Genomic DNA, 55,967 nt, shown 5'->3' with positions numbered 1-55,967 from the left:
TGGTGGTAACTACGGCGGTAATGTTGCCCAAGGAGTTGTCGTTGAAGTAGCCCATGGGGATGTAGCGCAGCCGGTCCCCGATATGGACCCGCTTTTCCGCCACCATGAAATAGCCCGTCTCCGTCTCTGCGTTGGTGGACCAGTACGAGCAGGCGGTCCGCCCCGCCACGGAAACCAGCATGACGCCGATCACGGGCCATATGCTCAAGTTCGCGCCGCCCACCAGAATCTCCAGGGTCAGCATCAGGGCCCAAAACTGGAATGCGGTGAACACAGCCCCCAGGAACGCCACGAGCATGGATTTTTTCAAAAGGCCCCTGCGGCTGCCTGCAAAGGCAGAAATTTTCCGAAGCACACTGAACATCTCTTATTCCTCCTCTCCGTCCCGAACGCCCAGATAAGACTGCCACATCTGCCGGTACAGCGGGCAGGAGGCCAGAACCTCCTCCTGCTTCCCCTGGGCGGCGATCCGGCCGCCTTCCACTACAACGATGTTGTCCGCGCCGGCTACCGTGCCCAGCCGGTGGGCAATGACGATCAGGGTCTTGCCCTTCGTCAGACGGGAGATGGCCTGCTGGATGACCGCTTCATTCTCCGGGTCGATGCTTGCAGTGGCCTCGTCGAGAATGACGATGGGCGCATCCTTCAGCATGGCGCGGGCGATGGAGATACGCTGCTTTTCACCCCCGGACAGGTGGCCGCCGCCCCCGCCGCAGATGGTGTCGTAGCCCTGATCCAGCTGGCGGATGAAATCATCGCACCCGGCAGCCCTGGCTACCGCCTCGACTTCCGCATCGGTGGCGTTCAGACGGCCCATGCGGATGTTGTCCCGCACCGTGCGGTCAAAGAGATAGTTGTCCTGAGATACATAGGCGATCTGGCGGTTGAGCTGTTCCAGCGGGATTTTCCGCAGGTCCACACCGCCCAAGGCGACAGAGCCGCCCGTCACATCCCAGAAGCCGGCGATGAGCTTGGCAATGGTACTCTTACCGGAGCCGGAGGGCCCCACAAGAGCGGTCACTGTCCCCGGCCGGATGTCCAGGTTTACATCGTGGAGCACTTCACCGTCCTCCTGCTTGTAGGCAAAGGACACATGATCCAGCCGGATACCCAGCCCATTCAGCTTCATCTCTGCCGTGGGTCGCTTCAACTCTGGGGCGTCCAGAATGGCGGAAATCTCGCCCACATTGGTTCCCACCACCGCCAGTTCATCCACAAAGGTCATGGCCGACACCAGCGGCCCGGTAAGCCCCAGGGACAGCACGACGATGGTGAGGAATACAGCTGTGCTCAGGCTTCCGCCGCCCCACAGCAACAGACCCACCGGCAGGACGGGCAGCAGCACCGAGGGGATGACCGCCTGCATGACCGCCATATACTTCTGGTTATCCGCCATCCAGTCCACATAGTATTGGGCGTTTTCCGTCACGGCATCGGAATACCGCTTGTAGGACCCGGCAGACTGGCTGAACGCCTTGACCACCTGGATGCCTCCCACATACTCCACGATGGCATTTGCCATGCGGCGGCCTACCTCCACGGCGCCCTGCCAGCGGGCGGCGTAAGTCTTGCCGCTCTGGGAGGCTACTGCGAACCCGATCACTGTGGTTACCAGGGAGGCAAGCCCCATTCGCCAATCCAAAACGAAGATATAGACCGCGATGCTCACCGGCACCAGCAGATTGGAGGTCATCTCCGGCAGCAAGTGGGCCAGAGTGGGCTCCATCCCTTCCACCCGGTCCACGATGGTGGTCTTGTACTGGCCGGAGGGTGTGTCCAGAATCGTTCCCATGGGCACCCGGCTCAGTTTGGAGAGCAGATTTTGCCGCACCCGGCGTAGCGTGTGATAGGTAGCCGTGTGGGACAGGCTGGTAGACCATGTGGAAAACAGCGCCTTTCCCGCATAGCCCACCAGAGCCAGACCGCACCAGGGCAGGCACTCCGCAAGGCCGCTCCCTTCCATCAGCAGGCCGATCATGGCCGCCACGCAGAAGTATGGCACCATACCGCAAGCCACCCCCAGCACCGCCAGGGCTACCGAAGCATAAAATCCGCCGTGCTCACCACTTGCCCACCCCCACAGCACAGCAAAGGGTGAGGGTGCTTTCTTGTTATCCATAGTTTGAAATCCCTTCCTTTCGGTTAGTAAATGCTAACTTCAAATCAAAAGGAAAACCCTTTATCCAAAGGGAATTCCAAGGAGACGGAACCAGCCTGCGGAGTAAAAATCCCGCAGGTCATCCATATAAGCCATCGCTTTTTTCCGCGGCATGTCATGGCGGATCGTTTCAAACATGCCGTTGAAGAGTGCGGTGGACATGATGTGGATCAGTTCATCATCCAAACGCCGGATGGGATAGCCGGCTTCCACCATTCGGTCTACCAGAAGCCGCCCGGAGTGATCCTCAATTTCCGCCAGAGTATCCAGATAATGCTCATACTTTGTCCCGGAAGAGCAGCAGGCGATGAGCTTGAATGCGTCAAAGTGGTCGTAGAGAAAGTCCATCATCCAGGATGCTTCCTTGTCCGGCACCTCCGGGAGCTTTTGAAGCTGCTCCTCCAAACTCCTGCCGGCAAAGGTCTGTTGAAGGGTTTGATAACGCTCTACCAGTTCCTTGGCAGGCTCTCTCACCAGTTCGTCAAACAATGCCTCCTTGTCTGTGTAGTAGCGGTAAATCGCCCCAGTTGTTACTCCAAGAGAGGCCGCTATGCTCTTTAAGGACGCTCCCCGGAAGCCGTTCTCCATAAATTCCCGCTTCCCGGCCTCCAGCAAATCCGCCCGCAGCTTTTCATTTACAGGGCGCATATTGTTCACCTCTATTCGATAACTATATTATCTAATAATAATATTATCTTAAAACGAACACCTGTATTTGTCAAGCCCCTATTATAGTGACTGGATAGTATGCAGATTGATACATTCAACAGATAGTAAAAACGCAGCCGCCTTAACGGGCAGCTGCGTTTTTACTAAATATGCTCTGTATTACGACTACTGTTTTTCTTACTCCTCAAAGTGATAACCGTATCTGTGTACAGTTTGAATCGCATTGATATTTAGCTTTTTTCGTATCTTGTAGATCCGGCTGGTGACGCTTTCGAGGCCGGAGGCAAAATCATCGGACATCACATATCGGTAAAATTACTCCCGAATAAATGTCCAGCATTTATATAGTTTGGAGAATATTGATAACGGAATGGTCTAAATATCTTTGTCTTCAAAAAACAGGTTGGAATCCGATGGCGCCTGTTCCCGTTCCGTATCCGTGTATTCCCGAATAGTGGAGCAGACTGTAATTTTATAAGACTCGAACAGTTTTTCCCGTCCTTCCTTCTGGCTCATACGGTGCTGCATCACATTCCGCCACCGTTCCACGGCGACTTCGTCGGTCCAGACATTCATGGAGAGCAGTTTCCCTTCCTCATTCAAGCTGCTGAACCGCTCGGCGCTGATAAACCCCTCGAACCCGGCCAGCATCGGCTTCAACATGGCGGCCAGATCCAAGTATTTCTGCAGTCCTTCTCTGGTGGGCTTTACCTCAAACAACACAACTATGTTTGCCATCTTTACTCCTCCGTCTATATTCTATTCGCTGAACTATGTATTCTTATTCCACAACTTCATATCCTGCATGGTCAAGAATATCCAATGCTCTTTGATAATTCTCTTTTTTGATCAGAATATAGTCTGTATTAAAAGTCGAAATTGCAAAAATTGAAATCTTGTTTTCCGCTAAAATCTGTGCAATTTCAGCCAGTATCCCAACCAAAGAAAAATCTAAAATCCCTTGAATACGGAAAGCATTCCACCCATCATCCCGCTGCGTCACATTGGTGGGAACATCAGTAGTCATGCAGACTAAAGAGTTTTCTTCACCTGTTTTACCCACAAAACAATACTCTGCATTCAAATTTACCAGGGAATAATCGGCTACTTTACATACTGAAAAATCGTCATCAATCTTTTTTATCTCCATAAATTTTCCTCCTGTAAGTTTCTGCTGAGAAATCGCTATTCCAAAAAGCACCCCGCATCGTGGGAATAGATGACCCCCACCGCCTGTAAGTAGGCATAGACCACCGTGGTCCCCACAAATTTCATGCCCCGTTTTTTCAAATCCCTGGACACCCGATCAGAGAGCGGCGAGCTGGCCAGCCCTTTTTCATAAATCACCTTGCCGCCTGTCCAGCCCCAGAGATAATCTGAGAAGCTGCCATGCTCCCGCTGGATCTCGCGGAACACCCGTGCGTTGGTCACGGCGGCCCGTATTTTCAGGCGGTTTCGGATGATGTCCGGGTCGCTTTGCAGAGCGTCCAGCTTTTCCTCCCCATAGGCGCAGACCATTTCCAAATCGAAGCCGTCAAAAGCCCTTCGGAACGCCTCCTGTTTGTTCAGCACACATTCCCAGGATAAGCCTGCCTGAAAGCACTCCAAAACCAGCATTTCAAAGAGCTTGTGGTCATCACGGACGGGAACGCCCCATTCATCATCGTGGTAGCGGACATACCGCTCGTTTTTCGGATTCGCCCAGCCGCAGCGCATCTTTCCATCGGCCCATTCCATTGTAATTCACCCCCTCTGGTTTGCTTTTTCACACTTGCCGCAGTCGCTGCATCCGTTGCAGATGATCTGGCTTCCGCAGGTTTGGCACCGCTCCCGAAAGTGCGGCACATAGCGGGCTTCCTCCGGGACCGGCTGCCCCCAGGCGTCGCGCAGGTCAAAGTGTATGGGCTTTCCTCGAAAACTGACGCCGGATTTGTACGCCATCTCGCTCTGCACCCGCTTATTCGGGAGGCGGTACAGCCTGCCGCCTTTGATGAAGTTCGTTCCGGTTTCAATAAAACAGAAGGTCACATGGTAGTCTGCACACTCCTGCCGGAGCGCCTTGACCCAATCAAAATCGCAGGGACGGGAGCCGTCGTAATTCTCCCCGCCGCATTTTACCCGTTCGATCTGCCCGGATGCAAGATAAGGCCGGATGTTCACCGGGCCTAAAAATGGTGCGCACATGATCCCCTTGTGGTGAAAGGGCAGCTCCAGCAGGATGGGAATGCGCTCGTCCGCCCGGCGCTGGTTTTCGCAGGTCACATTGAAGAAGATATTGGGCCAGCCCGTCCCCCAATCCCGCGGCAGACAGCGCTCCACCCGCTCCGGTCGCTTGGTGAGCAGATAGAACACCACATCGCTCCGTTCCCGCATCATATCCCAGGCTTCTTCCCGCCAGGAATCGGCTTCCTCCAGAAAAAAGTCCGAGGTCATGCAGACCCGGATCATTTCGCCGCTCTGGATTTTATAGCGTCCCTTCCGGTCCTGCTGCACGGGCTTCCGAAAACCTGCCTTTGTCTTATAGATCCTCCTGCCGTCCTGCTCCCGGAGACGGTCCAGAAAATACATATAGCAGTGCGCGCATCCCTCGCTGCATTTTACGCACCCGTGCCAGGGGTTCCAGATGTCATGCACGCCGCTGATCCTCTTTCATCAGGAACGATTTCTGCGCCCCAGGCTCCAGCCGGTCCGTGGGCTTCAGATGGCCGATCAGGAGCGGCGAGTCCGGATCATGGAGGGCGTAATTCTCCCGCGGGAGCTGGGCATTTTTATTGGCGTAGCAGTATTTACACCCATTGAGACAGCTGTTGAGCGCCCCGATGTCCCGGCTCTGCATACAGTGGCAGCCCTGCCGGAAGCCCTGATGCTTCAGATTACGGAAGCGCAGCCCGTTGGCCCGCCCCAGAATATCCAGCGTGATACAGCCGGAGGACAGGATGCCGTAGGGCGCATAATCCGCCTCCGGCCCGCAGGTCTGCAAAATGAAGCCCTGTTCCCGTGCGATTTTTCCGATGCCCGCCGCAATCTCCCGTTTGTCCGCTTCTGTGAGGGGAATCAGCTCCGGGAAGTTGACCTCGTGCTTTTTATACATCTCCACAAAGCTGAAAATGCATCGGTCAAACTGGCCTTCCAGCCCCTTGGCGATATAGCGGAAGGTTTCCAGGTGCCGCTTGACGGTGTACTTCTCCGTCAGGAGGATCGGGTCGTAGCGCCACGCCATGCGCTGCGGGCCTACGATGCGGGCTAGGGCGCGGAAGGTTTCCATGCTGGCGTCAATGTCCGGCACCCCCGGCTCGACATCCTTTCCATAGGCGGTGACGGTATAGTGAAAATAGGTTGGAAACTTCTCAGTGATCTCATGGATGCGCCCCAGGACCGGGAAGAAGTTTTTAGAGCCGAAAATGATACAGTCCACCTTTTCCGGCGTCAGCTCATAGCGGCGGACCGAATTGGGGAACAGGGAATTGCGTGAGAGCGCGTACCCCTCCTCAAACCGCTTGAACATCCAGTCGGAATAATAGTTGACAATATCCGTTCGGCCGCTGATATTGATAAGCATAATCAGGTCCTCGCTTTTGTGTGAATCAGAGCGCCGTGCCTTTCTTGGGGACAAACAGGCGGGACAGATCCGCGCCCTCATGCTCCAGCAGCTTTATCTTTGTGGGGATGCCCCCGGCATATCCGGTAAGGCTGCCGTTTGCCCCCACGACCCGGTGACAGGGGATGATGATGGAGATGGGGTTATGGCCCACCGCTCCACCCACCGCCTGACCGGACATGGAGTTCCGACCCATCTGGGCCGCCAGTTCTTTTGCAAGCGTCCCATAGGTCGTGATCTCGCCGTAAGGGATCTGGCAGAGAAGTCTCCACACCTGCTGCCGGAATTCCCCGCCGATGGGATGCAGAGGCAGTTCGGAGGGCGACGGCTTTTCTCCAGCAAAATACCGGTCCAGCCAATCCCGTGCGGCGGAAAAGACAGGGAGCCCGTCCCGTGCCGTAAGCTCCTTTTCCACCGCGCCGCCAAAGTATTTCTGCCCCTCCAGCCAGACGCCGACTAAATGTTCGCCATCGCTGCCCAGGGTGAGCGTCCCAACCGGCGATAAATATGTTGTGGAATAATACATTTCTATCTCTCCTCACAGGGTATTCCAGAGGTTGACCGTGGCGTAGCTGCGCCACGGGCGCCACTGCTCCGCCAGCTCCAGCAGTTCCCTGGCTGAATAGCCGGGGAGGGCGTGCCGGACCCCCACATCGGTTTCTAGAAAAGCGTCCGGCCAGCCCATGGTACGCATGGCGATGTACTGGGCCGTCCAGCCGCCGATCCCCCGCAGGCTTTGGAGCTTTTCCATCTCCTGTTCCGGGTCTGCGCTCAGGCTCAGATCAATGGCCCCGCTGGTCAGGGCCTCCGCCAGCGCCCGGATGCTCCCGGAACGGGCGGAAATCACGCCGAGAACGCCGAGCTGTTCTTGAATGCCATCTCCGAGGGCCAGAATATCTTCCGCTCCGGGGAAGATACGGGTCAGGCCCTCGATTCCGGTTTTGACGGGGGCGCCAAACTGCTCCGCCAGACGGCCGGCCAGTGTGCTGGCCGCCCTCACCGTGATCTGCTGGCCCAGGATCGCCCGCACAGAGGTTTCAAAGGCGTCGAAGCAGCCGGGGACCCGTGTCCCCGGAACACACAGGCCGGGCCGAAGCTCGTTCATCCTTTGCAGGGTTTCATAAATCAGATCCGGATTGCAGTCCAGATCAAAAAGCCGCCGCACCCGGTACAAAAGCTGCGGAAGTACCGGGACCAGGGACTCGCTTAAAGTTACCCGAATCCGGTGCTTTGCTTCCAAATGGCTGACCTGAACCCAGCCGCGGCAGGGCGCCCCGTTCCGGTCCCGCAGGGAAACAGTACGGGCGTAGCAGCCATCCAAAACCGCCTCGACACCCGGAATGGCACGGGCGGCCAGAAACTTCAGTATCTCCGCCCAGCGGTAAGGGGGGCGGTAGTCCAGATTGACCGCGATTTCTTTCTTCTGTGTTCTCCCTGCGGACTTGCGGAGATCGGTGGGAGAGAGCCGGTAGTGCTTCTGAAACAGATCATTCATCCGGCGCACGCTCCCAAATCCCGCTGCCATCGCCACCTCCAGCACAGGCAGGTTGGTGTCCGTCAGCAGGTTTTTCGCCATCAGAAGGCGGCGGGTCTGCAAATACTGGACCGGCGTCACATGATACTCCTGTTCAAAGACCCGGCGCAGATGCCGGTCTGTGCAGCCCAGCCGTTTTGCCAGCAACTCTAAACTTTGGCCGCTCCCACAGGATTCGTCCAGCAGGCGGGCCGCCCGCTGCGCCAGGGCGGAGGAGGCGTCCATGATGGAGTTTCCAGGTGCCAGTTCCGGGCGGCAGAGCATACAGGGGCGATACCCCGCCTGCTCCGCTTCGGCAGCAGTGGCGAAAAAGGTCATGTTCTCATACTTGGGCAGCTTGGCCCGGCAGATCGGCCGGCAGTAAATGCCCGTTGAGGAAACGCCCCCGAAGAAACGGCCGTCAAATCGTGCATCTTTCGAGCGAAAGGCTTCATAACAAGCCTCTTTGCTTTCAGTTAACAATGGTTTCACCCCCGAGATTTCAGGTTTAACTGGAGTATACCATAGTTTCTGTTCTGTGTCTGGCCGTTTTCGGACATGGAACTATTTTTTTGAAGGCATATCGGATTTTGAGAGAAAACCTCGACAAATTGAAAATGGCCCATGCAAGACTGTGGGGATGGTGCAGGGAGTTCAAGGTCCGGTGTGGAAAAACAGCCAAAGGGTGAAAGCTGAAATTTGCTATAGCGTCAACCGCCCCACAGCCGCGACTTTTATGAAACGTATCCTTCAAAATATATTGACATAGTGTCAGAATGGTGTTATGATAGAGCTGATGACATGGTGTCAGAATAAAGCGTGAGCGTATGGCATTTCGCCAGTATAGAAAATTCGGGGGCTTCGTATGAAAGCAAAGGTTTATTTCAGCTGAAGCGGCTGCCGAGTTGGGCGTTGGCAGCCGCGAGTACGAGTTGATCGAACTGTAATTGAGGAGGAGCAAGGAATATGAGCAAAACACTGATCGCCTATTTTTCCGCCAGCGGCGTGACCGCCGGGGCGGCCCGCGAGATGGCGGACGCTATCGGCGCGGATCTGTATGAGATCTGCCCGGCGGCGCCCTATACCGATGCAGATCTGAACTGGATGGATAAGAAGAGCCGCAGCACTCTGGAAATGAATGATCCGGCTTGCCGCCCCGCCATTGCATCGCAGGTGGAGCATATGGAGCAGTATGACACCGTGTTCGTGGGCTTTCCTGTCTGGTGGTATGTGGAGCCGAGGATCGTGGACACTTTTCTGGAGAGCTACGACTTCACCGGCAAGACCATGATCCCCTTTGCTACCTCTGGCGGCAGCGGTATCAGCAAAGCAGAAAAGAGCCTGCGCGAGCACTGCCCCGGCGGAAACTGGAAAAAGGGTAGGCTGGTGAACAGCGGCGCGGCCGAGTGGGCCGGAACGATGCTGGGAAAGTGAGGGGCGCATTATGCCAAAGGGGTCTGATGAACTGACGCAGGCCAGGAAAGATGAGATTGTCAACGCCTGTGCGGAACTTTATGAAACCATGGGCTTCCGGGATATCACCATTCGGGACATCGGCGCCAAGACCTCCTTCACCCGTACCTCAATTTACAACTATTTTCAGACCAAGGAGGAGATTTTCCTGGCCTTGCTCCAGCGGGAGCACGAGACATGGATCGCTGACTTGGAGGAAATCATTCAGGGGAATGAGTCCCTGTCTGTGGACGGTTTTGCGGGCGCACTGGCACATACGCTGGAGAAGCGGGTGTGTATGCTCAAGCTGATGAGCATGAACCTTTATGATATGGAGGGAAACAGCCGCCTGGAAAATCTGGCGGTGTTCAAGCAGTCCTATGCCGGTACTCTGCGTGCCGTCACCTGCTGCCTGGAAAAATTCTTCCCCTGCATGACGCCGGTGGATGTTCAGAATTTTATCTATGCCTTCTTTCCTTTCCTGTTCGGTATCTATCCCTACACCTCACACACAGAAAAGCAGCTGGAGGCCATGAAATTGGCTCATGTGAACCATATCGATTATTCCGTGTATGAGATTGTAAAGACATTTATCGCAAGGCTCCTGCGGTCGTTCCACTGAGAGCAGCAGGTAAAACGAAGAGGAATTGGAAATATGACTGTTTCATTGGAACGGTCTGCGGGAAACAACTGAGAGGCTCTGCGGCCGGACTGGTGCCGCCCCCTTTGGGTAAACAGGAGAACTTCTTCTGGGAAAACCGGCCGCAGGCTGACTTGTGCAAAACAGTGCCCCACCGTCGAAAGCTGCATGGCGGGGCATTTTTACGGGAGGAAAAACATCATGGAATACCGCATTCACCCCAAGACGGGTGATAAGATCAGTGTGATTGGTATCGGTACTGGCCCCATTTTTGATACTACAGAGAAAGAGGCCGTCCAAGCTCTGGTCTATGCTTATGAGCACGGCGCTAACTATTTGGATTTCGCCACCGCTGGAGCCAGAACCTTTCCCTATGCGGGAGCGGCTCTGGGGGCCGTGCGGAAGGAGCTGTTCTACCAGATCCATTTTGGCGCTAACTATGAGACTGGCGAGTATGGCTGGACCACGGATCTGGACACGGTAAAGCGCCAAGTGGACTGGCAGTTAAAAGAACTCAAAACAGACTACATCGACTTCGGCATGATTCACTGTCTGGATGAGGAACGGGACTGGGCTGCCTATCAGAAAAACGGCGTACTGGACTATCTGCTGGACATGAAGAAAAACGGGACTGTGCGGCACATCGGTCTGAGCACGCACACGCCTGGCCTGGCCCAGAAAATCCTGGATACAGGCCTTGTGGAACAGATGATGTTCTCAATCAACCCATCTTATGATTACCAGCACGGAGAATTTGCCATCGGCAGTGTGAGAGAACGGATAGAACTTTATCGCCGCTGTGAGGCGGAGAGCATCGGTATTTCTGTGATGAAGCCCTTTTCCGCCGGCCAGCTGCTGAATGCAAAAACATCTCCTTTCGGCAAGGCGCTCACCAAAATCCAGTGTATCCAGTACGCTTTGGACAAGCCCGGCGTGCTTACGGTTCTGCCCGGCATCCGAAATCTCCAGGATATGAAGGACGCCCTGGCATGGATAGACGCCTCGCCGGAGGAGCGGGATTACTCCATCCTGGGCACTTTCACCCCCGGGGATGCTACAGGGACCTGCGTATATTGCAACCACTGTGCCCCTTGCCCGGCGGGGCTTAATATTGGCTTGGTCAATAAATACTATGACCTGGCTAAAATCGGAGACCCTATGGCGGAAGATCACTATGGCAAGCTGGAGAAGCACGCCACAGACTGTATAGGGTGCGGTCATTGTGACAATCGCTGCCCCTTCCATGTTCAGCAAATGGCTCGGATGAAGGAAATTGCAGCGTTCTTTGGAAAATAAACTGGGTATAAAACTGCGGCATAAAACGCATAGTCCGGCGAATAGAGTATGAAGAGGCCAGGGAACGGTGATCTTTTCAGATTGCTGCACTCTGGCCTTTTTGTTGTCAATTAAAATTCAAAACCGGGATTTCAATTTTTGTAATATAGTCCTCGATTCTGTCGATTACCAGCTCATTGATCCCAATCTCATAGGCATAGCCGGAGAACTGTAAATGGTGCTGTTCCGCGTAGCGGAGGATTGCTTCATAGCGGGCAGGCAGCCTGTCCCAATTCCCAATGCAGAATGCCCGCAAATAGACCCCGCCGGGGCGCCTGTGGAGTCCCATCCTGTTCTGCGTGTCTGGCAGTTCGATAAACAGCTTGGAGTAGTCCTCAAACCTCCGGGCCAGGAGGTTTTCCACCGGGAGCATGGAGCCGTAGGGAGTCTGGTACATACGCGGAAGCTGATATTTCTTGGTCTGCTCAAGAATCAGCTCAATCTCATCCTCCAGGGACTTTTCCGGTGATGTTTGCACCGTCGCCAGATACTGCGGTTCCCGCTCAATGAGGGAGATCTCGGAGAGGTCCAGGTCCAAAAGTTCGGTCATCTCCTGGCGGCGGCTGCACAGTTTTGACCGGACGGCCTTCAGCCCCTGGATCGTCCGGTCCAGTTCTGTGATTTTATCCCGAAGCAGGTCCGCCATGCTCCCAGCGGACCTGTTTTTCATAAATTCCTGAATATCCCGGATGGGCACGTTCATGTCCCGGAGCAGCAGGATTACCTCCAGCTCCGTACTCTGGTAATAGCTGTATAGCCGGTACCCATTTTCTTTGTGGATAAACGCAGGCTTGAACAGCCCGATCTCATCATACCACATGAGCGTCTTTTTGTTGATCTCATGCAGAGCGGCAAACTGGCCGATGGTAAACAGCTTCGGTTTTTCCCGCGACATTTTTCAAAAACCCCCTTGACCGTCCGGTAACTGTACGGATTATGATACTCCATGCCGGTAACTATGACAAGAAGCAGGAGGAATTTTCGTGCAGAATGAAACTGCATACAGCAGACCCGTCACCCTGATAAACATTCTTAGATTTGCAGTCCCAGAGACAAATTGTCAAGGACTTTTTCATCAAATTCACAAAAAATCCACAAAAAAAGGTGCCAGAAGCACCGTATGGCTCCTGACACCTCGTTTGATAGATTACATTTTTCCGTTCAGCAGGTCTTTGCAGAGATACGCATAGTCTGGCAGCTGGTTGATATATGGCTCCCAGCGCCGCTTGATTTCGGCCAATTCCAGCGGATCGGCTGCTTCCAGTGCATGATCGTTGCCTGTCATATATAAAACATCCGTAGCAACATCATCCAAACACCTGCCGCAGAGATCGGCGGCTGATTCGATTCTGATACCGGTATCCACATAGACTGGATTGACGCTAATCGCCAGCCAGACATAGCCTACCTTGTCCGACCAGAGCAGTTCAAAATCAGGGCTTTGCCGCAGATGTTCCGCAAAGACCTCCTTTACTCGTTCAATTTCATGCTTCTCTTTTTCTGTGTAAAGCATTTTCGTGTCCTCCTTGACAAAAATTTTGGTGCGTACCATCATCAGTTTAGCACAAGGCAGCTTCGTTTATCAGTCTGTCACATCTGCTGAATTTCATTTTTGAGCATACGCTTGATTTTATCGCTCATGGTTTCTGTGCTGGTATTGCTGAAATGGACATGAACTTTGTAGGTTGTCTTTCCGATTTTCTTTACCATCGCCGGCGTGTTTTCCGGCGCTCTGGACGCAGTAGCGGCGTCTGCCACCTGCATAGTACGGGGTTCTTTGTTCATGGCGCTCCTTTCTCCGAACGGGTCTGTGACACCCGGTAAAAAATCAATCGTGCTTACTGTTTACAATGTCTTTTGCTGTCTGTCGGGTAGCACCGGCATTTTCTTCCCGGAAATTCTTCCCGTCAAAGAGAATCGGCGCACACCGTTCCAAAATACGATCATAGATACGGGCGTGAGCCAGATCAGGTGGGTTTTTCAGCTCGGACAGTTTCAAGTTTGTTGTAATAATCATGGGCCTGCGGCTGCGGTAGCGGCTGTCAATGACGAAAAACATCTGCTCCATCGCATACTCGGTATTGCGCTCCACACCCAAATCGTCAATGATGAGCAGGTCGTACTCGTCAAAGCTGGCGATAAAGTCGGCCCTGTCCTCGGAGAACATCCCTGTCAGGCGATTCAGAATGGTGGGAAAGTTCGTCATCAGCACCGGCACATCCCGGTCAAGCAGGGCGTTGGCAATACAACCGGCGAAAAAAGACTTGCCGGTTCCCACATCCCCGAACAACAGCAGGCCGGTGTTGTTTTTATATGCCTCCTTCCAATTTTCCACATAGGCGCGGGCCTTGTCCATCAATGGGTTTTGCCCGTTATCATTGGAAAATGTGTAGTCGTACAGATAACGGTCTTGCAGGCCCTGTGCCTTTCGGCGTTTGATACGCTCCATGCGGCGCTGCCGTTCCTCGGCGGCCTTGCGCTGCTCCTCAGCCTCCCGCTGGCACTGGCAGATGCAGCGCGGCATAAAGTAGCCGGGTTTCCCAAAGCATGGCACAACGGTCTGCCTCTGGCCGCCGCACTTTTTACAGTGAATGAGGCCGTCTGCCGGGTCTATGTACTCGTCCCCGGCCAGTTCCATACCGGCGGCTGCCTTGTCGATCAGCGCCCGGATTTCTGCGGTAATCTCAATCATACGGTTTCATCCTCCTTTACGCTGTAATCCCGGTTGCGAGAGGGCGGGGCTGCTTTCTTCGCGTCCTCACCGGCCCAGCGCCGGATGGTCGCTGCATGGCTCTGATAACGCTTGCCGGTAGAAGCCATGTACTCGGACAGTTTTTCGATGTACTGACCCCATACGGTGGGAAAGCTGGCCTGCAAGTCTGCCATTTCCTCGTCCGTCAGGAAAACATTTTGGTAACGGCCATAGGCGCGGGCGGAGTGTCCCTTCTCTATCTCTCTCTTTATCTCTATCTCTTTCTCTAACTCTATCTCTATCTCTGGTGGACGAATGTCGGACAAATGTCCGCCGTTTGTCCGGGGCGCAGAAAGAGCCTTATTTTGGAGCCTCGCAGCCCGCTTTCGCTCAGCCTCGGTAGAGGACTGGCCGATTAAAAGTTCGATGTTGCTCATGTAGAATGTGCCGCTGTCCAGCACCTCCACAAGACCCAGCTTCAAAAAGATCTGCAAAGCTCTCTCAACAGTGCCGATCTGCTGGCGGGTAATGGTGGCGATCATCTGCGCCGTGTAAGGAATGTCCTCGTCAAGTTGAAGCCGTCCACCATGTTTCAGCGATTTCAGATACAGCTTGAGCAGAATGTTGGAATACAGCACACCATCCTGCATACTTTCCAGCAGCACGATGGAATCATCGTCAAAATAGTTTTCTTTGAGTTTCAGGTAATAATATTTTCGATTGTCTGACATAGGGTTCCTCCTTGGGGTTCTCTTGGGATTCTGTACGCATTTTAAGGCTATTTTAGTGGGCAGAGGATAAATCTATCAGACTGCCTTTGACACCCCCGAAAAAAACCTTGATTTACAAGGGTTTTTCATCCCCTAAAGCGTGACATTTCTCCCGTTGTTTCCGCTTGCGCTTTGCGGCGTTGATCCGCTTCATGCGTGCGGCACATTCCGGGCAGTATTTGGCTCGGTTGGAACCGGGGGTAAACAGTGCCTTACATACGGAGCATTTCTTAGCATTCAGCCGGTGGAACAGCGCCGTTTCCAGTTCCTTATCCTGCGGCAATACCGCCGCCCGAAACCACCTGCACAACAGGGAGTAGGAAATAGACTGGACACAGACACATTCCTCCCCATCGTCCAGGGCGATACAGTTTCCGTCGATGTAGTTACAGCACTCATGCACCAGCCTCCGCGCTCTGCGATACTGGCGGTAATCCATGACAGGGATAGGTTCAGTCTTGTTGTTCTTCATAAATGATTTCTTTCATAAAGCCGGTAACCTCCTTGAATGAATTTATTGTTAAATATTCGTGCAAAGTATTGTTTTCTTCGTGCAAATGGCATATACTATAATTGCCAGCAGAAAGGGGTTGATCGTATGGCTGGAAATACCACAAACATCAGTATCCGCATGGACGCAGATTTGAAAGCGCAGGCGGACGCACTGTTTACTGAACTTGGCATGAACCTGACTACGGCGTTTAACATCTTTGTGCGCCAGTCGCTTCGTGAAGGCGGCATTCCCTTTGAAGTAAGGCTGGAACAGCCGAACAAAGAAACGGTTGCTGCCATGCTGGAAGCGGAAAGGATTGCAAAAGACCCGTCTGTAAAGGGCTATAATGACCTTGACGAGTTGTTTGCTGACCTGAAAAGATGAAAGAAACCAAATATACCGTCAAGTACACGACCAGTTTCAAAAAGGACTACAAACGAGCCATAAAGCGTGGCTTGAAGATTGAGCTGTTGGAGCAGGTCGTAGCATTGCTGGCGATGGGCGAACCGCTGCCAGATAAGAACCGTGACCATGACCTGTCCGGCGATTGGGCAGGCCATCGGGAATGTCACATTCTCCCGGACTGGCTGCTTGTCTACCGCATAGAAGATGATGTTCTGGTGCTGACGCTGGCCCGCACCGGCACACACAGCGACTTGTTCGGCAAATAAACAGTCTGCCGCCGTATGGGGAAACCTGTACGGCGGTTTTTCTGTATGCAAAGGTATGTCGTGAAACGCGACGCACCTAAAAGGGGTACGCCAAAACGCGGTAGACTTTACCGCTCCGGCCCACGGTCGTGAGACTTGTCCCTTTCCTGTCGGGACAGCTGCTCGGCGGTTTTGCGGAGCCGTTCCACTGCTTTCAAATCCTCCCTCATGGATTTCATGGCAAGCGTGTCCGTCTGCTTTCCAGCGGCCAGCTGGTCAATTTCCAGCTGCCATGCCTTTGGGGTGATTGCCTCGCCGCTGTCTTTCAGTTCTTTCAGATACCGGGCCGCTGCGTCATACAGAATCAGTTCCCGGCTGTGGCGCTGTTCAAACTGTTCCCATTTTTCCGGCTTTACTTTGGCAAGCTGCTTGTGGATGGACTTGTACTGGTTGTACTGTTCCCACATCTCCCCGCGCTCGGTAAGGGTAGTGATCCGGCGCTCGGCCTTGACGATCTTTCCGCGCAGGTCATAGTAACGGCTGTTCATATCAGCGATTTTTTCATGAAGCTGCTGCATAGACTGGATGCCGTTTGCCTGCAAAAAGCTGAATAGTGCAGCGCTTTCCTGCAAAGCCCGGATTTTGCCGGTGCGGGTGCGGGGAGCGTCCAACTGCTGCTGGGCCTCCCACAAAGCTGTCAAGCTGCTTTGCTGTGTTTGTGGTTTTTCCGTTTCGGCTTTCGACCAGCGATAAAGACGGGTAATGCGGGCTTTGATTTCTTTCAGCAGCTTATTGTCGGCGGCGATCTGCCGGTTTACTTCGCCCTTGTCGGTGCGGATGCCGCGCTTTTCCATTTGGCTGGCAGCTGGCCCCAGATGGACAGAGGGAATCTTATCAATGCCCTGCCGCTTGTAGCTGCGGTGATCTACCAGGGCGGGCTGACCGGCAGCCTCCAATGCCCGGTTGGTATAAGCCGCCCACGCTGCCCGCCAAATCTCCACATTTTCTTTATCGTTCCAGTCGGTCGTATCCTCTCTGTGATTTTTCCAGCCGCCTTTCCCATCCGGGATACGCTGTCCATTCTCGTCCAGATCGTATGCCTTGCGGCACTTTGCACCCCACTGTCCATTTTCTTTCAGAGGCCGGAGCGTCAGCATGATATGGACATGAGGGTTGCCGGTTCCCTTGTCATGGATAGCAAAGTCAGCACACATTCCTTTGTCTACAAAGTTGTCCTTCACATAGGCACGCACAAGGGCAAGCTGCTGTTCGCCGGACAGTTCACGGGGCAGGGCTGCTTCAATCTCGCGGGCAAGCTGGCTGTCCCTTGCTTTCTCGATTTGCTCCACGCTGTTCCAGAGGATAGATCGGTCTGCAAATTCCGGCGGCGCGTGGGCAGGCAGCATGATCTCCGCATGGACAATGCCGCCTTTCCGGGTGTAGTCGTGGGTCATTCCGTCCCATTCATTTGTCAGCTTGGTTCCGCTGCGGTAAGCAGCTGCGGCAACGGCAGAACGGCCTGCGCTGCGCTTTATGATACTGACGGGGATATGACAGAAATCTATGGGGAACACCTCCTTTCAGTGAGGGGATAACAGGCTCTGTGGAGCCGGACAAACGCAAAGCGGGTGTTTGGCTGCGCAGAGCGCACAAGGGGTTTGGGGAGTGTAGCGCCCCATCGCGGACGAAGTACGCAACGCCCCCGGCAGGGCGCACAGCACCGGCAACGGTGTATAAGTGCGCCCTTGTAAACAAGGGACTTACGGCTTGTCCCCGGATTTCGGCAGTTTTGCGGCCAGTTCTGCCGCCCCCGGAAGATGGGACAGGGCAATCAGGAACGCTTTGACCTCTACGCCGGGAAGGTCGGGGGCCAGAGGGAAAATGCCCTCCAAAACGGCCCCACGCTCAATCAGGCGGCGGGTGCGGGCCTTGCGTTCCTCGTTGCGCTGCTTGTTCTCCAAAATCTTCTTTCGGCTTTCAAGCTGCCGAATCTCCTTCAGGACTTTCTCCCGTTCTTCTTTTTGGGGGCGGGCTGTAATTTTTTCGTTCATGTCAGGCACCTCTTTTCTTTGAAAATACTCATAGATTGACCGTCCATTTCTGTCGAGCAAAGTACCGGCGTAGCCTCCGCAGTGCGGCATGGATGGATTTTCCCGCCTGTGATGGCGTGATACCCTCCATTGCGGCAATATCTTTCACTTTCATACCCAGCATATAGCGGGCGTGAACACGGCGAGCCTGCATAGGCGGCAGGGAGGAAATGGCTTCGTACAATCGCCGTATCAATTCTTCGTATTCGGCTAATTCTTCTTTTTCTATCAGGTAGTCCTCCGGCGATGGCTGCGCCCAGCCGATGGCGGCATTTTCGATTCCATCGTTACAATCGAGGGAATAAAACGCCTTATACCGGAACATCTTGCGATCTCTGGCGGCCTCGGCTCTCTTGTCCAGAAGAAACGCTTCGACGATCTCATCGGACACCTCCACAAAAATGTCCTCTTTGCAAAATGGATAATATTGTTTGAGATTGATGGTCTGCATAGGCACGCCCTCACTCTGTTTGAAAAAGGCCATCATAAAAGCGGCGCATATTCCGCAGCCCCCGGCGGATGGCAACGCTGACCTTGCTGCTGTGGACACCCTCTATCCGAGAGATTTCCGGCTGCTTGATACCGGCAATGTAGTAGGCGTGAACACGGCGGGCCTGTGTCGGAGTGGCATGAGCCAGAGCCACCGGCAGAGCTGCAATCAGGTATAGGCGGGTGGTCTTTTCTTCTCGTTCCAGCAAAATATCTTCCGGCGATCTGCTGTGTTCCAGTGCGTAATTTTCCAGCCAGCTGTATGCGTCCAGAGAGTAGTAGGCGCGGTGGTAGACTTTCCGGCGCTCATAATTCTCCATCTCCCGCTGGGCCTGATACATCGCTGCCCATACCTTGTCTGTAACATCCACAAACTCGTCATGCCGGTAGTGGGGATACATCCACCGCAGATTGATTGTTTTCATAGGCTTACCTCCTGAAAATCGGAGAGGCGGGCAGCTTGTCCGCTGTCCGCCCCTCGCTGAGATAAGGGAAATAATCCCTTTCACTTGGTAGCCCGAAAACAGGTCATTCGTTAAGCCTGTTCTCAGAGAAATTTATAAATTTTTTTCTGACCGCCTCCACACTTTGATAAACAGCCACTTTGGAGCAGCCGCACAGCACACCGATCTCTGCAAGGCTCAGCCCGTCAAGCGCATAGAGCAGGAACCGGCGGCGCTGGGCCTCGGTACAGGTGTCCAGAACAGCCATCAGCTCATGCAGCGTTTCCATGCGGCAAAGGTGTTCCTCCGGCGTTTCGCCGTAGACCCCTACACCCTCGGTGGTAATGATGTACTCGTCAAACTCCCGGCCATCCCAATGCCGCCGCTGTTCATGGAAGAGGTTCTCCGTTTTATGATCGGCCCGGTCAAGAAATTCATAGACTTCCAGCGTAACCTCCACGGCCACAGCTTGTCCGTTATAATTGATGGTAACTTCCATCTGCCTTTCCTCCATTCAGATTTTTTTAGTAAATCTGAATGGGGCGGCGGGGAGCGGCACCGGGGCCAGGGTTCGGGCCATGCTGGCCCGATGTTCCGGCTCCATAGGGACAAAAAAGCGCCCGGACAGCAAAAAGCTATTCGAGCGCAAAAACTCCAATATTCACTTACAGAATGACAATTTTCGCACCGGCTACCAGACGGGGCCTGTTCGTTGACTGGGCTTTTTTTGACGGTAGTGAAATATCGTCTGAATTTGTCGGCGGTCAATGTGCTTCATGGCGGTTCCCTCCAAAAGCCGCCGTGTCAGCGTGTAGTCGTCACTCCTTTGTTGAGGGCATAAGGAACGGCGGCCTTGATGTTACTCAAAACCGCCGCAGTACCCGGAAAATCCATTATGGGCGCACGAAGCTGCCTGCCCTGCAACGGTTTTTTTCTTTCCCCGTCTTGCGGGGCAGGATCGCTTGTCTTATTTGGTTTAGGTTTGTTCCTGTTCGGCTGCCTCTTTCAGCCGTGAAAAGCTCTCATCGCTGATGATGTGTTCAATCCGGCAGGCGTCAGCCTCCGCAGTCCTGGGGTCAACGCCTGCGGCGATAAGCTGCTCGGTAAAGAAGCAGTGACGCTCGTAGATTTTTTCGGCTACCTCGCGGCCCACATCGGTCAGATGGAGAAAGTGATCTTCGTCCATAGTGAGAAAGCCGCCGTCCCGCAAGATAGCCACTGCATGGCACACGCTGGGCTTTGACACCTCCATGTGCCGGGCCACATCTACGGAGCGTACCATACCGCGTTTCTTTTGGAGAACAAGGATGGTTTCCAGGTAGTCCTCCCCGGACGCATGAAGTTTGTTCTTGCTGCTCATTATGCCAGCTTCCAGTTTTTAATAGATTTCTCTTTTTCCCACATAGTTTGATAAAGCGGCACGGTCTGCAACAGTTCTTCATGTTTCCCACAGCCTTGCAATATGCCGTCAGATAGGACAAGTATCTGATCTGAATTTTGGATATAGGACAAAGTGTGTGATACAAGGAACACCGTCTTGCCCTTAATCATTTCTTCTATGCCCTTCTGTATTGCTACGGCATTTTCGGCATCCAGACTGGACAGCGCCTCATCTAAAAGAATGATCGGGGAATCTTTCAAAATTGCCCTCGCAATAGCGACGCGCTGACGCTCTCCACCGGAAAGGCTTGCGCCGCCCTCGCTGATAACCGTTTGATAGCCCTGTGGGAGCTTTTCTATAAATTCGTGACAGTGAGCCTTTTTTGCCGCCTCTACCACCTGCTCGTCCGTTGCGCTCTGGTTTCCCATTCGGATATTATTCATCATGGTATCCTGAAAAAGATATACTTCCTGAAAAACGACACTCACATGACGCACCAGATCACTATGCTTTAATGTTGCCGCATCTTTCCAATTCAACAGAATCCGCCCGTTTTTCGGCGTCACGAATCCCGGAATTAAATTAAGGAGAGTGGATTTGCCGCTTCCAGAAGGACCCACCAATGCAGTGATCGTTCCGGGTTTAGCTGAAAAACTTACATGACTAACTGCGTCACGCTTTCCATCATAGCTAAACGATACATTTTCAAACCGTACATCGGCTTGTGTATCTGCAAACTGTGTAGTTCCCTGTTTTTCATTTTCGGTCGGCAGGTTGTTGATTTCTGCTATATTATCCAACGATGCGTTTGCAAGATTCATCATGGCAAAGGAACCCATCAGAGCTTCCAGCGGACGGTAAAAAATAATACCCATGATTGCAAAAAACAAATAGGTTGCCGGGGCTAATGAACCAGAACGAACCATTGCAATGCCAACACCCAAACTCAAAAACAGGCCCAGATTCAGGCAGATTTTATAACCCATGCTCCAATTCGTCAGCGTCGCTTCATAACGGTCAGAAGCCGTGCAATATCCGTTCACCTGCTTCTCCACGAGCTTACCGGATTGCTCCAGCCGGTATGCCTTGATCGTTTCCATGCCCTGTACATATTCCAGCGTGGAATCAATCATTGCCACCTGCGTATTTTTCTTCTGCTCTCCCAGTTGAACCATGCTCTTTTGAAACTGCTGGTAGAGGATATAGCCGGGGATGATCCCCGCAAACAGAAGAAGCGCCATACGCCAGTCCACACTAAGCAGCATCAGAGCAAATACAACCGTCATGATCATGCTGGAAACGAAACCGGCAATAATCTCCATGATATTCATTTCCACGAAACTTAAATCAGTTGTAAACAAAGATGTAAGCTGGCTGATCTTGTCTTTTGTAAAGTAGTAGAGCGGAAACTGTTTGATTTTCGCCGCAATCGAAAGACGTTCATCCCGCATCATGGCATAAGATACCGGGCGCTGTTTTGCAATCGTAAAGTAATAAAAAACAAAATGCAGGACAGTATAGACCAGAAACATAAGGCTATACTGCATCAGTTTTTCCTTTGTAAACGAGCCGCCCAAAATATCTTTTATCGCAAGGAACAGCATGAAATATATCGCGCCCTCACAAATTGAGGTCAACGCCTGAAACAGCCACGCAAGATAAAGCTGCTTTTTGCGCTCGCCTGCAAGGTCTAAGAATTTCCTTATCATAGCAATCATGCGTTTACACCTCCCATTTTCCATTGATCGGATTGTTCAAAGGCCGCCCACATATCCTGATACGGGGAGCAACGGTTTATCAATTCATCATGTGTGCCGCAGTCAATCACTTTGCCCTGTTCCAGAACCACAATCGAATCAGCTTCCTTGATACTGGAAAGACGGTGCGCTATTACAAGTACGGTTTTTCCCTCTGATAATTTAGCTAGCGCCTTTTGCAGTAAATCTTCATTGTCGGCATCAATGTAAGCCGTTGCCTCGTCAAGAATCACGACCGGCGCATTTTTCAGAATCGCCCTTGCCAATGTGATTCTCTGTTTTTCACCGCCGCTCAACTTGGTTTCCTTGTCTATCACTGTGTCATAGCCCTTTGGAAGCCGCATAATAAAGTCGTGACATACGGCATCCTTGGCTGCCTGCATCATTTCTTCCTCCGTGGCCTCTGGGTTTCCCATCATAATGTTATCCCGGATGCTCTTTTTGAACAGGAACGTATTCTGGGTCACAAAGGAAATCTGGGACATCAGATCGGATAGCGGAATCTGGTTCAGCGGTACGCCGCCCATACAAATCTGTCCCTCGGTTATATCCCAAAACCGGCAGATCAGGCTGGCCGCTGTACTTTTGCCGCTGCCGGAAACACCGGCGAGCGCCGTTACTTTTCCGTCAGGAACAGTAAATGAGACATCTTTTAATACCGGCTGTTCTTCCCCATAGGAAAATGTAACGTGTTCAAACGCAATCGTGTGGTCGGCAAGTTCTGCCTTTGAGGTCGTATCCGCCATTTCATCCAGCTTCAGAATTTCGTCTATCTTTTTTGCAACAGAGGCGTTCATGCCGATATAATCAAAGTTATTAGAAACAGTTTCCAACGGAATCAGCATGGCAAGCCCCATAAACAGATACATAATATAGCTGGCCGCTGTCACGCTGCCGGAGAGGTACATCAAACCGGCAAGCGGAAACAGGAACACAAGGTTGCTGTTTAAGTCGGTATGATTGAAAGCAACATATTTCAAGCAGCTTTGGAACCACTCTGTTACAACGGTGCTGTAAGTGCGGATGCTTTCTGACAGGCGGCCATAAGTGGATTCGTCGGCAGCAAATATCTTCAGTTCTTTCATACCGTTGACATATTCCACCGTCTTAACGCTGACATCGGCAAACGCCTGATTAAATTCGTCCATTTTTTTCATCTGAACGATAATCATAAGAATACCGACAAGAATAAACAGAACGACCGGAATCAGCATGATACCGGCTACCCTGATGTCCAATATCACCAGCAGGATTTCCATACACAGCGGTACAGCGAGGCCGGAAATAATCTCTGGAATGTTATGGGCGTAAAATGTCTCCAACTGTTCCATATTGTCCATAATGATCGTTTTGACCTGCCCGGATGCCGTTGTTTTCACATAGCCCATTGGTAAGCGGGCAATTTTACGGAACAGCTTTTTACGGGTTTCCCCCAATGTCTGGTAGGCTACCTTGTGAGAGATTTTTGTGCCGGTTCCAAACAGCAGATGTTTCAAAATGATTGCTGCGGCAATCAGGCACACATATTGAAAAAGGTTCTCTGTCCGTTCATCCAGGAAACAGGTCACAATACCCCAAACGCCTAAATAGGGCAGGATGCCGCACAAAACAGACAGGACGCAACAGATCACCGCACCAATCAGGCGGCGCTTATTTCTCTTATCAATTAGTCCAAACAGGGCTTTTACATCACTCATTACAATTCATCTCCTCCTTGCGGAATAGTGAAATTCCAAAATCTGTCCGATACTCCATTTTGCCAACCAGGTATAGCAATAGTTCCATGACTTTAATACGCATAAGGTAATTGCGGTACTGTTCCGGCAGCAAGAGCAGTTCGGTAAAAATATGCTCCACACTTTTTGTTGCGGGTGCTATAAAGCATCCGCCCGCTGTAAAAAGTCCTTGAAAATCCATGTCCTCGTCAAACGCGATTGTCCCCAGCATGATATTCAGGCTGTTTATGATCTGCGGCAGATAAGCCACCACTGAAACACCAACAAAAGGTTCTTCTCCAAAATCACAGCTTTTCAGGTGGCTTGCACCATTGAAAACAGAAATATAATGGTCGCTCATAATCATCTCCGGCTGGTCGCTGAACAGCATATTCACTCGCCCATGAAAGCAATAGGTGACTTCAATAAAACGATCTATACATTGGATATTTTTTTGAATTGGAGTTGTGATATGAACATTGCTATAAACAATTTCAGCACCAGGCATCACTTCAAAGCTCTGCATGGTGCCTTTCCCAAATTTGGGAGAAATTGTATATATCTTTGAATCCTTTTCAACGGAACAGTTACCAATCAGCTCATGGAAGAACAGGAGGTCATTTTCCATTCTCCTCAAGGTTCTGCCTCCTTTCTGACCGCAAGAAAAAATCATGTAGTCGATGCAGATTGTCGGGGGAAAGTGGGTAATCTTCCTGCTGTTTTCCGTTATCTAAATGAATCACTCTTGTACAGGCTGCCGCTAAAAATTCGTAATCATGGGTTACAACAAAAATTACCTTTCCCATTTTGGAAAGCGTTTGAAATAACCCCGCAACCTGAATCATGCTGTCATAATCAAGTCCGCTAGTTGGTTCATCAAAAATTAAAACATCCTTACGGCATACCATACTGACCGCCACGGCTGCACGCTGCTTCTGCCCCCCGGAAAGTGTATTGGGATGATGAGTACGGTACTCATAAATACCCAGCCGTTCCATTGCCTGTTTTGCTGCATCCAGATCAGGATGTTTAATTCCAAATACACATTCCTTTTCCAATGTATCGGCAAATAACTGATAGCTTACGTCCTGCATCACCATATAGGAGCGTTTTAACCGGCTCTTTGCGTTCAGTTCTTTACCATCCCAAAGAATTTGTCCCGTACAGTTTGTGTGCAGGCCGCATAGTGTTCTGGAAAATGTAGATTTCCCGGCTCCGTTATGGCCGATAATTCCTATGATTTCTCCCGGTGCCGCACTCAAATTCAAATCGTCCAGAACCAGTTTTTTCTTATAGAACAAGGATAAGTTCCTGACTTCCAAAATCGGCTTTTGAGAATTTTCAGCAAAGGCCCTTGGCTGTACCTTTGACAAATCTAAAGCGCGAAGTCCCATACTATGCCGCTGTTCTTCAGGAATAGAAAGAAACTGGCTTGGAGAAAACACAGCAGATATAGCCCCGTTTTCCATATACGCAATGCGGTCAACTAATTCCCTCAGATAATAAATCCTATGTTCTGCAATTAGAATGGTCTTGCCTTGTTTCTTTAGGAGTTCAAGTGTACGCCGCAAATCCTCAATAGCATCCATATCCAGATTGGACGATGGTTCATCTAACAAGTAAATACTCGGAGACATAGCATAGATGGACGCAAACGCCACCTTTTGTTTTTCACCGCCAGACAATTCAAATATGCTTCTCCCCGTCAGATGTGCTATATCTAAATCCGCAACTGTCTTTGAAATGCGTTCTTTCATTTTTTCCCTTGGATAAGTCAGATTTTCCATTCCAAAGGAGATTTCACTGTCTGTATCTACATTAAAAAATTGAGAGCGTGGATTTTGGAATACAGACCCCACATACTCGGACACTTCATATATGGGATAATCCTGTATATTTTTACCGTCAACATAGGTTGTTCCGGTGACTTCTCCCGGATAAAAGTATGGAATCAGGCCATTCACAAGACGGGTCAATGTGGTTTTCCCACAGCCGCTTCGCCCACACAACAGCACACACTCGCCTTTGTTGATTGTCAAATCAACATCGCGCAGTCCGCCATTTTGTAATGATTCCTGATAGGTAAAAGAAACCTTGTCAAAACGGATCATTAGCCTGCACCCCCTTTCAATTTCAGCCAGATTGACACTGACATAAACAAAGTGAACAGGATAAAGCATACGGCATCCGCAACACTAAAGTGGATTTCCTGCAAGCAGGTTCGGGGCTTCGGATTTTCCAGCCCCCTTGTAACAGCCGCCGCCGACAATTCATCCGCCACTTTCAGTGCTGACATCATCATCGGAACATAGATACATTCCACTGTTCGGGCCGGATGGGTCAGCAGACTTTTGACGGTTGGAGCTACATCGCGCATCCGCATGGCGTCGCTGATATAGCCCCAATCCTCATGCACCATAGGAAAATAGCGGAGCATGACCGTCAGAGGAATAACCATTGCTTTTGGCATATGAATACGGTTCATGGCCGCCATAAATTCATTTACCCTTGTCGTGCTGACTAAAATACCTCCGAGCATGGCACAAGGAAAGATTTTACGGATAAATACGGTAAATGTTACAATCGCAATCTGCAAAGTCCCTGTCAAATAATTTGTTCCAATGATATGCAGAACAACCATTCCCGCATAGACAGCAGCCATTCTTACCGTAAACCGCTTTGCTCCTACAAGGATGCCGAGAATCACAACGCATACAACCAGCGCAATCTCATAGAGTAAAGAGGGCGCAAGGAACAACGCAACATTTCCGACGATCAACAGATATAGTTTTGTGCGAGGGTCTAAATGTAATGTGGCAAGTGTGTCTTTTGTTTGCAGTTGCATCTCCATTACACTACTCCGGCCTTTTCAAAATGCTTTTTCAATAGTTTCTGGCCTACAAGACCGCTGATAGCAGCACAGATCAACACGCCGATAATCATTGCCGGGAGCATCCAGTTTTGCGCGGTTGAAACCATTGTGTCCATATAGGTCTGTTCTGTTCCCTTTTCTACCAAATATTGCACATAGGCGTCGCGGTCAAACCAAAGCATACCGTAGGAGAAAACTGGGCTGAGAACAAAAATCATGTAGGACAACAGGTTACGCCCTTTGTTTCTAAAGTTCCCGGAACCGGCCAGCAGATCGGCCACAACGCCGAGAATACAATATGCCAAACACATAGACCAGTACATACCGAGTACGAACAGTACACCTCCTACCAAAATACCGGTGACAATGATTGGGCCATGCTTCGGCACCTTCGCCAGTATCAGCATATAAACCGGGCCGCACAGCAGCGCAATAGACAGCGGGCAAAGGAAAGTCAGTACAGGGAAGAACCCAAAGATAGCCTCGCCAATCATGGCGCATACCATGTACAAAGCAGCAAGGATGCCGGTGGTAATCAAATCACGCACAGACAGCCCTTTTTTCATTTGTTGTGAATTAGACATTTTCAACGTCCTCCTATTTATTATTTGCTGGCAGAAGCCTCATTGACCTACGCACAAAATCGTGATAGAATTGCTGTGATTAGAGTCAGCTAACCAGCCAGTAATGTCATTCTACTCAGTGATTTTTTGGGTGTCAAATCCGGCAAAAAAGGTCAAAACAGGAGTTAAAAGTGGAAAAACAACCGGATATATCAGTGCTTTTTGTGGTTTTGCTGACAGCCTTTGCGACATTTTGGAGCATAAAAAAAGATACTGCGGATTATTCCGACTACATAAGAAACGGGGGTGAGCAGGATGCAGACCGATTCTACACAGGCCGCGCACGAATTAGGGGATGCTTCTTTTTATCTGCATGATTATCATTTTCGACAGGATAATCATAATGGAATCTGCACCTTGCAGCCGCAAAACAGACAAGGCTATGGAAATATCTATCAGGTTCAACCGACAGATGGATTATTCCTGTCAACCGGAAGCTGGATACCATACGCCTCAATGGAACGCAAATATGAGATCAATCAAAAGCTGGTGAAAATTTATTATTTGGAATCCGGCGGTGTTACCCTGATCCAGAATGGGCGGAAAGCCCAACCTATCACAGAGGGAATCCACCTTTATCTAAATAAGCCGTCACAGGGGCGAGTATTATATCAACCCAATATACCAATCAGCTATGCGTCAGTTTTGCTGTTTGAAGATTACATAGAGAAAAATCTGCAAGACCGTTTTACCCCGGACGATTTTGACTATGCAGAGGTTTATGATTGGAAAGCTTTTGATTATAATACCCCGGAAATTGGAACCCTGTTTTTGCAGATACGGGATAAACTGATTGCTGGCGAAACCTCCCGTCTTTACTACGAAAGCAAAGTAGGTGAACTGCTTTCTATTGTGGCAGGCAACTTTCATAAACAGCGACAGGAGATAGCATCTAAACACCAGTCTCTTTCCAAACAAGAGAAAAAGGCGCTGGAATCTGTACGTCTGGCTATTGAACAGAATATTTTAAACCCACCAGAACTCTCGCAGCTTTGCAAAATAGCAGCAATGGGGCAGACCAAACTTCGAGAATCATTCAAAGCCATGTATGGTGTTCCTATTGGGGCTTATATCCGACAGGCAAAAATGCGGTATGCGCTTTTATTGATGTCAAAACCGAATTTGACAATCGGCAATATTGCAGAGCATTTGGGCTATGCCAATGCAAGTAAATTTGCGGCCACTTTCCGTAAAGTTTATGGAAAATCCCCAGAAGAATATAGGAATCAAAAAAGATGAAGTCAGTCTATTTACACTAACTTCGTCTTTTTGATTATATTGTAATTTATTGTTAGGGAATCAGTCGTTAATCAATTCTGCTAATATGATTTCTTCTGCCTGCGCTTTCAGCGTGTTCATCAGCCCCATCCAGCGCATAGGGTCACAGGCTTTCAGTTCCTCCGTGACACCCGCAACTTCCATCATGTGAGGCAACATGGTTTCCACACGCCCCTGTGCTGTCCGCTCAATCTCTAACAGGTGTGGATACAGCTTCTCGCTCATCAGCAGATGGTTGTAGAGAATGGGGCGATGTTCCTTTAGGTAGGATTTTCGCATTCTGCCGTACTTGCCGATAGAAGTTTCCGGCTGTTCAGAAAGTTTTAGGTTGGGTATATCATAATCTCCACAACGAATGTAAGTCAACTTACTCATATTCATTCTCCTTTGCTTCGTGATGATTAGACTGCTGCGCTGGCTGCTATGCTGCCTTTGCGTGGTTCTTCTTTCGGCAGCTGTCCGACAGTAGAAAAAACGCCTTTTTTCATATCCTCAGCCCGGATCAGGGCTTTCTTAGCGTCCATTTCCGCTTTTTTCTTCGCCTTGATTTTGTCCTCATACTGTTTCTGTGCGCCGCTGGCTTTCCGCTTCAAATAATTCTGATGAAGCCTGTCCTTGCGTTCTTCTTTTTTCTGCAGTTCTTCCTGTTCCTCCGGGGTTAAAGGAACCGGCTGTAAGGATGGTGGGATATAGCGTCCTAAAAAATTGAAGTAGATTTCAATTTCCTGCGTGGTGTCCTGGCTGCCTTTTCGGGCGCGTTCGTGGACAAGGATTTTCTCTACAAACTCGTTGAGCATGGTGTTTGTCAGCGTGTCAAAATTCTCATACTTATCAATCAGGGCTATAAATTTCTCTGCGGATTTCTGGCTCTGCTCATAGCCGGTAACAGCCTTTTCCAGCTCCGCAATTTCAATCTCAAGTGCGTCCTGCTCTTTGGCATACTGTGCATCAAGCGCCCTATATCGTGCATCCGACAGCTTGCCGAGGGCATTGTCCTCATAGATTTTGCAAATCAGTTTTTCCAGTTCTCCGGTTCTCTTTTGAGCAGCAGCCAGACGCCTGCGCTTTTTCGATATATCGGCACTCTGTTGAGCAACCTGCGTTTCCTGAACGGTGTGAATAAATTCCGTCCGGTCATTTCTGGAATATTCAGCGATAGCCCGGAGCGTGTCAGAAACCAATGTCAGAACAGCACTCTCATTGATACGGTGTTGTGTAGGGCATAGTGTCCCACACGGAACTTTGGTATAATTGGAACAGGTATATTGAGAAATCCGCCTGCCATTGTTGATGCGGTGGACATACATCTTGCCGCCACAATCGGCACAATAGAGCAAACCTGTGAGGGGAGCCGCTTCGCCCCAGCCGTTTGGATAACGCCGTACATTGCTGCGGATTTTCTGCGCCAAATCAAAGGTCTGCTGGTCGATAATGGCTTCATGGGTATTCTCAAAGATCGTCCATTCATCCTCAGAAACATAGTGGCTTTTCTTGTCCTTAAAGTGCTTGCGGGTCTTGAAATTGATGGTATGCCCTAAATACTCTCGTTTTTTCAAAATGTTCACGATGGTAGATGATCCCCATCCATAGGGGTCTTTGACCGGCTTTGAACGGTTCACACCTTCGTTGAATCGGGCAAGGTGTACGACAGGAATTTCAATCCGGTCTGCGGACAACTTGCAAGCGATCTGATAAGGCCCATATCCCTCCAGCGTGAGGGAAAAGATACGGCGTACCACTTCGGTGGCTTCCTCATCTACCAGCCAATGTTCCCGCTTTTCATCCCACAAGTAGCCGTAAATCACGGTGCCTGTCAGGTGCTTACCGCTCATGCCTTTTGACTTAAACACAGATCGGATTTTCCGGCTGGTGTCGCGGGCGTAAAACTCATTCATGATATTGCGGAAGGGCGTAAAATCATCGTCGCCTTTCAGACTGTCCACGCCATCGTTGATGGCAATTAACCGTACGCCGCGCTGCCGCAAAATCTCCATGACCTGGCCGACTTTCAGATAGTCACGCCCTAACCGGCTCATGTCCTTGATGACGATTGCCTCTACACGCCCTGCCTCCACTTCCTCCATCATCGCCAAAAATCCGGGGCGGTCAAAACGGGTGCCTGAGATACCATCATCGGTAAAGTGCGTAGGGTTGGGCAGCCCATTCCGGCGGGCAAAATCCTCTAACATCTGCTTTTGGTTGGATATGGAATTGCTCTCGCCCTGTAACTCATCGTCCCGGCTCAGGCGCTCGTACAGTGGGGTAATTTTTTCATTTCTCATGGCTGTACCTCCTGATACAAAAATGCTCTAAGTAATTGCTTCACTAACCATGACAAAATCATGATTAAGAAGTCACTTAGAGCATATATCACCCACCATCGCCATGAGCGTATTCATGTCCTTCTATACGATGGTAGACGGGCTGTTCGTCTCGAACCTGATTGGAACCCGCGATTTGTCCGCCGTGAAATACTGGCGGCGCTACTGCTATTGATTCCAGGGGGGAGTATTTTGAAGCTGGTGATTCTGCCGGCCGTAATCGCGGGAAAATGGCTTCTGTGCCTGTGGAGCGGCCTGGGCCTGGTTTTCCTGCTCTTTTGGCTGAAAGGGAAGCAGTTCGGGGGCAATACCGAAAGGTGGGACGATTTCTTTCTCACCCTGCCGCCGAAAAAGGTGGAGCAGTATGCGATTGGTATTTATCTGGCCGCCGCGCTGTTCTCGTCCGGCGTCAGTTATTGCGTCCTGAAATGGGCGGGCTTCCAGCACAGCCTTTTGATCGCGGGCGCGCTGTTCGTGGTCGGAGCCTTGATTACAGAATACCGGTGGTTCACGAAAAAGCGGGACTATGTGTTGAAGCGGTATCAGGAGATCCCGCAGACAATTTTGGAAAGAAGAAACGGAGAAAACAAAATGGATGGACAGATCGTATTGAGAGAATACCAGACATCAGACCGCCCGGCTTTGATCGAGATCATCCGGGAGACATGGCAGTATGACAAGTTTGCCTCCCCCAAGACGGCGCAGAAGCTGGCGCGGGCCTATCTGGACAGCTGCCTCACCAACCAGACCTTTACCCAGGTCGCGCTGATGGATGAAGTCCCGGTAGGGATCATCATGGTCAAAGACCGCAGGGAGAAGAGATGCCCGTTCCGCCTCAGACTGCGGATGCTCCTCTCCGTGGCGTCGCTGTTCCTGTCCAAAGAGGGGCGTATGGTCACCAGGTTCTTTTCCGGCGTGGAAGAAATCGACCGGCAGCTCCTCCAGGACACCCAGACCGAGTACCAGGGGGAGATCGCGTTCTTTGCAGTTAATTCCAGATACCGGGGCATCGGCCTGGGGAAGAAGCTGTTTGATGCCGCGCAGGATTACATGAGGACCCAGAGGATCCGCAATTTCTTCCTGTTCACAGACACCACCTGCAATTACCCGTTTTATGAGCGCCGGGGCATGGAGCGCCGCGGGGAGCGCGTCCACACCTTTGCGGCAAAGGGGAAATCCGGGACCCTGACCATGTTTATTTACGATTCGTTCATAAAATGTTAAGACAGTTTCTGTCGTTTCTCCCCTTTGCGTATGATAAAATAATTCCCACGGCTCAACGATAAAGAGGTGTCTTTTACGAAATCCAGACAGCGCATCCTGTTCCTGACCGCAGCGGGGCTTCTGATTGTCGGAGGTGGATGGTTCCTATACTCCACCGGCTTTTTCCAGGCGGCGTCCTCTCAGGAATCCCTGCGGGCCTACATTGACGACTTTGCGCCATACTCCCACCTGTGTTTTTTCCTGCTCCAATTTCTCTCTGTCGTGCTGGCTCCGATCCCCAGCAATATTACCGCTGCCGCGGGCGGTGTTCTCTTTGGAACATGGCCTTCCTTTTTCCTCACCTTCGCCGCAGTAGTCGCCGGTTCTCTGCTGTTGTTCTGGTTGGCCCGGGTGCTGGGCCGGGACTTTGCCGGGCGTTTTGTCAGCCGGAGGCTGTCTGAAAAATATCAGCAGATCCTCCAGACCAAGGCTCCGGTGTTCCTCACTCTGGCGTTCCTTTTCCCCTTTTTTTCCAGACGATCTTCTGTGCATCCTGGCCGGCCTGTCCTCGCTCTCATTCCGCCGCTTTGCGGTGATCGTCCTGCTTGCCCGCCCCTGGGGACTGCTCTTTGCCAGCGCCCTGGGCGGCGCCGCCTTTCATGTCTCTCCGTGGGCGATGGTTTTGATCGGTGTAGCGGGGTTAGTCCTGTTTCTTCTGGGGATGAAATATGGGGATCAGATCGAAGCGGCCATCCTGAAGCGCCTATCCCGGCGGAAAGGCAATGATGCGGCCTGCTGATTGTGGCAGAGGGTCCGGTCCCTTTGGCTCAATGAGAATAGCGACTGTGGACAGCCCCAACAAGGCGGCCGCTTCCGGATTTCTGGCGGCGCTGTCTTGTTGGGGCGTAATCCTGCTTTGAGACAACTGGGATTGTGTTGGGCCGCGGGGCGGCTTGCCTTTTATTTGAACTTCCCCTATACTATAACGATGGATATATTTTGTATGAAACGGAGAATTTGGTGATTCTTGATGAATAAAAAAGATTTGAAAATGCGGCCGGTAGGCAATGAATATCTGGAACAATATAACGCCCTGCTGCGCTATGTATTCCAGGTGACGGATCAGGAACTCAGTTCCGTGGGCTGGCAGGAGAAGGAGATCATCCGGGCGAAATTTCCAACCATGCAGAAAGCGGACGTGATCGGCTGGTTTGACGGCGACACCCTGGTTTCCCAGGTGGCGGTCTATCCGATGCGCGTCAAGGTTTTTGGGAAGACTTATTCCATGGGCGGCCTGACGGGAGTGGGGACCTACCCGGAATACTCCAATATGGGCCTGATGCACAAGCTGCTGGAGCAGGCCCTGAAAAACATGAGGGAGAAAAAGCAGTATATCTGCTATCTCTACCCCTATTCGATCCCCTATTACCGGCGAAAGGGCTGGGAACTGATTTCGGACAAGATTTCGTATGAGATCAAGGACTATCAGCTTCCGAAAAACCACCAGGTCGCCGGCAGCGTGCGCCGGGTGAAGGCGGACGGCGAGGAACTGAAGGAGACCTACGCCCGCTTTGCCGAGCATACCCACGGAGCCATCCTCCGGGATGAGCTGGCCTGGAACGAATACTGGCTCTGGGACCGGGACGATATCATGGCGGCAATCTACTATAACGAGAATGAGGAGCCGGACGGGTATATCATCTACTGGATCGAAAATGAAGTCTTCTATATCAAGGACATGATCTTCAACCATGAGGAGGCCCGCACGGGGCTGTGGAACTTTGTTTCCGCCCACTTCTCCATGATCGACCGGGTGGAGGGCAGCACCTATACAGACGAGCCGCTGGCCTTCCTGCTGGAGGACGCCAGCATCAAGGAGTCCATCTCCCCCTACTATATGGCGAGGATTGTGGATTTCCCCGCGTTCGTCGCGGACTATCCCTTCAAGGCGGACGGTACGGAGCGGGAGTGGCGCTTCTCCATGACGGACCCGATCATGGAGTGCAACCAAGGCTCGTTCCTGCTGAAGATATCAAAGGACGGCAGGGGGACGGCTGTAAAGATCTCCGAGCCGTGCGCCGACAGCATCAGCATCCAGACCATGACGACCATGCTGATGGGCTATAAGCGCCCGGACTACCTCGCCAAAATCGGGAGAATCCACGCCGGCGGGGAGACGATTGATATGCTGGAGGACGCGATTGAACAGCAGCCGCCCTATATATCCGACTATTTCTAAACAAAAGGGGGGATATCGTTGCGGCACACATATCGAGCTTTTTTGAAGAAAGGAATTGACCTTGCGCCGCTGGGGATTGAGAAATGGGCGGATGACATTGCCTATTTCTGTACGCCCAGGGGGGCCAGAATCATAGGCGGGGCCGGAGTGGACGGCATCCATTACTGCTTTGTCCAGGGATTTGGCGAAATGGTTTTCGCGGTCAGTCCCATGAATCCGGCTCCTCATTATGTGCACCCTCTGGCGTCAGATTTCTTGGATTTCCTGCGGCTGCTCCTGGCCTGCGAAGACAGCGCGGCTCTGGAGCAGGCGTGGCAGTGGGATCGGGAGCAGTTCGAGACATTCCTGCGTGAAAATCCGGCCACGAAAGAACAGAGGGCGGTGCTGGCGCAAATCACGGAGCAGATGGGGCTCAGCCCCATGGAAAATCCCTGGCAGTATCTCCGGGAGCTGCAAGATTCCTTCGATTACAGTCAAATCAAATATACAGAGGAGTTCTACGATCTGGATATGAACCCGGACGCTCCGCAGCAGACACCGGAGTGGAACGTCTATTTTGAAGGCAGCTTTTGGGAGTGCTGTAATAGAACCCGTCCTGGAAAAGAACTGGTTGTCCAAACAGAATTTGAATGGGCCGGCCATCACTGGCTGATCCCCTCTGCTTATATCTGCGGAAAGGGACTTGTGGTTGATTTCTGCATGAGGGTTGAGCCGTCCGACATCCTGGTATTTATGGAGAAATGGGACCTGAGCTTTGAAAATGAGGCATCCCGGGAGTCTTCAGAGGATGAACGGATGCGGTTGGAGCTGGATGATCCGATGCAGATGGACTTTGACTCTGTATTGTGGTTGAACGGAAGGAAACTAAGCCAGCGTTGCGGATGTGGAACCGGCTATAACCCCTGCCTGCCTCCGGAAGCCGTCGATTATGAAAGCAAACTGGTTCTGGAGCACTATGGATTGGACACGAACTTCGGGTGGATGATCTGGCGCTACAGTTACCCCTGGGCAACGAAGCGGCCGTCGAAACTCCGCACGCTTGCGGTGTCCATGATCCAGGAAAACGTCTCGATTCCAGGCCCGCATTTCATGGTTTCCCGCCCCGGAGACACCTTTACATTTCCCTACTGCGGCCAGGAGTACATATTGACGGTACAGGAATATGTGGCGCGGACGGCGGACATGAGCAGTATAGTGGAGGCAGGGACGGAGTACCCGGAGTACTATGTCGCCATGAGCTATACTGTTGCGCCGGAACTTCCGGATGGCGTCATGAGCCTTGCAGACTGCGACGACGGAGATCGGCCAAGGCAAGCCCCCTGCGCCCCGGATCAGCCGAAGGTTTCCTCGTCCGCAGTGGTGATCGGGTTTATCGGCGGTGTGGATGGCCCGGCATCCACTTTGGCTGGAGAGAAACAGGGAAAGCTCCGGGCGGCCTGTTCTTCCTTGCGCTTCGCTCCGGTGGAGGATGTGGAATGGCGGATAATTTTCCACGAAAAGCAGTTTGAGGACATGACCTTGGAGTTGATTCCGTCAAATGAGGCCAAACGTTCCATATCTGGAAGATAGAACGTGGCTGAGGGACCCGCACTCTGATCGTCAGGTTAAAGTATATACAGTTTAAAAACCCGTTGCACATCAAAGTGCAGCGGGTTTCTTGATGCCGGAGTTCTTCCATCCAGGGATTCCCTGTGCTATAATAGCGTCAACATGACCAAATCAATTCGGTGAGGAAGATGGATTGTGGGTGATACTTACCACTGATCTTCCGGGACAACGGCTCAGCCCTGAGTATGGGGGCTGCCAACTTTGCAACAGAATGGGCCGCCTGTGCCCAAAAGGGTTTTAAATGCGAGGACGAAGTATGGTTGCTAAAAAGCGTAAATTGATATTGATTATGGGCGCAGTTTTTTGCCTTGCCGGCTGTGTTTCAATGCCAGGGCAAGGAGCTTTTGGAGAAGAAACCTTTTCGGCCGCAGAAGCGGCGTCTGCGTATGAAACTGTTTCAGAAAGCATGGCACAGGCAGAATTCGAGAATATGGGAGGCTACACAGTCTCTGTCAGTGGAGCATTGGATGATGATTTTAGGGAGTACCAAATCTATAAAACAGACGAGTACAATGTCGTGTCTTACCAGGGGTATGATGCAGAATACCTCTGGTATGAAGGGTGGCTGTATTGCGATAAAGATAAAAATTTGACTTACCGCGATATGTCATGGGATGAATTTAATATGGAGGAGTATGCGTTGCAGCAGTGGGCGTTTGCACAACAGATGCTGGGACGGGACGATGCGGAATTGACTTATAAGTACATTCCGATGGCCTCCGGCAATCAATATCTACTCACTGCGGAATACGATGAAGCGGTACTGGACGGACAGTCCGTGCGGTTTGTTCAGCTTTCCTTTTATTTGGATCAGAACGGGGCATACGGTGGGTTTGGCCTGAGTTGGCAAAAGCAGTACGGAGAAACCTACCGTGCGATTTCAATCTCATTCTTTCCGTATGAAGGCTCTACATCCTTACAAGCAGAACGGCGTGTATGGTCTTTCGGAAATAGGTTGGGGCTCACGGAAGAGGCTGTCCCTGCGCTGAGCGACCAGGAAGCTCACCGTCAGCGAAGTCTCGCGGTAATCAAGAGCCTGGACTTTGGAGACCTCAGAAAAGAATCTGCGTATCAAGAGAATTTGTCTATTCCCGTAATCAAATAAATTCACCAATATACTAATCAAATCAGTTCAGCGAGGAAGATAGACTATGGGCGATATTTACCATTTTCAAGTGAACCTGGGCGGGATGCTGGATGTGCTGTCCAACCACCTCTATAAAAGTCCGGACGTGTTTTTGCGGGAGCTGCTGCAAAACGGCGTGGACGCCGTCACCCTGCGCCAGAAGGAACAGCCGGGCTGGAACGGCGGCAAGCTGACCATCCAGGTGGACCCAGGCCACCGGCTGATCTTCCGGGACAACGGTGCGGGCCTGAGCGAGGAGGGCATCCACCGTTTCCTGGCGGTCATCGGTCAGTCCTCCAAGACGGAGCTGGTCAACGGCAAGATCCCCGAGGACTACATCGGCCGGTTCGGCATCGGCTTGCTCTCCTGCTTCATGGTATCGGACTCCATCGTGGTCCACACCCGGCCCGCCGCCGGAGGCCCCGCTCACATCTGGACCGGGCGGCCTGACGGCACCTACACCCTGGAGCCGCTGGAGGACTGCCCCGTGGGGACGGCGGTGATCCTTACAGCCAAGACCGGCATGGTGCATTACTTCCAGCCGGAGAAGGTCGGGGAATTGGTGCGCTATTACGGCCTGGCCCTGCCGGTGCCTGTCTATCTGGACGGCGACCCGGAGCGGCTCAACCGCATCCCCGCCGACTTTGCCGGCATCAGCCACGGCCAGCTCCTGGCCTTTGGAGAGTGGCTGTTCCACGAGGAATTTTTAGACGCCATCCCCATCCAGATGCCCCATATCAGCGGCGTGGCCTATGTGCTGTCTTACCCGACCGATCCGTCTGTGAAAAGCGGACACCGCATCTATCTCAAGCAGATGCTCCTCACCGAGCGGGGTGATACCCTCCTGCCGCCCTGGGCCTTCTTTCTCCGGTGCTTCCTCAACACCCGCGGCCTGCGCCCCACCGCCTCCCGGGAGGATTTCTATGAGGACGGGGAGCTGGAGCAGGCGCGGAGAGAATTTGCCCAGGCGATCCGCGACTATCTGTCCCGGCTCTCCCAGGTGGACGCCGAGCGCCTGCGGAATCTCGTGCGGGTCCATGTACAGGCAATCAAGGCTATGGCGGTCTGGGACGAGGAGCTGTTCCGCATTTTCATCGACTACCTGCCCTTTGAAACCAGCGAGGGGACCATGACGGGCGCGGCGCTGAAGCAGTCCGGGGAGGCGTTCTGGGTCAATTCTGTGCCGAGGTTCAAACAGCTCCGCTCCCTCTTCCTTGCCCAGGGGAGATTACTGGTCTGTACCGGCTATGTCAGCGACCAGGAGCTGGTCGAGGCGCTGGCCGAGCGGTTCGGCCTCCCCATCCGCCCACTAAGCGAGGACCATATGGCAGAGGTATTGGAGGATGTTTCCCCCGCCGAGCTGCGGCGGGCCTCCCTATTGCTCCAGGCGGCTGACAACGCCCTGCGCACCCACGATTGCCAGGCTCAGCTCTGCCGCTTCCTCCCCGCGGATCTGCCTGCCCTGTACGCCATGAGCGACCAGGTCCAGTTTCTGCGCCAGATCCAGTCCGCCCAGGAGCACACCTCCGGCATTTTCTCGGACGCGCTGGCCTCCATGCTGGCGGGGATTGAGGAAACGCCTCTCAGCAACCTCTACCTGAACGCCAACAGCGCCCTGGTCCGCCGGCTGATGGGCGTTCAGGACCGCCCTCTTCTGGAGCAGACGGTCAAGATCCTCTATGTTCAGGCTCTGCTGGCCGGGGGGCACCCCCTCCAGGGCAGGGAACTGCACACAATGAATCAGGCGTTGCTGGCCCTGCTGGAGCGCGTCGCCGGGACAGAAGATACAGGGGGCTCAATTTGATCCCCCTCTTGCAAAGAAGGAGGGAAAGAACCATGGAATCTATGTATCAGAAATGGTTGAGTACAGAGGCGGAGTGGATTGGGTCCTATTGCCGCCGGACGCGCAAAAACAGCCTTTTGAAGATCACGCCGCTGACGCTGGCGCTGTCCGCGCTCCTGTTCGGCGGCCTCGCAGTTTTGGGGGATGGTATAGATGGTCTCCTTACGGGCGTGGCCGGGGGCCTGGTTTTGGGGGGTGTGGTGTGCACCTTTTATCTCGCCATTTTGTTTGTCAGCCTCCGCCCCAAGCGGTACATCCGAAAAATTGAGCAGTGTGTCCAGGAGGCCGGTATCGGAGAGATGGAACAGGAGCAGTTGGGGCAGGAAATGCTGGACGCCCTGGAGCATGAGGAGCAGGTGATGTCCTATGAGATGTGGGGGCCGAATGTGAAAGGCACCCCGGCCAGATTGCTCATTACACATAATTATGTGTTCCAGGAGGGGAGCGCTCCCTATGCTGTTCTGGTCCGGCGGAGCGACATTGCGGAGATTCGGCTGGGCTCTGAACGAAAAACGGCTGTCACCCGCGGGGCCAAGACGAAAACCTATCATCATTTCACCCTCTATTCCATCGGCTTTTACCGGAAGGACCGCTTTGAGCGCGGGCTTGATGGGGAGGGCTTGCCTGATACAGCGATGGGCTTCTTCCAGGAGGAGCTGAGGGACGCCGCCGCGAAGATGCTGGAAGAGAGCGGCATGAGGATACAGGCCCCGGAGAAGTAGAGAGGACGGGAGGTGCAGAGTATGGTTGAAAACGGATTTGACGGCGATCAGCTGGCTTTGGCGATAACACGGCTCCCCCGGGGCAAAGTGCGGATAGAGGCGTATCAGGAGGCCGTCCGGCTGGCGGACGCCGCCCAGGATACCTATTGGCAGCTTGGATTTCGCTTCGAGTATGCCGCTGAGTTGTATTTTCAGGACGATCCGCCCAAGTGTATTCCCGTGGCGGCGGAGTTCGGCCCCATCTTTGAGAGCGCGCCTGCTGAGATCCGGACGAACGACGCGATGGTGCAGGCATACCTGATGATCACCCAGATGGGGGTAGACGTGATGCAGGACCTGCCGCAGATCCCGATGCCCCAATATGAGGAGGCGCTGGAACACTATCATAAGCTCACCAAGCGTTTTGGCATGGGCTGGCGCACTTATCTTTGGCAGATGTACAACCGCTGGGAGTATGCCGATTCGAACCGTGCGTTGGAGTACATGGAACGTGTCTGGCAGACCCCGATAGACGACTCCTATGGCGACTGCATGGCCTGTGAATACTCCAAAGCCGTTGTATCATATGTGCGCCTGGGCAGGCTGGAGGACGCCAGACGGTATGCCACACCCCTGGAAACCTTTCGCATCCACCCGTGCGAAAGCTCCTTCCAGCGGATGTGGGCCGCTTATCTCAACGCTGCCCTGGACAACGGCGATTTGGAGACGGCTGCCTCGCTTGCAGAAAAGCTCTATAAAAAGGGCAACCGCAACCGGACGGACCTGTGCTTTTTAGGCCCTGTCCTGCGCTGCTGGGGAATGACCAACTCCGACCGGGCGGTTTCCCTCTTTTCCCGCCGACTGGAATGGGCCCTGGGAATGTGGGATCAGAAGCTGGTCTATGACTTTCTCAAAGGGGCGTGGGTATGCTTCCGGACTCTGGCACAAAAGCGGGAGCGGGTCAAGATGAGTCTTCCGAACCAATTCCCCCTCTGGCGGGAGGACGGGAGGTACAGCACGGAGGAGCTGTCTGACTGGGCCTACCGGCAGGCGTCGGAGATTGCACAGAAATTTGACAGGCGCAACAACAGCAGTTGGTTGACAGCGGACTTGGGCAGGGCCTGATACGGCACTTTGACAAGCTCGGCGGCAATCCTTTAAACGACGGATTTTCTCTGCAATATTTAACCTCCTCGTTGGTTGGCACACCAATCTTCACCGTAGTAGGTTTTCTGTTTCAACGCACAGCCGAGCGCAAAAATATATAAAAGGACATTCAGTATTGGTTACGTCTCTAGGCAGCTTGTTGGTAAAGGTGGATTGCATAGGAATGGTCTTCAAACAAAAATAATTTTTCCCACGATGCAATAAAACACTTTGTCTGTGCGTTATATAGATGAACAGCAAGAAACAGCCCCCCGAAATTGCTGAAATAACAACGAGGAGGACTTTCCAATGAAAAAGAACTTTCCCAAGATCCTGGCAGGCTGCACCGCTATGGTGCTCATGACCGGAACGCTGCTCGTTCCCTCAATGGCAGTGAATGCCTCCGCTTATCAGGCGGTTCCCCAACTCCAGCAGGCGTCTTATATCGGCGAGGCCAAGGCGAAGGAGATCGCCCTGAGTCATGCCGGCGCGGATGCCTCCAAGGTGTCCTGGATCTTTGTCAAGCAGGACTACGACCATGGCCGTGTGGAGTACGATGTGGAGTTCCTGATTGGGAACAAGGAGTATGACTATGAGATCGACGCCGCCACCGGCGCTATCCTCGGCTTTGACTACGATATTGAGTGGTATATGACCGGTACCGGAACGATTTCCCAGTCCAGCGCCGATATCGGGGCCGAAAAAGCCAAGTCCATTGCCCTGAAGCACGCTGGCGTGACCGCCTCGGATACTGTGTTCCTCTATGCCAAGCTGGATTATGAGAACGGTCTCCGGGTGTATGATGTGGAGTTTTTCTCCGGCAATAAGGAGTATGACTACGAGATTAACGCCGCCACCGGGGACATCGTGAGCTTCGATCAGGATATTGAATGGTATGCGGCGGGCGGCTACCAGGCCCAGGCCAATACCGACATTGGCGCGGAGAAGGCCAAGTCCATCGCCCTGGAACACGCTGGCGTGGCCGCGGCGGACACGGTATTCATCAATGTCGAGCTGGACTATGACGACGGCATGAGAGTGTACGACGTGGAATTCTTCTCCGGGAACAAGGAATATGACTACAAGATTGACGCCGCCAGCGGCGCGATCCTGGGCTTTGACTTTGATGTGGAGTGGTACACGGTTTCCAGCAAGGCCAGCGACTACATCGGCGAGGCGAAAGCGAAGCAGATCGTGGAGCAGGCCGCCGGTACCACGGGAGTCTACACCGAGTTCAAGCTGGAGGTGGATGACGGCCGTGTACTTTACGAGGGCGAGATGCGCAGCGGCTGGATGGAATATGAGTTCGAGATCGACGCTGTGACCGGCGCGATCCTGGACTGGGATGCCGACTGGGACTGACCGCCACCCTCCAGATCAGATTCACTAACTTCTTGCAATCTATCAAACGAGATGGTAAAATAAAACCAAACGAGCGGTGCCCTGCACGTAAGACCAGTTACGTGCAGGGCACTATTTTTCTTTACATAGGAGTTGTATTTGCTATGCCAAGGACAGAATTTTAAACTTTCCAGTGCCCCCTGCACATTCGAAATGAGAAAATTTGTAATCGCGTTAATAGGGCGAATTCAAAATCATTTAAAATCGAATTGACTGCTATATATGCGAGAGCTTAAACAAAATGTACGAAAAGGGACACCGCATCGAAGCGGTGCCCCTTTTCGTGTCTGCGTGTTTTTAATCGGTATAGATAATGCCGCAGCAGTATGCCTGACGGACAATCCGGCCATCATCTGTGTGATAACCATGAGTGGGACGCTGTTCTGGATTGACTGATGCCCTATACAATTCCAAAACAACATGTTAGACTGGCATTGACCGCTGCAAATACATCTAAAGGGTATGAGCTTTTGAGTGCTAATGTAACAGAACGCATATGGGCATTGATGCAGATATTATAAGCAATCGAACAGTCGGAAAGCAGGAGAAGGCCATTTCAGGCGTTTTCTATCTTATACGTTCTGAAAATGGTATTCCATAATATGCTCCCCCTTCGTGTCATGCTCCCCGTTAAAGTGGAAGCCAATCTGCTGATAAAGCTGGATTGCATGGGGATTGTTTTTGTACACACTAAGATACACGGTGTCGCTTTGACACTCTAAACGAAGCCTGTCAAGCAGGGAAAGAGCCGCCTGCCTGCCATAGCCTCTCCCCTGATATTTTTTATCAATCAGCAGCCGGTCCAGCCATAGCTGCCCCGGTACAGGTTCCGGGAAATAACCATACATGGCAAACCCAATCAGCATCTCGCCGTCATAAATACCGACGGGCCGCCAAATATCCAACTCGTCTGCCTCCTGTAAGCACTCGCTTACACTCTCAATAAAACCGACTTGTTCTGAAAAGAGAGACAGACTTTCGATCTCCTTTCGGTTTTCATCATTGACGGATTCAAAATGTAGCTGCCTGAGATTCTCCGTGCTCATATCAAGTTCTCCCTGTAAAATTTTCGTAGATAAAAAACAGAAACTGCTCTGGGCTGCCATTGACCGGCAATGTTACTTCTTCTGTTCCACATAGAAGCATCTTTTGGCCCTCATAAAAACCATAATTGCAAGTGGTGTCTGTGAACACATAGAAATGCTGAATGTTTTCGCTGTTCATATAGCCAGAGAAGCGGCGGTACAGTTCCTTGCCGATCCCTAACCCACGGTACCCTGGATGTATCGCAAGAAAGGTTAGTTCCCCTTCATAGTCTCGTGTTTGCCTGGATAGCAACTTTTCATAAATTTGGTCGATTTCCTCATAAAAATGCCACGCTCTGCGCCCCTCCGCTGTTAGCGAAAGCATCAATAAAGCCCATCCAGCATGTAACCGATACTTTAAGGTTTTATGAGAGGTACGGAAACTGTTCCCCATAATAACCCCTATGGGTTTTTCATTGTACAAGGCTACTTGGGCAAAGGTTTGTTCTGTCAGGCACAGCCGCAGGTAAGCGTTGGAGAGCCGGACGGCGGTGGTAAGACTGTACGATTTTTCATGTCCCCATGTGATATTGATAATATCTGAAAGGGCCTTAAAGTCTCGCGGCGCATATGGCCGATAAGTAATCTGGCCCATTAAAACACCTCCTTAAAGCCAAAAAAGAACCGGACAAAAAGGGAAACACACCAACTGCCCTTCAACGAAACTGTACGCAGTAACGCCATTAGCAGTTGATTTCACCCATTTTGCTCGGTTCATGTAGATACGCCACATCACCAATTTATGACAAGTCTACTATAAGCACAAAAAAATGTCAACCATATTCGATATTGTTTTGTATCATTTCTTTTGTCCCTTTTCCTTAATATAAAAAACATAAAATTTTTTGTTATATCATACAAAGATGGATTTTCAATTCAGTATAGCGAAATCCTTTTCACGGATGATGATCACCGTTGAGTGCAATATGACCTTTTCCATGGTACTGAACTTTCTGTCCATTGTTCTTGCTGTTAGTGTAGAGTTAAATCCAGTCGTCAGTGTACTACTTCTCAATGCAGAGTCCTTTCTTGTCATTACCAATTCTACGTTTTTACTGAGATGGAGAAGTAACCAGAAATGATGCATAAGAAGACTATCAGGCCTTTCATTGGTCTGCTGCTATTCAGTCCGAGAAGCGAGTTAGTGATTTCAGAGCCAAAAAACTTTCGGCACTGATCGCGTGCTCCATCTTGCAGGCATCCCTGGAAGCAATGTTTTCATCAACGCCAAGACTAACCAGCAGATTGAACAGGACGTTGTGTTTTTCCATCATCTCTTTGGCGATTTTTAACCCTTTTCTGGTCAGGTGGATTTCTTTCCTATCGTCCACGCAGACAAATCCCTCTTCGACAAGTGACCTGACAGTAGTGGATACGGTAGGGCGCGAAACAGATAAATAATCAGCCAGCTGATAAGGACGGACCTCCCCCCAGCGCGACAAGCTATAAATCGCTTTTACATAGTTTTCCATTGTCTCTTTCAAGACCATAGAGCAGCGTCGTCCTTCCTAGCGTTTTACAAGGCAACGGGAATCATAGCATACGTGTAGAAAAAGGTTGCGGCTTTCCAACAGAAAAGCCGCAACCTTCTCTTTCACATATCAGTTGTGACCCTTACCACAGCTGCAGTGGGAACTATCTTTCTTGGAACCACAGGAGCAGCCGTCCGGGCATCCAATGCACTTTTTACCGCTCTTTTTCGCTTTGTAGACATAGAAAGCAGCAGCTGCAACAATGACCACAAGAACTGCAACTACAATGAAATCAATCATTAGGACTTCGCCCCACTTAACGCATACTCACTCTTGAGATCCTTCTGGGTTCTCATGCACAGGTAGATAAGGATCGCCGCAAAAACGACTACCGCGATGAGGCCGGGGAAAAAGCCGGCCCCCAGCGTGCCGGTGGTGATCAGCGTGCCGATCTGGTAAACCAGGTAGCCCACCGTGTAGCCGGTGCCCAACTGCAAACCAATGCCGGCCCACAGCCATTTTCCGCTCTTCATTTCAGAGTTCATGGCGCCAATAGCGGCAAAGCAGGGCGGCGTGTACAGGTTGAACATCAGGTAAGCCAGAGCAGCCACCTTGGTGATGGCGATAACGCCCGCCACCTCGGCGCCTGCGCCCTCCATCATCTCCAGCGCGTCGGTATCGATCAGGTTCTCCAGCCCCACGAAGCAGACAGCCAGGGTTCCCACCACGTTCTCCTTGGCAATAAAGCCGGTAACGGCGGCGGCGGCCAGCTGCCAGCTGAGCACACCCACGATGGGGACCAGCAGGTACGCAAAGGGTCCAGCGATGGAGGCAAGGATGGAGCTGTCGGCAGTCTCGGCCACCTGGAAGCTCCAGGTGAAGGTCTGCATGATCTGCACGGCGGTGTTGCACAGCAGGATGATCGTGGCAGCCTTCACGATGTAGGCCCAGCCCCGGGCGCACATGGCCTTGAAGGCAAACACCAGGGAAGGCACTTTGTATTCGGGCAGCTCGATGATGAAGAAGGATTTCCGGTTCTTGTAGCCGGCGATCTTGTTTACCAGCAGAGCGCCCAGGAAAATAAGGATGATGCCGGTGAAATACATGAGGAAACTCACCCAGCCCGCGTCGTCAAAGAAGGCGCCGGCAAACAGGGCGATGACGGGGATCTTGGCGCCGCACGGCATGAACGGGGTCAACATGGCGGTCGCCCGGCGTTCGCGCTCGTTGCGGATGGTACGGCTGGCCATGACACCGGGGATGGCGCAGCCAGTGCCGATGACAAAGGGGATCACGGATTTGCCGGAAAGACCCACTTTCTTGAAAATGGGGTCCAGCACCACGGAGACACGGGACATATAGCCGCAGTCTTCCAGTAGGGCGATGAGGAAGTACATGATCATGACCAGAGGCAGGAAGCCAACCACAGCGCCCACGCCGCCGATAATACCATCAGCCAGCAGAGCGGTCAGCAGGGGGTTGGCGTCGGCCAGAAGCTCGGTCACATATCCCTGGAACGTCTCGATCCACGCTACCAGCGTGTCCGCAATCAGGGGGCCGACCCAGACCTGAGAGATCTGGAACACCAGGAACATTACCACCGCAAAGATGGGAATACCCAGGAGCTTGTTGGTGAGGATATTGTCAATGGCGTCCCCGGTGCCCTTCTCACGGGTGAGGACCTTCCGCTTCTCCACCTTGGACACGATCTGGTTGACAAAGGCAAAACGCTTGCGGTCGGCCTCTTCCACGACCTTTTTATCGGTCAGGTCGATATCGCCCTGGGTGTAAGGGGCTTTCTGCCCCTTGCCGTTCAAGGCGACTGCCGCATCCACCACCGCTTTCAGGCCCTCGGAGGAGATAGATACCGTCTCCACAACGGGACAGCCCAGCTTGGCGGAAAGAGCGGCAACATCAATGGTGGTCTGCTTTTTTGCGTTGATGTCGCTCTTGTTCAGGGCGACCACAACAGGAATGCCCAGTTCCAACAGTTGCGTGGTGAAAAACAGGCTGCGGCTGAGGTTTGTGGCGTCCACAATGTTGATGATGGCGTCAGGGTGCTCATGCCGCACATAAGAACTGGTGATGCTCTCCTCTGACGTAAAAGGCGACATGGAATAAGCACCGGGCAGATCTACGGCGATGAGTTCTTCTGTCCCACTGTAGTAGGCCTTCTTGATGGGGTGTTCTTTCTTTTCCACCGTCACGCCGGCCCAGTTGCCCACCTTTTCATTCCGTCCAGTAAGAGCGTTGTACATGGTGGTTTTGCCGGAGTTCGGGTTGCCTGTTAAGGCAATGCGCATGGGTATCTTCCTCCTCTTTCTGATGTTCTCTATATTACAACACACATCGGTTGCTATTCGCTAACCGTTATGTATAGTAAACCCCTATTTCGTGCCGCTGATCCCCCCTTTGTCGGCATCAGCGGCACAGATCAGATCCATCAAATCAAAATTGCATCTGCCAACTGGTTATCAATGTTATACCGGCCGTCCTTGATGGAAACGACACAACTGTCCTTCAAATGAGAAACCACTGTAATGGGTTCCCCCTCATAACACCCAAGAGAAAATAGAAAGGTTTTCAACTCCTCGTCATCGGTGTCAATTTGCCGGACAATGTATTCCTTTTCTTCTACGGCATCTTTCAAAGTCATTTCGTTCACCTATTCTCTCATTTTATATTTCAGTCAGCAAAAGCTGGCGGCGACTCACGAAATAAGTTAGCATTTTCTAACCGGCTACATAATATATCGCAAACCATCGTTTTTGTCAAGAGTCATATTTACAGATTGTTCACTTTTGAATGGCAACTCTTATCCATCTCGAAAATCAAAATGATTGTAAAACTGCTACGATTTATGATATAATTGAAAAAACTGAACTAATGGAGGTCACTATGTCGATTTATGAATCCGGCCAGATGTATCTGGAGACGATCTATATACTCTCTCAGAAAAAGAGCCACGTGCGTGCAATCGACGTAGGCGAGCAGATGGGATACTCCAAGCCCAGTGTCAGCCGCGCTCTGTCAATTTTGAAACGGGATGACTATGTTTCTGTGGATGACACCGGTGGAATCTCTTTGACAGCGAAGGGTATGGAAGTTGCCAAAACAATGTACACTCGTCACACTGTTCTATCTCAACTACTCATGAGGTTGGGAGTGGATGAAAAGACCGCTACAGAAGATGCCTGTAAAATTGAACATGTTATTAGCGAAAAATCTTTTGCGGCAATACAAAAATACTGGATGTAAATTTCTAATCACTTTGGGGCAAAATTTCATCCATGTGATATCAAGCATCACGCAAAAACAATTCTTCCTCTTTGGGATGAGCCATCGGACGATTTTCTTCTCTCTATATTGAGGAATCACCAGAGTATTTGCGCTATACTGGTACTGGAAAGTAAGTCGAAAGAAAGTCGTGTCTACAGCACGAGTGAAAGGACCTATATCTGCTGTGATCTGAAAAGTCTTTATATTAGTATGGGTGTATTGCGTACAGTCTGGGCCCCATTGGCCACCAATCTCACAGTCGCGTATCTGAGCCGCACAGAAAAGGCCATCGTCCTAACAGTCATTTCTTTCCGCATAAATCTAATTGAACAATAATCAAATTTTTACACCCCTACACTATAAGGAGAGATGAAAATCATGAAAACCATTCGCCTGCTCTATCCAGATCACTTGAGCGGCGGTCTGGATACCTATTACTTTGGTGCCAACCTGCTGGCCCATATCCTGCCCGCCAACGAGAATCAGCCTCTATTGCGGGTCGAAATCGCACCGCCCGATGGAAAAGAGAGGACGGTGAAGGACGGTATCCGCGCCCGGGAGGAAGTGACCGAAGGCATCCGCCGGGCGGCACAGGTGATCGAGGCGGCCCAGCCGGACAAGATTATCACCATTGGCGGAAACTGCATCGTGTCTCAAGCCCCCTTTGACTATCTGCACGGGCGCTACAGCAATGTGGGCATCATCTGGATCGACGCCCATCCGGATGTTTCCACGCCGGCGGACGGATACCCCAATGCTCACGCTATGGTGCTGGGGTCCCTAATGGGGCACGGTGACAAAGAACTCTCCACGCTGATGAAGCACCCCAAGTTCCGGGCCGACGAGATCTTATATGTCGGACTCCAGGGCCTCCACGATTATCAGGAGCGTTTTCTGAACGAGAGCGGGGTCGCCTATAAGGTGCAGACAGAGGACTTTATTTCAGATGAGGAGATTCAATCCTTCCTGCGGCGTTTCGACCATATCCTGGTCCACCTGGACATTGACGTACTGGATCCCTGGCTGTTCCACTCCACCTATTTTGCCAATCCGTCTCTGACTGGGGATGGCAGCAGTGGAGGCCAGATGACAATGGAGCAACTCTCCCATATGCTGCACACTATCACCAGCCAGTCTGATGTGGTGGGCCTGACCATCGCGGAATATCTCCCCTTTGACGAAGAGAAATTACACAATGTTTTTTCGGATCTCCCTCTGTTTAGGGAATAACACGTGATGCCGAAGCACAAAAAACACCCGCAGATTTTTTAAATCTGCGGGTGTTTCTGTTTCTTTTGTGGTATGCATTAAATCGAAGAAATCACATAGATAAAAGCACAATCGCTTGACGTGTGACAAGCAACTGAAGCCTTTATGAGATTCCGTCTGAAAAATCCCACTCGACGTTATACTTTAGATCTTCACATAAAATTGTGTCCAAGAATTCATCAATGTATTCCTCCGCATCGCGGTCCTCCGGGATGGGAATAATCATCTCAATTTCTGGAGTAAAACAACTGGGCTTCACCCAAATCGTTCTTTTTTCCATTACTGCCTCCAACTTCTACGCAATTCTGCCTTTAGACTGGCATTGATTGTTTCTTCAACTACCAAGTCAAGCAACTGTATCCATCTTTCACTATCCCTGATATAGCGAATTGCCTTGTCTACCACTTGTGCTTCAAAATCTTTGTGCGCCACTTCATCTTCCACCATGTCCCGTAAATCAGGGACTTCCATATTTCCTCCTAGAAAACTGATTTCTTTGTAGATGGACGGCTAACATAAAAACTATTTGATCAGCACCAGGCGGTCATGGATGCAATATGCAGATCTATATTCCCTGACCGCGTTTTGGAATTCGCTATCTGGTACAACAATAGCGGTTTCGAAGAATTTCTCATCTGCTGTACAGCCACCGGCCCCCTCTCCGATATAAATCATCATGGCCGTGGGGTTTATCTCTCGCATTGACATCAGAGAATGGTAGCAGGCGTCGTCAGTGTATGGCCAGCTGCAGAGAACCAACTCGACCTCTTTCCCATATTTTTGGATGGCTTCAACTGCACCGATCTGTTCAACGCTGGTCCAAGGGTGTTCATACCACCATTTATGTTGTTCCGACCAACTAAAATCATCTGTACAGCGGATATCCACACCGAAATTTTGCAGCCCCTTGGAAAGTGCTCCATATCCGCCCATAATTTCCAGGCACTTACGGGTACCGATCCAAGACGCGAGAGGCCGCAACCAGTTGTTAGATAAAAAGCAATAGCCCGCAAAATGTATGACATCGTCCCGAGCCAGCATAGACCCTTCATCCAGGCATGCATCTTCCCATGAGTATGAATCCTCCATCTTTGGTGGCCACGCTTCCGGAATGTTATGCTGCTTCAGCAGTCCTATCGCATTTGAGTACTTTGCTGCCTTCTCTTTAAAATTAAAATAATAATCCATTGTTATTTATCACTCTTTCTAAGTGAATTTATCATTCTTCCTTTGCAGAATATAGTACCACATATCCATCTGCCTTTGAACCGAGGATGCTGATCTCGGCAGCCTTCCACTTCCTTGCCGGCTGGTAAAACAGTGTAATATGCTCCCCTAAGAATTCCTCCAGCTGTGGCGCGTCTGCAGATGTCAGTACAAGTTGCACCAAGCCCTCATCAATAGAGTAAGCGCGAATGCATGGCATGTCATTCAACGCACTTTTGTAAAGTTCGCATTCCAGTGTCACGGACCCTACGGCATATGCCGCATGTAAGCGAAGTAATTCTGCGTAAGATGGACAGACAGGATAAAAGCCCTCGATTGCGCTTTTGTCGTATACCAAGCCCCTGCGGCCGGAATAAATCTCAGCAATATCCCCTTGCGTTAAATGGAGCGCGCTGAAGATGTAGTCATCAGCATCTTTCCAATCCCTGTTCCTGAAATCGGAGGAGGTGCGCACCTCTTTACGTAGAAGTTCCAATACTTCGTAAAATAAATCTTTTTCGCGCTGCGTCATGTACTCCCTCCTCCACATGAGACCTGAGATACTTTCTTTTCCGGCAATTGACGGGGTTCATAGCGGCGTTCTTTGCGGGCGTTGGGTCCAATTTTTTGGAACAAGCGTGCTGTAGCCAACATAGGCGTGTCTTCACAAATATCAAACCGCCATTGATTCTGCTGCACATCCCAAATGCCCCACTTCTTGCCGCAAAGCCCCTGATAATAAACACTTTGTTTCATATCAGCAAAACCTTTCTTTATAAGAAATCTATGATTGTTCTGCAATACCTGCGGTGGCTGCTTTCTGCCTTTTTAGCGTTATACTCGATCCACGCAATGTATCTGCGATGATGTTCGTCTTCTCCGCTCTTAGGGTATCATGATGATGTCTTCTGCCCGGATCAGCCTTGCCATCAAGTCACTGCTTGGATATTGCTGATAAATCCGATCCACTATCATATTGTAGGTGGAGGGGTTCATCGGCCGCTTTTGATCCAGCTCTCTACAGTGTTGATGCAGATGTTCAGACTGTAGGTGGCCGAGTGAGATTACCCGCATCTCTTTTAGTTCCCCACTTGCAGTATCCACCGCGCAGATGAGCATAGGCGCACCTTTCCCCTCCGGGATGTTTGTCTGGTAATCCAACTGGTTCATTTTAAACCGCGGTTCGTAAGGTGTGTCAAACCAGGGATTGTTTCCGACTTTGAGGAGAAAGAACAAACTGTCGTTTATCCTGACAAAACCAAGCCGCAGCGGACCGCGGGTAATATCAGAAATTTCCTGCTCCGTTATGCCCGGATACCCCACCACGATCTGCCACCATGGATCCAAGTAATCCGCTTGAACATACTCCTGGCCTGTCCTCCACTCGGGATGGAAATCTCCCGCTTTATAATGTAAGAACTCCAAAACGAATCCATCCTTTCCTTGTTGTCTGCTCCATGTTTCTGTATCAGATATCCGATAACACTGTTTTACAAGAGGGGATCACTTCGGCGTAACCCGCGCAATCAGATATGCCTCTGGATTTGCCTTGATACATGCCGCGGTATGCTCATCCACTATTGTCCTGAAAAATGGGTACCCAAACTCATTCTCCACATATACCGCATGGTCGGCAAAATCATACCACATGTCATCCAGTTCACGAGTTGCGCACACAAGTTGGTATGTCATGTCGGTATCCATTGGCAGTTCATCTTCTGGTGGAAGATGTCCCGCTCCTATACCGGGACACATGTTTTTGATCGCCCGCAAAAATTCGACTCTGATTTCGCGGTTCCATGCATCCAAACGATCCAAAACTTTCTCTGGTTCATACAATCCAAAAATAATGTTTTCTGGCGCAACCGTCTCGTACAAATATGCGTCAGGATCAGAAGCCGCATTGCAGTAAGCATCCTGAAGCGCCTTGAGGACGGATTGGAAGTCCCCCTGTCTGAGCTGTGAAGCCTCTTTTGGCAAATTGTCAGGCTCCAAATTCAATGCGGTGAAAGAAGTGATAATTTCCATAACCGTTCTCCCTTATATCTGTTTTCTGGCCGCAAGAGTTTTCGGACATTGATAGTCGCCAAAATTCTTATCAGAAAAAGAGGCCATACCCCACTTTACCGATGTGTCGGCCCTTATCATCAGCACCGCAAAATTGCAAATTGGGAATGTCTTCATCTTTTATTTCCAGTTCCAATGATGGATCGGCCTTCTGCAAAAGAAAAATCCACATTCGGGCCATCTCTGGCACATTGACAATGCCTTCTCCCATCCCGGAACTGTTTTCAAACTGAAATCCCATATCTTTTAGAGTTTGGACCGTTTCTGGGTCAATCTCATCTTCTTCGTATTCCGAGCAGATGCCTTCAATATCAATCCCTGTAACTTCTGGGATCTTATAATGTGCTTCGCGCACTATTTCCACCGGCGCATTAGACGCTACAGTGAAATCTTCGGATCGGCCATGACCATCACCGCTCCAGTCCCCAATGGATAAGTGAAACTGATACATATTTTGTCAACTCCTATTGAATTTGATTGTCTGTTTCTATCTTTTCAGCTGGCAAGTTGAGCGTGCGATATTGCTTCCGCTATACAGCAGGCCCTGCCATATTGGGCGTATCAAGCATGGCAGTCCAGCGATAACAACAGCGCGTCATCCGGGAGCGCATCAATGAAGCGATCAACTTTCTTGCGCCAGTTTTCCTCATCTGAAGCTCCGGTCTCACTGTCGGACCAATCATCGCTGTAGTTGATCCAACCATTTTCATCTACGCAGGCATGGGGCTCCATTTGGCACAGGTAATGCACATCAGAGCCGAACTGCTCCAGCGTTTCACACCCTTGGAAGCATCCCCTGCCCCACTTTTTGATTGGGTCCTCGCCCATTTGTACAAGCTGGCATTCCGCTGGGCCTCCTCCCTGCGCGCACCATGCCCCATATTGATGAAACTGCTCAACTGCCACTTTCTCACGGTACTTTTTTAGAACATCCCATGCGATATCCCTCTTTTTTGCTCCGGCTACCCAACGATATCCTTCTGGTGTGTAGGTCTGCTCATCGTGCTGATTCTCAAAAACACCATAAGAGCCTGTGACGGCAAATGGGCAATCGACGGGAACCAGGAACTGATCTCGATATCGCCCTCCGACCACAAATGAATTCCAGTAGCCCTGTGGATTGTAAAAGTAACCGCTCCGCCAATTAAGGAATTCGTTTCCGACGTATTGCAGGACATAGTCCACGAATGCGGGATAGACTTTCTTGAAAGGACAGTCGAGAAGCAACTGCATCTTCTTGGCCTTTTTCGTTCGCTTTTCCTGCTGCAGCGGGCCAAATCTCCGTTTGCAGATTCGCCCGTCTTTCACGACATAGTCTTTAGAGAATCCATAGTCGTATATGGGCACAATCCGGCCGTTCAAAAGCCGCACAAAGTCATCCCTTCTCGTCTCATATTCGCGTATGGCCGTCTCTGTTTCATCCTCAAACTCTTTCGGAGTTTGTTTGTTCGGGATCATACTATATGGGGCCATAATCTGATCGGATAGTGCCTCGGCCAAGCCCTCATAGCGATGTTGATCCGTGATAACAATATTTTCTAGGTCGAGATGTTGGTTCTGTACTTGCGAATAGTAGAGGCAGTGTTCCATAACCATTCCTTGCTTGATCACCTCATCCGAGATAGACCTAGCGGCCTCTTCAAGGTTCTCAGGTAATGCGATGGCTGCGATGACAGAAATGTGACTCATATTATCAATATCCTCCCTTTTGATCTTCATCGTTTTGCGTTCAATTTGCACGGTTCCTCCCGTCTTCAATGGACGCTGGAACAATGGTATGATCTGCTGTAACCCAGAGGGGCTCATAGCAGGTGCTCAAATTCCAGTGCCAAGAAATCAGGCATGTGGTTGCCATCCAGGGCTGCCATTGTGGTTTTGAATTTCATATTGTTCGCACCTCATTTCTGTTTAGGATAGAAAAGATATATAAAAAGCACATGGATACGGCTTGAATCGATCCATGTGCTCTGTGGCCCGGTTATTATGTTTTTGATCTTTATAAAAAGAAACAGCGTCCAAGGGCTCTCTGGCCTTCGGACGCTGTGCAACACTGAAACTATGCTACCACATGTTTGGTAAGCAGCAGATACTATGTGAGTTTATTATATATATTTTCCCGATGCATTGCAAGAGAAAATCCAAGGAATGGTTCACTTCATCAATTCTATTAAGAAATTGGTTGCTCCCCTCTTTACACTATAGTATTGTTGCTTTGATCGAATAGATGGGATTTTAGAGAGGTTAAATATCGACTGGTCCGAGAGTCGCTGCAAGACACCTCTGTTATGGTTTTTCTATTTGCTCAGATAGTAGAGGAAAGATTTGAGCCTGGACCATGCGTTCTCATCCCAGTCGTAATCCATGGCCAGATGGAAGTGCGGTACACTGTCCAGCACACCGGTCATCTCCAGGATCGTGGCGGTATTTTCATACCTGGGTGCCATGGTCAGCACCCCGGCGCACCGTCCGCCCAGCTCCACCCCCTTGGCCAGCCGGTACCGGCCATTGGCTCCGGCAAATCCGGGCAGAAGGCGGTCTGCGGAGGAGCGCAGAGACTCCAGTTCAGGGGAAAAACTGCTGCGGGGGCCCAGCAGACGGCCGAGTGCTTCTATGCGGCCCGCCCACTCCCGGCAAGTCTGGCTTCCCGCATCCCGCCAGAGAAGCCACAGATATTCGCTCAGCGGCGCCCGGAGCAGCCGCCAGCCCTCCTGTTCCAGCGTATCGGGGACGCCGTCATGAAGGTTGAAGAGGGTGAACGGCTCGCCCACGATCCCCAGCGGCCGTCCCTCTGGCGGAATGGCGCCGATGTGCGCCGCGAGGGCTTCCAACTCCGCCCAGCCCGGCACGCCCGCCGGGGCCAGTGCGTCCCGCTGTTCCGGCGGAGCGCACAGCAGGAGATCTCCGGTGAGGAGTGCCCGGAACAGCTGATCCGGCTCCGGGCAGTGCTCTGGAAGCGTCTCCAGCTCTGGCGCGATGACCTTCACGCGGCAAAGCTCCCGGCGTTCCAATACCGTTTCCACGCCCCAGGGGTATTGTCCGTCTGCCTCCGCGCCCTGGGTGGAGGGGAGAAGCACCTGAAACGGGCCGCTCTCCGCTTCCGCCGCCGTCAGGACGCCGCCCAGCAGGGCCGGGAACGGTAAATACTCCTTGGAGCTGGTTTCCGCCCTCCCCAGCGGCAGGGTGGTACTGTCGAGCCGCAGGGTGCGCGTCTCCGTTTTCCAGGCCGCCTCACAATATGCGCGGAGATAAGTGGTAAACGGCGGAAGGTCAGGCACGAGCAACGGCCCTCCGGTTCTCTCCGGCACGGCAGCCACCGCAGTAGGGCGGCGCACTACGGCGGCGAGGGAAAAGCCCGCCGGAAGCGGCTGGGCAGGGCGGCCCTC

At 51.6% G+C, this 55,967-nt stretch carries 62 protein-coding genes (2 of these 62 running past the window's edge); 17 read left to right on the top strand and 45 right to left on the bottom strand.

What is annotated here, in order from left to right:
• From BN1969_RS10710 to BN1969_RS10665, 10 genes are all read right to left on the bottom strand, one after another.
• Positions 1 to 364, bottom strand: partial view of an ABC transporter ATP-binding protein gene (locus BN1969_RS10710; RefSeq protein ID WP_050624271.1) — the 5' portion only. Its footprint begins 1,367 nt before the window's first position; the window shows 364 of its 1,731 coding nt (coding positions 1–364); the start codon lies at positions 362 to 364; its stop codon lies beyond the left edge, outside the window.
• A 3-nt stretch (positions 365 to 367) separates the two neighbouring features.
• Complete coding sequence (locus BN1969_RS10705; protein ID WP_050624270.1) at positions 368 to 2,119, bottom strand: ABC transporter ATP-binding protein; 1,752 nt, start codon at positions 2,117 to 2,119, stop codon at positions 368 to 370.
• A 60-nt stretch (positions 2,120 to 2,179) separates the two neighbouring features.
• Positions 2,180 to 2,806 (bottom strand): TetR/AcrR family transcriptional regulator, encoded by a 627-nt coding sequence (locus BN1969_RS10700; RefSeq protein ID WP_050624269.1) that lies wholly within the window; start codon positions 2,804 to 2,806, stop codon positions 2,180 to 2,182.
• A gap of 396 nt (positions 2,807 to 3,202) precedes the next feature.
• Complete coding sequence (locus BN1969_RS10695; RefSeq protein WP_050624268.1) at positions 3,203 to 3,565, bottom strand: antibiotic biosynthesis monooxygenase family protein; 363 nt, start codon at positions 3,563 to 3,565, stop codon at positions 3,203 to 3,205.
• A gap of 43 nt (positions 3,566 to 3,608) precedes the next feature.
• A complete protein-coding gene (locus BN1969_RS10690) occupies positions 3,609 to 3,977 on the bottom strand; it encodes an ACT domain-containing protein (RefSeq protein WP_050624267.1) in 369 nt (122 codons plus the stop codon).
• Positions 3,978 to 4,012: 35 nt separating this feature from the next.
• Positions 4,013 to 4,564, bottom strand: coding sequence for a DNA-3-methyladenine glycosylase I (locus tag BN1969_RS10685; protein ID WP_050624266.1), 552 nt, complete (start codon positions 4,562 to 4,564; stop codon positions 4,013 to 4,015).
• 6 nt (positions 4,565 to 4,570) lie between these two features.
• A complete protein-coding gene (locus BN1969_RS10680; RefSeq protein WP_050624265.1) occupies positions 4,571 to 5,461 on the bottom strand; it encodes a DUF5131 family protein in 891 nt (296 codons plus the stop codon).
• A complete protein-coding gene (locus tag BN1969_RS10675; protein WP_050624264.1) occupies positions 5,454 to 6,386 on the bottom strand; it encodes a DUF1848 domain-containing protein in 933 nt (310 codons plus the stop codon). Before BN1969_RS10675 ends, BN1969_RS10680 begins: the two co-directional genes overlap by 8 nt.
• Positions 6,387 to 6,411: 25 nt before the next feature.
• Positions 6,412 to 6,951: a methylated-DNA--[protein]-cysteine S-methyltransferase gene (locus BN1969_RS10670; protein WP_050624263.1), complete on the bottom strand. Its 540-nt coding sequence runs from the start codon at positions 6,949 to 6,951 to the stop codon at positions 6,412 to 6,414.
• 12 nt (positions 6,952 to 6,963) lie between these two features.
• Positions 6,964 to 8,430, bottom strand: coding sequence for an AlkA N-terminal domain-containing protein (locus tag BN1969_RS10665; protein ID WP_419185505.1), 1,467 nt, complete (start codon positions 8,428 to 8,430; stop codon positions 6,964 to 6,966).
• Between the two features lie 474 nt (positions 8,431 to 8,904).
• On the opposite strand from BN1969_RS10665, the gene BN1969_RS10660 reads away from it, so the two are divergent.
• From BN1969_RS10660 to BN1969_RS10650, 3 genes are all read left to right on the top strand, one after another.
• Positions 8,905 to 9,372, top strand: a complete 468-nt coding sequence (locus BN1969_RS10660) for a flavodoxin (protein ID WP_050624261.1) — start codon at positions 8,905 to 8,907, stop codon at positions 9,370 to 9,372.
• 10 nt (positions 9,373 to 9,382) lie between these two features.
• Positions 9,383 to 10,012, top strand: coding sequence for a TetR/AcrR family transcriptional regulator (locus tag BN1969_RS10655; RefSeq protein WP_050624260.1), 630 nt, complete (start codon positions 9,383 to 9,385; stop codon positions 10,010 to 10,012).
• Between the two features lie 219 nt (positions 10,013 to 10,231).
• Positions 10,232 to 11,326 carry an aldo/keto reductase gene (locus tag BN1969_RS10650; RefSeq protein WP_050624259.1) on the top strand — a complete coding sequence of 365 codons (1,095 nt, stop codon included), beginning with the start codon at positions 10,232 to 10,234 and terminating at the stop codon, positions 11,324 to 11,326.
• 106 nt (positions 11,327 to 11,432) lie between these two features.
• Here the strand turns inward: BN1969_RS10650 and BN1969_RS10645 are convergent, their stop codons facing one another.
• The 6 genes from BN1969_RS10645 to BN1969_RS10620 form a co-directional block, all read right to left on the bottom strand.
• Positions 11,433 to 12,260: a MerR family transcriptional regulator gene (locus tag BN1969_RS10645; protein ID WP_050624258.1), complete on the bottom strand. Its 828-nt coding sequence runs from the start codon at positions 12,258 to 12,260 to the stop codon at positions 11,433 to 11,435.
• Positions 12,261 to 12,512: 252 nt separating this feature from the next.
• Entirely contained in the window at positions 12,513 to 12,878 is a 366-nt protein-coding gene (locus BN1969_RS10640; RefSeq protein WP_050617393.1) for a hypothetical protein, read from the bottom strand.
• Positions 12,879 to 12,955: 77 nt separating this feature from the next.
• Positions 12,956 to 13,129: a transposon-encoded TnpW family protein gene (locus tag BN1969_RS10635; protein WP_005924807.1), complete on the bottom strand. Its 174-nt coding sequence runs from the start codon at positions 13,127 to 13,129 to the stop codon at positions 12,956 to 12,958.
• A 64-nt stretch (positions 13,130 to 13,193) separates the two neighbouring features.
• A complete protein-coding gene (locus BN1969_RS10630; protein ID WP_050617392.1) occupies positions 13,194 to 14,057 on the bottom strand; it encodes an ATP-binding protein in 864 nt (287 codons plus the stop codon).
• Entirely contained in the window at positions 14,054 to 14,788 is a 735-nt protein-coding gene (locus BN1969_RS10625; RefSeq protein ID WP_050617391.1) for a putative phage replisome organizer, read from the bottom strand. The genes BN1969_RS10630 and BN1969_RS10625 overlap by 4 nt, the downstream gene beginning before the upstream one ends.
• Positions 14,789 to 14,900: 112 nt before the next feature.
• Positions 14,901 to 15,299 carry an IME_Rho_tet family cysteine-rich VLP protein gene (locus tag BN1969_RS10620; protein WP_050617390.1) on the bottom strand — a complete coding sequence of 133 codons (399 nt, stop codon included), beginning with the start codon at positions 15,297 to 15,299 and terminating at the stop codon, positions 14,901 to 14,903.
• 126 nt (positions 15,300 to 15,425) lie between these two features.
• On the opposite strand from BN1969_RS10620, the gene BN1969_RS10615 reads away from it, so the two are divergent.
• Positions 15,426 to 15,704 (top strand): type II toxin-antitoxin system RelB/DinJ family antitoxin, encoded by a 279-nt coding sequence (locus BN1969_RS10615; protein WP_005924829.1) that lies wholly within the window; start codon positions 15,426 to 15,428, stop codon positions 15,702 to 15,704.
• Positions 15,701 to 15,991: a type II toxin-antitoxin system YafQ family toxin gene (locus BN1969_RS10610; RefSeq protein WP_002596328.1), complete on the top strand. Its 291-nt coding sequence runs from the start codon at positions 15,701 to 15,703 to the stop codon at positions 15,989 to 15,991. Before BN1969_RS10615 ends, BN1969_RS10610 begins: the two co-directional genes overlap by 4 nt.
• 107 nt (positions 15,992 to 16,098) lie before the next feature.
• Here BN1969_RS10610 and mobQ read toward each other — a convergent pair whose 3' ends face one another.
• From mobQ to BN1969_RS10550, 12 genes are all read right to left on the bottom strand, one after another.
• The gene (gene mobQ / locus BN1969_RS10605; RefSeq protein ID WP_077138751.1) at positions 16,099 to 17,544 is read right to left on the bottom strand and encodes a MobQ family relaxase; all 1,446 of its coding nucleotides are present in this window, start codon (positions 17,542 to 17,544) and stop codon (positions 16,099 to 16,101) included.
• Between the two features lie 186 nt (positions 17,545 to 17,730).
• Entirely contained in the window at positions 17,731 to 18,021 is a 291-nt protein-coding gene (locus BN1969_RS10600; RefSeq protein ID WP_050617388.1) for a DUF3847 domain-containing protein, read from the bottom strand.
• 28 nt (positions 18,022 to 18,049) lie between these two features.
• A complete protein-coding gene (locus BN1969_RS10595) occupies positions 18,050 to 18,511 on the bottom strand; it encodes an RNA polymerase sigma factor (protein WP_009296689.1) in 462 nt (153 codons plus the stop codon).
• Positions 18,512 to 18,521: 10 nt separating this feature from the next.
• Positions 18,522 to 18,974 (bottom strand): RNA polymerase subunit sigma-24, encoded by a 453-nt coding sequence (locus BN1969_RS10590; protein ID WP_050617387.1) that lies wholly within the window; start codon positions 18,972 to 18,974, stop codon positions 18,522 to 18,524.
• A 103-nt stretch (positions 18,975 to 19,077) separates the two neighbouring features.
• Complete coding sequence (locus BN1969_RS10585; protein ID WP_050617386.1) at positions 19,078 to 19,491, bottom strand: RNA polymerase sigma factor; 414 nt, start codon at positions 19,489 to 19,491, stop codon at positions 19,078 to 19,080.
• A gap of 477 nt (positions 19,492 to 19,968) precedes the next feature.
• Positions 19,969 to 20,352, bottom strand: coding sequence for a metal-dependent transcriptional regulator (locus tag BN1969_RS10580; RefSeq protein WP_024724761.1), 384 nt, complete (start codon positions 20,350 to 20,352; stop codon positions 19,969 to 19,971).
• On the bottom strand, positions 20,352 to 22,091 hold the full coding sequence (locus BN1969_RS10575; protein WP_024724762.1) for an ABC transporter ATP-binding protein: 1,740 nt from the start codon (positions 22,089 to 22,091) through the stop codon (positions 20,352 to 20,354). Before BN1969_RS10575 ends, BN1969_RS10580 begins: the two co-directional genes overlap by 1 nt.
• Positions 22,088 to 23,827 carry an ABC transporter ATP-binding protein gene (locus BN1969_RS10570; RefSeq protein WP_050004281.1) on the bottom strand — a complete coding sequence of 580 codons (1,740 nt, stop codon included), beginning with the start codon at positions 23,825 to 23,827 and terminating at the stop codon, positions 22,088 to 22,090. Before BN1969_RS10570 ends, BN1969_RS10575 begins: the two co-directional genes overlap by 4 nt.
• Positions 23,820 to 24,482: a hypothetical protein gene (locus tag BN1969_RS10565; protein ID WP_059004508.1), complete on the bottom strand. Its 663-nt coding sequence runs from the start codon at positions 24,480 to 24,482 to the stop codon at positions 23,820 to 23,822. Before BN1969_RS10565 ends, BN1969_RS10570 begins: the two co-directional genes overlap by 8 nt.
• Entirely contained in the window at positions 24,463 to 25,956 is a 1,494-nt protein-coding gene (locus BN1969_RS10560; RefSeq protein WP_050004279.1) for an ABC transporter ATP-binding protein, read from the bottom strand. The genes BN1969_RS10565 and BN1969_RS10560 overlap by 20 nt, the downstream gene beginning before the upstream one ends.
• Positions 25,956 to 26,696: an energy-coupling factor transporter transmembrane component T gene (locus BN1969_RS10555; RefSeq protein ID WP_050004278.1), complete on the bottom strand. Its 741-nt coding sequence runs from the start codon at positions 26,694 to 26,696 to the stop codon at positions 25,956 to 25,958. Before BN1969_RS10555 ends, BN1969_RS10560 begins: the two co-directional genes overlap by 1 nt.
• Positions 26,696 to 27,301, bottom strand: a complete 606-nt coding sequence (locus BN1969_RS10550) for an MptD family putative ECF transporter S component (protein ID WP_015533385.1) — start codon at positions 27,299 to 27,301, stop codon at positions 26,696 to 26,698. The genes BN1969_RS10555 and BN1969_RS10550 overlap by 1 nt, the downstream gene beginning before the upstream one ends.
• A gap of 294 nt (positions 27,302 to 27,595) precedes the next feature.
• Between BN1969_RS10550 and BN1969_RS10545 the strand changes: the two genes are divergently transcribed.
• Positions 27,596 to 28,579: a helix-turn-helix transcriptional regulator gene (locus BN1969_RS10545; protein ID WP_050004277.1), complete on the top strand. Its 984-nt coding sequence runs from the start codon at positions 27,596 to 27,598 to the stop codon at positions 28,577 to 28,579.
• A gap of 60 nt (positions 28,580 to 28,639) precedes the next feature.
• Here the strand turns inward: BN1969_RS10545 and BN1969_RS10540 are convergent, their stop codons facing one another.
• On the bottom strand, positions 28,640 to 28,993 hold the full coding sequence (locus tag BN1969_RS10540; RefSeq protein ID WP_024724768.1) for a TnpV protein: 354 nt from the start codon (positions 28,991 to 28,993) through the stop codon (positions 28,640 to 28,642).
• Between the two features lie 26 nt (positions 28,994 to 29,019).
• Positions 29,020 to 30,900 carry a recombinase family protein gene (locus BN1969_RS10535; protein ID WP_050617384.1) on the bottom strand — a complete coding sequence of 627 codons (1,881 nt, stop codon included), beginning with the start codon at positions 30,898 to 30,900 and terminating at the stop codon, positions 29,020 to 29,022.
• Between the two features lie 240 nt (positions 30,901 to 31,140).
• On the opposite strand from BN1969_RS10535, the gene BN1969_RS18625 reads away from it, so the two are divergent.
• The 9 genes from BN1969_RS18625 to BN1969_RS10490 all read left to right on the top strand — a co-directional run bounded on the left by BN1969_RS18625 (position 31,141) and on the right by BN1969_RS10490 (position 42,167).
• Positions 31,141 to 32,163: a GNAT family N-acetyltransferase gene (locus tag BN1969_RS18625; RefSeq protein ID WP_242850399.1), complete on the top strand. Its 1,023-nt coding sequence runs from the start codon at positions 31,141 to 31,143 to the stop codon at positions 32,161 to 32,163.
• Positions 32,164 to 32,229: 66 nt separating this feature from the next.
• A complete protein-coding gene (locus BN1969_RS10525) occupies positions 32,230 to 32,928 on the top strand; it encodes a TVP38/TMEM64 family protein (protein WP_336454707.1) in 699 nt (232 codons plus the stop codon).
• A gap of 244 nt (positions 32,929 to 33,172) precedes the next feature.
• A complete protein-coding gene (locus BN1969_RS10520) occupies positions 33,173 to 34,381 on the top strand; it encodes a GNAT family N-acetyltransferase (protein ID WP_025543535.1) in 1,209 nt (402 codons plus the stop codon).
• A gap of 420 nt (positions 34,382 to 34,801) precedes the next feature.
• Complete coding sequence (locus tag BN1969_RS10515) at positions 34,802 to 35,950, top strand: hypothetical protein (protein ID WP_242850327.1); 1,149 nt, start codon at positions 34,802 to 34,804, stop codon at positions 35,948 to 35,950.
• 295 nt (positions 35,951 to 36,245) lie between these two features.
• Positions 36,246 to 37,094: a hypothetical protein gene (locus BN1969_RS10510; RefSeq protein WP_050624256.1), complete on the top strand. Its 849-nt coding sequence runs from the start codon at positions 36,246 to 36,248 to the stop codon at positions 37,092 to 37,094.
• Between the two features lie 46 nt (positions 37,095 to 37,140).
• Positions 37,141 to 38,919 carry an HSP90 family protein gene (locus tag BN1969_RS10505; RefSeq protein WP_050624255.1) on the top strand — a complete coding sequence of 593 codons (1,779 nt, stop codon included), beginning with the start codon at positions 37,141 to 37,143 and terminating at the stop codon, positions 38,917 to 38,919.
• 32 nt (positions 38,920 to 38,951) lie between these two features.
• Entirely contained in the window at positions 38,952 to 39,680 is a 729-nt protein-coding gene (locus tag BN1969_RS10500) for a hypothetical protein (RefSeq protein ID WP_050624254.1), read from the top strand.
• Between the two features lie 21 nt (positions 39,681 to 39,701).
• Positions 39,702 to 40,784 (top strand): hypothetical protein, encoded by a 1,083-nt coding sequence (locus BN1969_RS10495; RefSeq protein ID WP_050624253.1) that lies wholly within the window; start codon positions 39,702 to 39,704, stop codon positions 40,782 to 40,784.
• A 330-nt stretch (positions 40,785 to 41,114) separates the two neighbouring features.
• Positions 41,115 to 42,167 carry a PepSY domain-containing protein gene (locus BN1969_RS10490; protein WP_050624252.1) on the top strand — a complete coding sequence of 351 codons (1,053 nt, stop codon included), beginning with the start codon at positions 41,115 to 41,117 and terminating at the stop codon, positions 42,165 to 42,167.
• Between the two features lie 611 nt (positions 42,168 to 42,778).
• Here the strand turns inward: BN1969_RS10490 and BN1969_RS10485 are convergent.
• From BN1969_RS10485 to BN1969_RS10465, 5 genes are all read right to left on the bottom strand, one after another.
• Positions 42,779 to 43,252: a GNAT family N-acetyltransferase gene (locus tag BN1969_RS10485; RefSeq protein ID WP_050624251.1), complete on the bottom strand. Its 474-nt coding sequence runs from the start codon at positions 43,250 to 43,252 to the stop codon at positions 42,779 to 42,781.
• A 1-nt stretch (position 43,253) separates the two neighbouring features.
• Positions 43,254 to 43,886 (bottom strand): GNAT family N-acetyltransferase, encoded by a 633-nt coding sequence (locus BN1969_RS10480; protein WP_050624250.1) that lies wholly within the window; start codon positions 43,884 to 43,886, stop codon positions 43,254 to 43,256.
• A gap of 529 nt (positions 43,887 to 44,415) precedes the next feature.
• Entirely contained in the window at positions 44,416 to 44,781 is a 366-nt protein-coding gene (locus BN1969_RS10475) for a metal-dependent transcriptional regulator (protein ID WP_050624249.1), read from the bottom strand.
• Between the two features lie 281 nt (positions 44,782 to 45,062).
• Positions 45,063 to 47,066: a ferrous iron transporter B gene (feoB, locus tag BN1969_RS10470; protein WP_050624248.1), complete on the bottom strand. Its 2,004-nt coding sequence runs from the start codon at positions 47,064 to 47,066 to the stop codon at positions 45,063 to 45,065.
• Between the two features lie 140 nt (positions 47,067 to 47,206).
• Positions 47,207 to 47,419, bottom strand: coding sequence for a FeoA family protein (locus BN1969_RS10465; protein WP_050625461.1), 213 nt, complete (start codon positions 47,417 to 47,419; stop codon positions 47,207 to 47,209).
• A gap of 242 nt (positions 47,420 to 47,661) precedes the next feature.
• Here BN1969_RS10465 and BN1969_RS10460 point away from each other — a divergent pair, with 242 nt between their 5' ends.
• Both BN1969_RS10460 and BN1969_RS10455 read left to right on the top strand, forming a co-directional pair.
• Positions 47,662 to 48,021, top strand: a complete 360-nt coding sequence (locus BN1969_RS10460; protein ID WP_050624247.1) for a metal-dependent transcriptional regulator — start codon at positions 47,662 to 47,664, stop codon at positions 48,019 to 48,021.
• A gap of 399 nt (positions 48,022 to 48,420) precedes the next feature.
• Positions 48,421 to 49,272 (top strand): arginase family protein, encoded by an 852-nt coding sequence (locus tag BN1969_RS10455; protein WP_050624246.1) that lies wholly within the window; start codon positions 48,421 to 48,423, stop codon positions 49,270 to 49,272.
• Between the two features lie 142 nt (positions 49,273 to 49,414).
• Here the strand turns inward: BN1969_RS10455 and BN1969_RS17980 are convergent, their stop codons facing one another.
• From BN1969_RS17980 to BN1969_RS10415, 10 genes are all read right to left on the bottom strand, one after another.
• Positions 49,415 to 49,591, bottom strand: coding sequence for a hypothetical protein (locus tag BN1969_RS17980; RefSeq protein ID WP_154669733.1), 177 nt, complete (start codon positions 49,589 to 49,591; stop codon positions 49,415 to 49,417).
• A complete protein-coding gene (locus BN1969_RS10450; protein WP_050624245.1) occupies positions 49,591 to 49,782 on the bottom strand; it encodes a hypothetical protein in 192 nt (63 codons plus the stop codon). Before BN1969_RS10450 ends, BN1969_RS17980 begins: the two co-directional genes overlap by 1 nt.
• Before the next feature lie 51 nt (positions 49,783 to 49,833).
• The gene (locus tag BN1969_RS10445; protein ID WP_050624244.1) at positions 49,834 to 50,499 is read right to left on the bottom strand and encodes a hypothetical protein; all 666 of its coding nucleotides are present in this window, start codon (positions 50,497 to 50,499) and stop codon (positions 49,834 to 49,836) included.
• 31 nt (positions 50,500 to 50,530) lie between these two features.
• The gene (locus BN1969_RS10440; protein WP_050624243.1) at positions 50,531 to 51,049 is read right to left on the bottom strand and encodes a hypothetical protein; all 519 of its coding nucleotides are present in this window, start codon (positions 51,047 to 51,049) and stop codon (positions 50,531 to 50,533) included.
• Positions 51,046 to 51,273, bottom strand: a complete 228-nt coding sequence (locus BN1969_RS17975) for a DUF3450 domain-containing protein (RefSeq protein WP_147577063.1) — start codon at positions 51,271 to 51,273, stop codon at positions 51,046 to 51,048. Before BN1969_RS17975 ends, BN1969_RS10440 begins: the two co-directional genes overlap by 4 nt.
• A 129-nt stretch (positions 51,274 to 51,402) precedes the next feature.
• Positions 51,403 to 51,942, bottom strand: a complete 540-nt coding sequence (locus BN1969_RS10435) for a hypothetical protein (protein WP_050624242.1) — start codon at positions 51,940 to 51,942, stop codon at positions 51,403 to 51,405.
• A gap of 78 nt (positions 51,943 to 52,020) precedes the next feature.
• Positions 52,021 to 52,545, bottom strand: a complete 525-nt coding sequence (locus BN1969_RS10430; RefSeq protein ID WP_050624241.1) for a hypothetical protein — start codon at positions 52,543 to 52,545, stop codon at positions 52,021 to 52,023.
• Positions 52,546 to 52,615: 70 nt separating this feature from the next.
• Entirely contained in the window at positions 52,616 to 53,035 is a 420-nt protein-coding gene (locus tag BN1969_RS10425; protein ID WP_050624240.1) for a hypothetical protein, read from the bottom strand.
• Positions 53,036 to 53,145: 110 nt separating this feature from the next.
• Complete coding sequence (locus BN1969_RS10420; protein WP_147577061.1) at positions 53,146 to 54,324, bottom strand: hypothetical protein; 1,179 nt, start codon at positions 54,322 to 54,324, stop codon at positions 53,146 to 53,148.
• A gap of 554 nt (positions 54,325 to 54,878) precedes the next feature.
• Positions 54,879 to 55,967, bottom strand: partial view of an acyl-CoA dehydratase activase gene (locus BN1969_RS10415; RefSeq protein ID WP_050624238.1) — the 3' portion only. 2,778 nt of this gene lie beyond the right edge of the window; only the last 1,089 of its 3,867 coding nucleotides appear in the window; its start codon lies off the right edge, out of view — the gene reads right to left on this strand; the stop codon is at positions 54,879 to 54,881.

Source organism: Clostridium phoceensis (assembly GCF_001244495.1).
GTDB lineage: Bacteria > Bacillota > Clostridia > Oscillospirales > Oscillospiraceae > Lawsonibacter > Lawsonibacter asaccharolyticus.
This window is presented reverse-complemented; position numbering and strand designations above follow the sequence as displayed.

Excerpts from the sequence above, each read along its gene's own strand:
- BN1969_RS10640 (WP_050617393.1), bottom strand. The coding sequence starts at position 12,878 with ATGCTTTACACAGAAAAAGAGAAGCATGAAATTGAACGAGTAAAGGAG.
- BN1969_RS10460 (WP_050624247.1), top strand. The coding sequence starts at position 47,662 with ATGTCGATTTATGAATCCGGCCAGATGTATCTGGAGACGATCTATATA.
- BN1969_RS10700 (WP_050624269.1), bottom strand. The coding sequence starts at position 2,806 with ATGCGCCCTGTAAATGAAAAGCTGCGGGCGGATTTGCTGGAGGCCGGG.
- BN1969_RS10515 (WP_242850327.1), top strand. The coding sequence starts at position 34,802 with ATGGAAAATCCCTGGCAGTATCTCCGGGAGCTGCAAGATTCCTTCGAT.
- BN1969_RS10545 (WP_050004277.1), top strand. The coding sequence starts at position 27,596 with ATGCAGACCGATTCTACACAGGCCGCGCACGAATTAGGGGATGCTTCT.
- BN1969_RS10540 (WP_024724768.1), bottom strand. The coding sequence starts at position 28,993 with ATGAGTAAGTTGACTTACATTCGTTGTGGAGATTATGATATACCCAAC.
- BN1969_RS10695 (WP_050624268.1), bottom strand. The coding sequence starts at position 3,565 with ATGGCAAACATAGTTGTGTTGTTTGAGGTAAAGCCCACCAGAGAAGGA.
- BN1969_RS10600 (WP_050617388.1), bottom strand. The coding sequence starts at position 18,021 with ATGAACGAAAAAATTACAGCCCGCCCCCAAAAAGAAGAACGGGAGAAA.
- BN1969_RS10550 (WP_015533385.1), bottom strand. The coding sequence starts at position 27,301 with ATGTCTAATTCACAACAAATGAAAAAAGGGCTGTCTGTGCGTGATTTG.
- BN1969_RS10495 (WP_050624253.1), top strand. The coding sequence starts at position 39,702 with ATGGTTGAAAACGGATTTGACGGCGATCAGCTGGCTTTGGCGATAACA.
- feoB (WP_050624248.1), bottom strand. The coding sequence starts at position 47,066 with ATGCGCATTGCCTTAACAGGCAACCCGAACTCCGGCAAAACCACCATG.
- BN1969_RS10535 (WP_050617384.1), bottom strand. The coding sequence starts at position 30,900 with ATGAGAAATGAAAAAATTACCCCACTGTACGAGCGCCTGAGCCGGGAC.
- BN1969_RS17980 (WP_154669733.1), bottom strand. The coding sequence starts at position 49,591 with ATGGAAAAAAGAACGATTTGGGTGAAGCCCAGTTGTTTTACTCCAGAA.
- BN1969_RS10465 (WP_050625461.1), bottom strand. The coding sequence starts at position 47,419 with ATGACTTTGAAAGATGCCGTAGAAGAAAAGGAATACATTGTCCGGCAA.
- BN1969_RS10505 (WP_050624255.1), top strand. The coding sequence starts at position 37,141 with ATGGGCGATATTTACCATTTTCAAGTGAACCTGGGCGGGATGCTGGAT.
- BN1969_RS10430 (WP_050624241.1), bottom strand. The coding sequence starts at position 52,545 with ATGGAAATTATCACTTCTTTCACCGCATTGAATTTGGAGCCTGACAAT.
- BN1969_RS10670 (WP_050624263.1), bottom strand. The coding sequence starts at position 6,951 with ATGTATTATTCCACAACATATTTATCGCCGGTTGGGACGCTCACCCTG.
- BN1969_RS10625 (WP_050617391.1), bottom strand. The coding sequence starts at position 14,788 with ATGTCAGACAATCGAAAATATTATTACCTGAAACTCAAAGAAAACTAT.
- BN1969_RS10445 (WP_050624244.1), bottom strand. The coding sequence starts at position 50,499 with ATGGATTATTATTTTAATTTTAAAGAGAAGGCAGCAAAGTACTCAAAT.
- BN1969_RS10480 (WP_050624250.1), bottom strand. The coding sequence starts at position 43,886 with ATGGGCCAGATTACTTATCGGCCATATGCGCCGCGAGACTTTAAGGCC.
- BN1969_RS10450 (WP_050624245.1), bottom strand. The coding sequence starts at position 49,782 with ATGGAAGTCCCTGATTTACGGGACATGGTGGAAGATGAAGTGGCGCAC.
- BN1969_RS10580 (WP_024724761.1), bottom strand. The coding sequence starts at position 20,352 with ATGAGCAGCAAGAACAAACTTCATGCGTCCGGGGAGGACTACCTGGAA.
- BN1969_RS10660 (WP_050624261.1), top strand. The coding sequence starts at position 8,905 with ATGAGCAAAACACTGATCGCCTATTTTTCCGCCAGCGGCGTGACCGCC.
- BN1969_RS10485 (WP_050624251.1), bottom strand. The coding sequence starts at position 43,252 with ATGAGCACGGAGAATCTCAGGCAGCTACATTTTGAATCCGTCAATGAT.
- BN1969_RS10490 (WP_050624252.1), top strand. The coding sequence starts at position 41,115 with ATGAAAAAGAACTTTCCCAAGATCCTGGCAGGCTGCACCGCTATGGTG.
- BN1969_RS10675 (WP_050624264.1), bottom strand. The coding sequence starts at position 6,386 with ATGCTTATCAATATCAGCGGCCGAACGGATATTGTCAACTATTATTCC.
- BN1969_RS10575 (WP_024724762.1), bottom strand. The coding sequence starts at position 22,091 with ATGATTGCTATGATAAGGAAATTCTTAGACCTTGCAGGCGAGCGCAAA.
- BN1969_RS10610 (WP_002596328.1), top strand. The coding sequence starts at position 15,701 with ATGAAAGAAACCAAATATACCGTCAAGTACACGACCAGTTTCAAAAAG.
- BN1969_RS10475 (WP_050624249.1), bottom strand. The coding sequence starts at position 44,781 with ATGGTCTTGAAAGAGACAATGGAAAACTATGTAAAAGCGATTTATAGC.
- BN1969_RS17975 (WP_147577063.1), bottom strand. The coding sequence starts at position 51,273 with ATGAAACAAAGTGTTTATTATCAGGGGCTTTGCGGCAAGAAGTGGGGC.
- BN1969_RS10510 (WP_050624256.1), top strand. The coding sequence starts at position 36,246 with ATGGTTGCTAAAAAGCGTAAATTGATATTGATTATGGGCGCAGTTTTT.
- BN1969_RS10520 (WP_025543535.1), top strand. The coding sequence starts at position 33,173 with ATGAATAAAAAAGATTTGAAAATGCGGCCGGTAGGCAATGAATATCTG.
- BN1969_RS10685 (WP_050624266.1), bottom strand. The coding sequence starts at position 4,564 with ATGGAATGGGCCGATGGAAAGATGCGCTGCGGCTGGGCGAATCCGAAA.
- BN1969_RS10555 (WP_050004278.1), bottom strand. The coding sequence starts at position 26,696 with ATGGAGATGCAACTGCAAACAAAAGACACACTTGCCACATTACATTTA.
- BN1969_RS10455 (WP_050624246.1), top strand. The coding sequence starts at position 48,421 with ATGAAAACCATTCGCCTGCTCTATCCAGATCACTTGAGCGGCGGTCTG.
- BN1969_RS10590 (WP_050617387.1), bottom strand. The coding sequence starts at position 18,974 with ATGAAAACAATCAATCTGCGGTGGATGTATCCCCACTACCGGCATGAC.
- BN1969_RS10570 (WP_050004281.1), bottom strand. The coding sequence starts at position 23,827 with ATGAGTGATGTAAAAGCCCTGTTTGGACTAATTGATAAGAGAAATAAG.
- BN1969_RS10630 (WP_050617392.1), bottom strand. The coding sequence starts at position 14,057 with ATGATTGAGATTACCGCAGAAATCCGGGCGCTGATCGACAAGGCAGCC.
- BN1969_RS10560 (WP_050004279.1), bottom strand. The coding sequence starts at position 25,956 with ATGATCCGTTTTGACAAGGTTTCTTTTACCTATCAGGAATCATTACAA.
- BN1969_RS10690 (WP_050624267.1), bottom strand. The coding sequence starts at position 3,977 with ATGGAGATAAAAAAGATTGATGACGATTTTTCAGTATGTAAAGTAGCC.
- BN1969_RS10645 (WP_050624258.1), bottom strand. The coding sequence starts at position 12,260 with ATGTCGCGGGAAAAACCGAAGCTGTTTACCATCGGCCAGTTTGCCGCT.
- BN1969_RS10635 (WP_005924807.1), bottom strand. The coding sequence starts at position 13,129 with ATGCAGGTGGCAGACGCCGCTACTGCGTCCAGAGCGCCGGAAAACACG.
- BN1969_RS10425 (WP_050624240.1), bottom strand. The coding sequence starts at position 53,035 with ATGTATCAGTTTCACTTATCCATTGGGGACTGGAGCGGTGATGGTCAT.
- BN1969_RS10500 (WP_050624254.1), top strand. The coding sequence starts at position 38,952 with ATGGAATCTATGTATCAGAAATGGTTGAGTACAGAGGCGGAGTGGATT.
- BN1969_RS10655 (WP_050624260.1), top strand. The coding sequence starts at position 9,383 with ATGCCAAAGGGGTCTGATGAACTGACGCAGGCCAGGAAAGATGAGATT.
- BN1969_RS10650 (WP_050624259.1), top strand. The coding sequence starts at position 10,232 with ATGGAATACCGCATTCACCCCAAGACGGGTGATAAGATCAGTGTGATT.
- BN1969_RS10615 (WP_005924829.1), top strand. The coding sequence starts at position 15,426 with ATGGCTGGAAATACCACAAACATCAGTATCCGCATGGACGCAGATTTG.
- BN1969_RS10440 (WP_050624243.1), bottom strand. The coding sequence starts at position 51,049 with ATGACGCAGCGCGAAAAAGATTTATTTTACGAAGTATTGGAACTTCTA.
- BN1969_RS10620 (WP_050617390.1), bottom strand. The coding sequence starts at position 15,299 with ATGAAGAACAACAAGACTGAACCTATCCCTGTCATGGATTACCGCCAG.
- BN1969_RS10585 (WP_050617386.1), bottom strand. The coding sequence starts at position 19,491 with ATGGAAGTTACCATCAATTATAACGGACAAGCTGTGGCCGTGGAGGTT.
- BN1969_RS10705 (WP_050624270.1), bottom strand. The coding sequence starts at position 2,119 with ATGGATAACAAGAAAGCACCCTCACCCTTTGCTGTGCTGTGGGGGTGG.
- BN1969_RS10595 (WP_009296689.1), bottom strand. The coding sequence starts at position 18,511 with ATGCAGACCATCAATCTCAAACAATATTATCCATTTTGCAAAGAGGAC.